This window comes from Xenorhabdus sp. PR6a (genome assembly GCF_028599065.1).
GTDB lineage: Bacteria > Pseudomonadota > Gammaproteobacteria > Enterobacterales > Enterobacteriaceae > Xenorhabdus > Xenorhabdus doucetiae.
Map to the genome: position 1 here is coordinate 57,672 of NZ_JAQRFJ010000002.1, position 57,671 is coordinate 115,342.

General features: G+C 45.3%; 53 protein-coding genes, 6 tRNA genes and 1 pseudogene (2 of these 60 cut by a window edge). 48 read left to right on the forward strand and 12 right to left on the reverse strand.

The window, feature by feature from the left end; all coding sequences use genetic code 11:
* The 3 genes in view from rtxA to rtxH are tightly spaced (at most 34 nt apart) and all read right to left on the reverse strand, a layout consistent with a single transcriptional unit that may run on beyond the window.
* Positions 1-530: the 5' portion of an MARTX multifunctional-autoprocessing repeats-in-toxin holotoxin RtxA gene (gene rtxA, locus PSI15_RS00875; protein ID WP_273581898.1), read on the reverse strand. Its footprint begins 12,913 nt before the window's first position; the window shows 530 of its 13,443 coding nt (coding positions 1-530); it begins with the start codon at positions 528-530; the stop codon falls past the left edge of the window.
* A gap of 27 nt (positions 531-557) precedes the next feature.
* Positions 558-1,019 carry an RTX toxin-activating lysine-acyltransferase RtxC gene (rtxC, locus tag PSI15_RS00880; RefSeq protein ID WP_273581899.1) on the reverse strand — a complete coding sequence of 154 codons (462 nt, stop codon included), beginning with the start codon at positions 1,017-1,019 and terminating at the stop codon, positions 558-560.
* A 34-nt stretch (positions 1,020-1,053) separates the two neighbouring features.
* Positions 1,054-1,434 carry a protein RtxH gene (gene rtxH, locus PSI15_RS00885; protein WP_273581900.1) on the reverse strand — a complete coding sequence of 127 codons (381 nt, stop codon included), beginning with the start codon at positions 1,432-1,434 and terminating at the stop codon, positions 1,054-1,056.
* 524 nt (positions 1,435-1,958) lie between these two features.
* On the opposite strand from rtxH, the gene PSI15_RS00890 reads away from it, so the two are divergent.
* The 9 genes from PSI15_RS00890 (at position 1,959) to fur (ending at position 11,064) form a co-directional block, all read left to right on the forward strand.
* Entirely contained in the window at positions 1,959-4,064 is a 2,106-nt protein-coding gene (locus PSI15_RS00890; protein WP_273581901.1) for a peptidase domain-containing ABC transporter, read from the forward strand.
* Positions 4,057-5,412 carry an HlyD family type I secretion periplasmic adaptor subunit gene (locus tag PSI15_RS00895; RefSeq protein WP_273581902.1) on the forward strand — a complete coding sequence of 452 codons (1,356 nt, stop codon included), beginning with the start codon at positions 4,057-4,059 and terminating at the stop codon, positions 5,410-5,412. The genes PSI15_RS00890 and PSI15_RS00895 overlap by 8 nt, the downstream gene beginning before the upstream one ends.
* A 2-nt stretch (positions 5,413-5,414) precedes the next feature.
* Complete coding sequence (locus tag PSI15_RS00900) at positions 5,415-7,589, forward strand: type I secretion system permease/ATPase (protein WP_443256051.1); 2,175 nt, start codon at positions 5,415-5,417, stop codon at positions 7,587-7,589.
* Positions 7,590-7,702: 113 nt separating this feature from the next.
* Positions 7,703-8,701, forward strand: coding sequence for a GlxA family transcriptional regulator (locus PSI15_RS00905; protein WP_273581903.1), 999 nt, complete (start codon positions 7,703-7,705; stop codon positions 8,699-8,701).
* A 59-nt stretch (positions 8,702-8,760) separates the two neighbouring features.
* The gene (locus PSI15_RS00910; protein WP_273581904.1) at positions 8,761-9,009 is read left to right on the forward strand and encodes a type II toxin-antitoxin system CcdA family antitoxin; all 249 of its coding nucleotides are present in this window, start codon (positions 8,761-8,763) and stop codon (positions 9,007-9,009) included.
* Positions 9,009-9,329 (forward strand): CcdB family protein, encoded by a 321-nt coding sequence (locus PSI15_RS00915; protein WP_273581905.1) that lies wholly within the window; start codon positions 9,009-9,011, stop codon positions 9,327-9,329. Before PSI15_RS00910 ends, PSI15_RS00915 begins: the two co-directional genes overlap by 1 nt.
* Before the next feature lie 96 nt (positions 9,330-9,425).
* Positions 9,426-9,716, forward strand: coding sequence for a LexA regulated protein (gene ybfE / locus PSI15_RS00920; protein ID WP_045969581.1), 291 nt, complete (start codon positions 9,426-9,428; stop codon positions 9,714-9,716).
* A gap of 175 nt (positions 9,717-9,891) precedes the next feature.
* Positions 9,892-10,425 (forward strand): flavodoxin FldA, encoded by a 534-nt coding sequence (gene fldA, locus PSI15_RS00925; protein WP_273551601.1) that lies wholly within the window; start codon positions 9,892-9,894, stop codon positions 10,423-10,425.
* Between the two features lie 186 nt (positions 10,426-10,611).
* Positions 10,612-11,064 carry a ferric iron uptake transcriptional regulator gene (fur, locus tag PSI15_RS00930; RefSeq protein WP_045969577.1) on the forward strand — a complete coding sequence of 151 codons (453 nt, stop codon included), beginning with the start codon at positions 10,612-10,614 and terminating at the stop codon, positions 11,062-11,064.
* Positions 11,065-11,197: 133 nt separating this feature from the next.
* Here the strand turns inward: fur and PSI15_RS00935 are convergent, their stop codons facing one another.
* From PSI15_RS00935 to nagE, 3 genes and pseudogenes are all read right to left on the reverse strand, one after another.
* Positions 11,198-13,903, reverse strand: coding sequence for a beta-N-acetylhexosaminidase (locus PSI15_RS00935; RefSeq protein ID WP_273581906.1), 2,706 nt, complete (start codon positions 13,901-13,903; stop codon positions 11,198-11,200).
* Positions 13,904-14,138: 235 nt separating this feature from the next.
* Complete coding sequence (gene glnS, locus PSI15_RS00940; protein WP_273581907.1) at positions 14,139-15,806, reverse strand: glutamine--tRNA ligase; 1,668 nt, start codon at positions 15,804-15,806, stop codon at positions 14,139-14,141.
* A 220-nt stretch (positions 15,807-16,026) separates the two neighbouring features.
* A pseudogene (gene nagE / locus PSI15_RS00945) lies at positions 16,027-17,520 on the reverse strand (N-acetylglucosamine-specific PTS transporter subunit IIBC); the annotation flags it as partial.
* A gap of 379 nt (positions 17,521-17,899) precedes the next feature.
* Between nagE and nagB the strand changes: the two are divergent.
* From nagB to PSI15_RS00990, 9 genes are all read left to right on the forward strand, one after another.
* Positions 17,900-18,706: a glucosamine-6-phosphate deaminase gene (gene nagB / locus PSI15_RS00950; RefSeq protein WP_273581908.1), complete on the forward strand. Its 807-nt coding sequence runs from the start codon at positions 17,900-17,902 to the stop codon at positions 18,704-18,706.
* Between the two features lie 24 nt (positions 18,707-18,730).
* Positions 18,731-19,888: an N-acetylglucosamine-6-phosphate deacetylase gene (gene nagA, locus PSI15_RS00955; protein ID WP_273581909.1), complete on the forward strand. Its 1,158-nt coding sequence runs from the start codon at positions 18,731-18,733 to the stop codon at positions 19,886-19,888.
* Positions 19,889-19,900: 12 nt separating this feature from the next.
* Positions 19,901-21,124 carry a DNA-binding transcriptional regulator NagC gene (gene nagC / locus PSI15_RS00960; protein WP_273581910.1) on the forward strand — a complete coding sequence of 408 codons (1,224 nt, stop codon included), beginning with the start codon at positions 19,901-19,903 and terminating at the stop codon, positions 21,122-21,124.
* Positions 21,125-21,279: 155 nt separating this feature from the next.
* Positions 21,280-21,356: transfer RNA gene (locus tag PSI15_RS00965), tRNA-Met, on the forward strand.
* A 5-nt stretch (positions 21,357-21,361) separates the two neighbouring features.
* A tRNA-Leu gene (locus PSI15_RS00970) sits at positions 21,362-21,446 on the forward strand.
* A 69-nt stretch (positions 21,447-21,515) separates the two neighbouring features.
* A tRNA-Gln gene (locus tag PSI15_RS00975) sits at positions 21,516-21,590 on the forward strand.
* Positions 21,591-21,673: 83 nt separating this feature from the next.
* Positions 21,674-21,748 (forward strand) — tRNA-Gln (locus PSI15_RS00980).
* A gap of 41 nt (positions 21,749-21,789) precedes the next feature.
* Positions 21,790-21,866: transfer RNA gene (locus tag PSI15_RS00985), tRNA-Met, on the forward strand.
* Positions 21,867-21,880: 14 nt separating this feature from the next.
* Positions 21,881-21,955: transfer RNA gene (locus PSI15_RS00990), tRNA-Gln, on the forward strand.
* Between the two features lie 169 nt (positions 21,956-22,124).
* Here the strand turns inward: PSI15_RS00990 and PSI15_RS00995 are convergent.
* The 3 genes from PSI15_RS00995 to ubiF form a co-directional block, all read right to left on the reverse strand.
* Complete coding sequence (locus PSI15_RS00995) at positions 22,125-22,493, reverse strand: hypothetical protein (protein ID WP_273581911.1); 369 nt, start codon at positions 22,491-22,493, stop codon at positions 22,125-22,127.
* Between the two features lie 15 nt (positions 22,494-22,508).
* Positions 22,509-22,799, reverse strand: a complete 291-nt coding sequence (locus tag PSI15_RS01000; protein WP_273581912.1) for a hypothetical protein — start codon at positions 22,797-22,799, stop codon at positions 22,509-22,511.
* A 272-nt stretch (positions 22,800-23,071) separates the two neighbouring features.
* Entirely contained in the window at positions 23,072-24,259 is a 1,188-nt protein-coding gene (ubiF, locus tag PSI15_RS01005) for a 3-demethoxyubiquinol 3-hydroxylase (protein ID WP_273581913.1), read from the reverse strand.
* Between the two features lie 228 nt (positions 24,260-24,487).
* Here ubiF and miaB point away from each other — a divergent pair, with 228 nt between their 5' ends.
* The 20 genes from miaB (at position 24,488) to ybeD (ending at position 45,269) form a co-directional block, all read left to right on the forward strand.
* Positions 24,488-25,918, forward strand: coding sequence for a tRNA (N6-isopentenyl adenosine(37)-C2)-methylthiotransferase MiaB (gene miaB / locus PSI15_RS01010; RefSeq protein WP_273581914.1), 1,431 nt, complete (start codon positions 24,488-24,490; stop codon positions 25,916-25,918).
* Between the two features lie 93 nt (positions 25,919-26,011).
* A complete protein-coding gene (locus tag PSI15_RS01015; RefSeq protein WP_443256056.1) occupies positions 26,012-26,989 on the forward strand; it encodes a PhoH family protein in 978 nt (325 codons plus the stop codon).
* Complete coding sequence (gene ybeY / locus PSI15_RS01020) at positions 26,986-27,453, forward strand: rRNA maturation RNase YbeY (protein ID WP_273581916.1); 468 nt, start codon at positions 26,986-26,988, stop codon at positions 27,451-27,453. The genes PSI15_RS01015 and ybeY overlap by 4 nt, the downstream gene beginning before the upstream one ends.
* A gap of 72 nt (positions 27,454-27,525) precedes the next feature.
* Positions 27,526-28,404, forward strand: a complete 879-nt coding sequence (gene corC / locus PSI15_RS01025; RefSeq protein WP_045969556.1) for a CNNM family magnesium/cobalt transport protein CorC — start codon at positions 27,526-27,528, stop codon at positions 28,402-28,404.
* Between the two features lie 10 nt (positions 28,405-28,414).
* Positions 28,415-29,944, forward strand: coding sequence for an apolipoprotein N-acyltransferase (gene lnt, locus PSI15_RS01030; protein WP_273581917.1), 1,530 nt, complete (start codon positions 28,415-28,417; stop codon positions 29,942-29,944).
* A gap of 484 nt (positions 29,945-30,428) precedes the next feature.
* Positions 30,429-31,316 (forward strand): amino acid ABC transporter substrate-binding protein, encoded by an 888-nt coding sequence (locus PSI15_RS01035; protein ID WP_443256052.1) that lies wholly within the window; start codon positions 30,429-30,431, stop codon positions 31,314-31,316.
* Positions 31,317-31,438: 122 nt separating this feature from the next.
* Entirely contained in the window at positions 31,439-32,179 is a 741-nt protein-coding gene (locus PSI15_RS01040; protein WP_045969544.1) for an amino acid ABC transporter permease, read from the forward strand.
* Positions 32,180-32,183: 4 nt separating this feature from the next.
* Positions 32,184-32,858, forward strand: a complete 675-nt coding sequence (gltK, locus tag PSI15_RS01045) for a glutamate/aspartate ABC transporter permease GltK (protein ID WP_273581918.1) — start codon at positions 32,184-32,186, stop codon at positions 32,856-32,858.
* Positions 32,858-33,583 carry an amino acid ABC transporter ATP-binding protein gene (locus tag PSI15_RS01050; RefSeq protein ID WP_273581919.1) on the forward strand — a complete coding sequence of 242 codons (726 nt, stop codon included), beginning with the start codon at positions 32,858-32,860 and terminating at the stop codon, positions 33,581-33,583. Before gltK ends, PSI15_RS01050 begins: the two co-directional genes overlap by 1 nt.
* A gap of 198 nt (positions 33,584-33,781) precedes the next feature.
* Positions 33,782-36,364, forward strand: a complete 2,583-nt coding sequence (leuS, locus tag PSI15_RS01055; RefSeq protein WP_273581920.1) for a leucine--tRNA ligase — start codon at positions 33,782-33,784, stop codon at positions 36,362-36,364.
* Between the two features lie 32 nt (positions 36,365-36,396).
* Positions 36,397-36,981 (forward strand): LPS assembly lipoprotein LptE, encoded by a 585-nt coding sequence (lptE, locus tag PSI15_RS01060; RefSeq protein WP_273581921.1) that lies wholly within the window; start codon positions 36,397-36,399, stop codon positions 36,979-36,981.
* Positions 36,978-38,009: a DNA polymerase III subunit delta gene (gene holA, locus PSI15_RS01065; protein ID WP_273581922.1), complete on the forward strand. Its 1,032-nt coding sequence runs from the start codon at positions 36,978-36,980 to the stop codon at positions 38,007-38,009. The genes lptE and holA overlap by 4 nt, the downstream gene beginning before the upstream one ends.
* Positions 38,002-38,709, forward strand: coding sequence for a nicotinate-nucleotide adenylyltransferase (gene nadD, locus PSI15_RS01070; RefSeq protein ID WP_273581923.1), 708 nt, complete (start codon positions 38,002-38,004; stop codon positions 38,707-38,709). Before holA ends, nadD begins: the two co-directional genes overlap by 8 nt.
* Before the next feature lie 95 nt (positions 38,710-38,804).
* Entirely contained in the window at positions 38,805-39,131 is a 327-nt protein-coding gene (gene rsfS, locus PSI15_RS01075) for a ribosome silencing factor (protein ID WP_084720958.1), read from the forward strand.
* Between the two features lie 2 nt (positions 39,132-39,133).
* Positions 39,134-39,604, forward strand: coding sequence for a 23S rRNA (pseudouridine(1915)-N(3))-methyltransferase RlmH (gene rlmH / locus PSI15_RS01080; protein WP_045969528.1), 471 nt, complete (start codon positions 39,134-39,136; stop codon positions 39,602-39,604).
* A gap of 36 nt (positions 39,605-39,640) precedes the next feature.
* A complete protein-coding gene (gene mrdA, locus PSI15_RS01085; RefSeq protein ID WP_273581924.1) occupies positions 39,641-41,500 on the forward strand; it encodes a peptidoglycan DD-transpeptidase MrdA in 1,860 nt (619 codons plus the stop codon).
* An 8-nt stretch (positions 41,501-41,508) separates the two neighbouring features.
* Positions 41,509-42,621, forward strand: coding sequence for a peptidoglycan glycosyltransferase MrdB (mrdB, locus tag PSI15_RS01090; protein WP_273581925.1), 1,113 nt, complete (start codon positions 41,509-41,511; stop codon positions 42,619-42,621).
* A 12-nt stretch (positions 42,622-42,633) separates the two neighbouring features.
* Positions 42,634-43,593, forward strand: coding sequence for an endolytic peptidoglycan transglycosylase RlpA (gene rlpA, locus PSI15_RS01095; RefSeq protein WP_273581926.1), 960 nt, complete (start codon positions 42,634-42,636; stop codon positions 43,591-43,593).
* A 102-nt stretch (positions 43,594-43,695) separates the two neighbouring features.
* On the forward strand, positions 43,696-44,904 hold the full coding sequence (gene dacA, locus PSI15_RS01100) for a D-alanyl-D-alanine carboxypeptidase DacA (protein WP_273581927.1): 1,209 nt from the start codon (positions 43,696-43,698) through the stop codon (positions 44,902-44,904).
* A gap of 101 nt (positions 44,905-45,005) precedes the next feature.
* The gene (gene ybeD, locus PSI15_RS01105; protein ID WP_012989589.1) at positions 45,006-45,269 is read left to right on the forward strand and encodes a DUF493 family protein YbeD; all 264 of its coding nucleotides are present in this window, start codon (positions 45,006-45,008) and stop codon (positions 45,267-45,269) included.
* Between the two features lie 142 nt (positions 45,270-45,411).
* Here ybeD and PSI15_RS01110 read toward each other — a convergent pair whose 3' ends face one another.
* Positions 45,412-46,872 carry a TrkH family potassium uptake protein gene (locus PSI15_RS01110; protein ID WP_273581928.1) on the reverse strand — a complete coding sequence of 487 codons (1,461 nt, stop codon included), beginning with the start codon at positions 46,870-46,872 and terminating at the stop codon, positions 45,412-45,414.
* A 170-nt stretch (positions 46,873-47,042) separates the two neighbouring features.
* Between PSI15_RS01110 and lipB the strand changes: the two genes are divergently transcribed.
* The 3 genes from lipB to crcB all read left to right on the forward strand — a co-directional run bounded on the left by lipB (position 47,043) and on the right by crcB (position 49,174).
* The gene (lipB, locus tag PSI15_RS01115; protein ID WP_443256057.1) at positions 47,043-47,717 is read left to right on the forward strand and encodes a lipoyl(octanoyl) transferase LipB; all 675 of its coding nucleotides are present in this window, start codon (positions 47,043-47,045) and stop codon (positions 47,715-47,717) included.
* 104 nt (positions 47,718-47,821) lie between these two features.
* A complete protein-coding gene (lipA, locus tag PSI15_RS01120; RefSeq protein WP_045973358.1) occupies positions 47,822-48,787 on the forward strand; it encodes a lipoyl synthase in 966 nt (321 codons plus the stop codon).
* A 15-nt stretch (positions 48,788-48,802) separates the two neighbouring features.
* Positions 48,803-49,174: a fluoride efflux transporter CrcB gene (gene crcB, locus PSI15_RS01125; protein WP_273581929.1), complete on the forward strand. Its 372-nt coding sequence runs from the start codon at positions 48,803-48,805 to the stop codon at positions 49,172-49,174.
* Positions 49,175-49,254: 80 nt separating this feature from the next.
* On the opposite strand, the gene cspE is transcribed toward crcB, so the two are convergent.
* Both cspE and PSI15_RS01135 read right to left on the reverse strand, forming a co-directional pair.
* Complete coding sequence (gene cspE, locus PSI15_RS01130) at positions 49,255-49,464, reverse strand: transcription antiterminator/RNA stability regulator CspE (protein WP_045969514.1); 210 nt, start codon at positions 49,462-49,464, stop codon at positions 49,255-49,257.
* A 188-nt stretch (positions 49,465-49,652) separates the two neighbouring features.
* Positions 49,653-50,138: a methylated-DNA--[protein]-cysteine S-methyltransferase gene (locus PSI15_RS01135; RefSeq protein WP_045969512.1), complete on the reverse strand. Its 486-nt coding sequence runs from the start codon at positions 50,136-50,138 to the stop codon at positions 49,653-49,655.
* 1,110 nt (positions 50,139-51,248) lie between these two features.
* Here PSI15_RS01135 and proV point away from each other — a divergent pair.
* From proV to emrA, 7 genes are all read left to right on the forward strand, one after another.
* Positions 51,249-52,451, forward strand: coding sequence for a glycine betaine/L-proline ABC transporter ATP-binding protein ProV (gene proV / locus PSI15_RS01140; RefSeq protein WP_273581930.1), 1,203 nt, complete (start codon positions 51,249-51,251; stop codon positions 52,449-52,451).
* Positions 52,441-53,517 carry a glycine betaine/L-proline ABC transporter permease ProW gene (gene proW / locus PSI15_RS01145; RefSeq protein WP_273581931.1) on the forward strand — a complete coding sequence of 359 codons (1,077 nt, stop codon included), beginning with the start codon at positions 52,441-52,443 and terminating at the stop codon, positions 53,515-53,517. The genes proV and proW overlap by 11 nt, the downstream gene beginning before the upstream one ends.
* Positions 53,518-53,550: 33 nt before the next feature.
* Positions 53,551-54,588 carry a glycine betaine/L-proline ABC transporter substrate-binding protein ProX gene (gene proX, locus PSI15_RS01150; RefSeq protein ID WP_443256053.1) on the forward strand — a complete coding sequence of 346 codons (1,038 nt, stop codon included), beginning with the start codon at positions 53,551-53,553 and terminating at the stop codon, positions 54,586-54,588.
* A 206-nt stretch (positions 54,589-54,794) separates the two neighbouring features.
* Positions 54,795-55,586, forward strand: coding sequence for an AzlC family ABC transporter permease (locus PSI15_RS01155; RefSeq protein WP_273581932.1), 792 nt, complete (start codon positions 54,795-54,797; stop codon positions 55,584-55,586).
* A gap of 7 nt (positions 55,587-55,593) precedes the next feature.
* Entirely contained in the window at positions 55,594-55,929 is a 336-nt protein-coding gene (ygaH, locus tag PSI15_RS01160; protein WP_273581933.1) for an L-valine transporter subunit YgaH, read from the forward strand.
* Between the two features lie 129 nt (positions 55,930-56,058).
* The gene (mprA, locus tag PSI15_RS01165; RefSeq protein ID WP_273581934.1) at positions 56,059-56,574 is read left to right on the forward strand and encodes a transcriptional repressor MprA; all 516 of its coding nucleotides are present in this window, start codon (positions 56,059-56,061) and stop codon (positions 56,572-56,574) included.
* Positions 56,575-56,816: 242 nt separating this feature from the next.
* A protein-coding gene (emrA, locus tag PSI15_RS01170) for a multidrug efflux MFS transporter periplasmic adaptor subunit EmrA (RefSeq protein WP_273581935.1) crosses the window boundary here: on the forward strand, positions 56,817-57,671 show its 5' portion. It continues 375 nt past the right edge of the window; 855 of the gene's 1,230 nt are visible here — the first part of the coding sequence; its start codon is at positions 56,817-56,819; the stop codon falls past the right edge of the window.

The following is a 57,671-nucleotide window of genomic DNA, read 5'->3' on the forward strand; positions in this document are numbered from 1 at the left end:
TGATATTTGTTAAACCAGGTACGGTCGATCTTATTGCCAGCCCCTGCGCCGGCAAAAGAGAGATTGCCCTGATGAGTTTCATGCCAGATTTCGTTGTAGGCGCCAGCTCCTTTGAAGCTCATATCGCCCTGCAACCCTTTACGAGTGATGCTATTGTATCCAGACGCTCCCGCATAATTAATACCGCCACGATCTCCGGTGTGATTGATGCTCAATCCCCCCGCCGCGCCGCTATAATTTATCGTGCCACTTTGTGTTTTATTAATTGAAGTATAACCCGACCCTCCTTTGACGGTCAGGGAACCACTGGTATCGTGGATATCCAGATATCCGGCGCCCCCGACAATCGTATCGTGTCCCCATGCCGTATTGACTCTTGCCGCCAGGGAGCCAATAACAATATGGTCATTCCCGCCATAAGCATTAATGACTCCGCCAAGACCGATGGCATTAATATTATTTCCACCGTCATCATCTTCATATACACCGGTAAAGGCATACGCTATGCTGCGGCCGACTGATTTTCCCATAAATAATCCTGATATTGGGCAGAAAAATTAAACAATAAACCACTGCACCCGACGGATACAGTGGTCATTTTGAACATCCAGAGTTCCCCTGACGGTGCAGGCTTTTTGCCCTTTCCATGCCGCAAAGACCCGCCGGCGAAGATCGCAGGCAATGGCACGCGCATGACCGAAAGGCGCAATCATCTCTGGAAAAAAGATATGCTGACCGGAACGCCAATCTTCTCGCGAAATTTCCCGTTCGCCGGCCAGGATTGCATCCCGACTGCTGTCAGACAAAAAAGCCCAATTACAAAAAGCAACTGGGCGTTGATGTTCATCTTCGTAGTAGCAAAACTGATTAAGCTGGAATGATGGCAAGATACGTTGTTGCCATTCAGCAACTAAATAACGTCGGTGCAAGGGGGAGTGCTGACAAAGCAGCATCACTCCGCCCATCATTGCCTGTATCTCATTCGCACTCAGTGTTGCCGGTTGATGTGTGATCATCATAGGTTAGCAACTACCTGATAACGTTTTGCGGATATTATTTTGCTGTTTCAGCGTTGCGCGGTGAACGTTTTTTCGGTTCAGCGGTTTCTGCCACAGCCGCTTGTGCTGCAACCGGTTTTTCGCCTTCATTGTGCGTTGCCGGATGCGTTTCAGGCACAGGTAAAAAACCCGCGTCAATCAGTTTGCTGATTTCGGCTTCCATTCTGGGATCTTCAAGCATACTTTTGACCATGGAAACCATATACATAAAACCAGAAGCTGGCATATGAATAACTTGTTTTAACTGTAATTCCTGATCATTCTCTGCCAGCATACCACTCGCCATACGATTAGGCTCTTGCCCGACAAAATACAGAGAAAATACGCCTTTGTTATAATTAACACTTGAGACGGTTTGAACAAATTTTTCAGACATAGCATTATCCATTAAATAAATATTAATTTAATGTTAAGATTGCATTAAATTAAAATGATTAAATTATAAATGACCCCATATATCCTATAGTTTCATTTATGATTAAACCTGATTACTACGGTTATCTGATGAAGCTAAAGTAATTGCATTTTCCTTTATCTTTCAGTAATTATTCTTTTTCAGATCCTATTCACCTTCAAAAATTATCCCAAATACAAGATGGCAAGCAGAGTGCAAACCGATTAAGTATGGAGCAAACAATGAGATGATTTCCCTACTACATTTATCGACTAATTTAGATAAAAATATATCCATTTACGGGCTAAAATCAACATATAAATAGTAAAATGTCCATTTAGTCTCTATATTTTGTCCCAATTACCCACACGCATCGGCGCTTTGATCACAGATAATATCTTTTAATAAATTTGTTAAAATTATTTAAAAAAATAAATGACTCACTATTTCCCCAGGTTCTCTCTTTAATCAAGAGCGTGATTTTTTATTTAAAAAGATTTGATTTAATGAATGAAATAGAAAAAACAATAATATCATTAATTAATTTAATAATAATGATATCTAATAAGAACCATACGACCACCTCAAATAAAAACTTAAATAATGATGATGATTATATTTCCACTCTAAACAGGCTACAAAAAGAATGCAATATTAAAATTAAAAATAAATACTCTATAAATAAGAAGTTAGGTGACATATCCCTGCCTGCCATTTTGTTCGGCAACGATGGACAACCTTTCATTCTGGCTAAACATGATGAGCAACGGGTATTAATCCAAAAACCCAACCAAGGAACGCCAGAAGTATTAGATAAAGAGGAATTTATCAATCTGTGGAGCGGTAAATGGATAGAAATAAAACAAAAAAGCAACCAATTTAATATTCGCTGGTTTATCCCTGAATTTGTCAGGCAAAAGAAGAACCTGACGGAGATACTCCTGTTCTCCTTCGTTCTGCAAATTCTGGCGCTTATCTCTCCGCTGGTCGTACAGGTTGTCATGGATAAGGTTCTCGTGCATCAGGCGTTTTCCACATTGGATGTCCTGATTTTCGGGCTGGTGGCTGCCGGATTGATTGAAATCATTCTGCGAGGCTTACGTGAATATCAGTATGCTCACACCGCCAACCGGATTGACATCAAACTGGGGTTAAAGCTGGTTAATCACCTGTTTGGCCTGCCATTGCTCTTTTTTAAATCCCGTCAAGTGGGAGCGATTGTGACACGGGTACGGGAACTGGAAACAATTCGGGAGTTTTTAACCGGTTCCATGTTTACCCTGTGTATCGACGTGCTGTTCATGTTTGTCTTTATTTATGTCATGAGCTTACTGTCCGGTCTGCTGACGCTGATCTTCCTGCTGACCTTGCCCTGCTATGCCCTGCTTGCCTGGTGGGTGACGCCGAAAATTGAAAAAGCAGTGGAAAAACAGTTCACACATGCAGCCATGAATACCTCTTTCCTGACCGAAACCGTGGCCGGTGCCGAGACACTGAAAAGCCTTGCGGCTGAACCCCGCTTTATCCGCCGTTGGGATAGCCAGACTGAACAGATGGTCAGCACCAGTTATGATGTGCAGCAATGGGATAACCGTTCCGGTCATCTGGTGACGGTGTTACAAAAAGTCACCAGTGCGGTCATTATTTGGTTAGGGGCTTCACAAGTGCTTTCCCTGCATATGACCATTGGTCAGTTAATTGCTTTCAATATGATGGTCAGTCACACTCAGCAACCCCTGTCTAAGTTGGTGCAACTCTGGGGGCAATTTATCCGCTCACGCATTGCCATTGATAAGCTGGGCGATATGTTGAATCTGCCGACAGAACAACAATCAGGTAACCAACAAGTGGCGTTGCAAGGGGCAATCTCATTTGCTGATATCGTCTTTCGTTATCAGCCTGATCTTCCACCTACCATCAATCATTTCACGCTGGATATTCGGGCGGGAGAAACCGTGGGCGTTGTCGGCACCTCGGGGTCTGGAAAAAGCACCCTTGCACGTTTGCTGTTACGGCTTTACACCCCAGAAAGTGGGGCTATTACGCTCGATGGCATTCCTTTGCAAAATCTCAATATTGCATCCATCAGGCAGCAGATCGGTATCGTTTTGCAAGAAAACTTTCTGTTTCATAAAACCGTGTATGAGAATTTGTCTCAATCATGCCCTGATGCCCCATTATCCGCAGTCATAGTGGCGGCAAAACTGGCAGGGGCACACGATTTTATTCTCAGGTTGCCGCTGGGGTATGACACGGTGATCGCGGAAGGGGGGCAATCGCTCTCAGGCGGTCAACGACAGCGTCTGGCCATTGCCAGAACCCTGCTGTCAGATCCTAAGATCTTGATCTTGGATGAAGCCACCAGCGCACTGGATGATGAATCACAAGCCATCATTCAAGCCAATATGGCGGCTATTGCCCAAGGCCGAACGGTTATCACCATTGCCCACCGGCTTTCCACGGTGCGCAAATGTGACCGGATCATTGTATTAAACCAAGGCCAAATCATCGAACAAGGTCGCCATGAACAGCTTCTGCAACAAGGCCAACACTACCGAAAACTTTGGCAGTTACAACAAGAACTCAAACAGGAGGAGCCTGCCCATGTTTAAGGCTATCTTGCGCAGAGGGATCACGCGGTTACGAATGACTCGCCCCCATTATGATTTTTTACCGACACATCTGGCCTTGTCGCAACAGCCACCGTCCCCGTTCGCCCGTTATACGGCAATCACGCTGAGTATCAGCGTTCTGGTTGCCCTGCTATGGGCGTGTCTGGGGAAACTGGATGTACAGGCAACCGCCACCGGACGCTTGATAGCTTCTGGCCGTTCCCAAATCATTCAGGCTTACGAACAGAGCCGCCTGATGGCGATTCATGTCACCAACGGTCAGCACGTCGAGAAAGATACCCCCTTGCTTACGCTTAATACGCTCGGCGTCAATCAGGATATTGCGCGTTTGTTCGAACAACGCGACTATACGATAGAAGAGGAAATCCGTTATCACGCTCTGCTTGAGAAGCATGATCCCAAGTCCCTGCCACTTTTCCAGCAGCAACCCGCAAACCGGCAAGAAAAAATTCTGACGCATTACTATCACGAAAAGCAGGAATTTGACTCAATCATTCACAATATCCATGCGGAAATGGCGGTGAATCTGGCTTCACAAACATCACGCAATAGCGATATACGCTCATTGACCCATCTGCGTGACAATATCAACCAGCGTTTGCTGGCGCGAAAGACCTTGAGCCAAAAGCAGGTTATCAGCAAGGTAGAATATCTGGAACAAGAAAAAGAATTTCTGGAAACGGAAAGGCTGATCGCTCAACAAAAATCAGAACTGGGTATTTTGGTGACGCAATACAAAAGTCTGGAAGAACGTTTCAAGGGCGTCAAAATACAAAAAGAGCGGGAATGGTTTGAGAAAAGAAAACAAGCAGAAATGCAATTGGCTGTCATAAAACAAGAAATCTCCAAAATGCAAGAGCGGGAAGCGCTTGAGGTGGTACGCTCACCGGTGAGCGGCACGGTTCAGCAGTTGAGTGTCCACACCCTTGGCGCCGTTTTGCAACCGGCACAGAATTTAATGGTGATTGTGCCTGATGAGCATGTCCAACTCGCTGAAATCCAAATCCTCAACAAAGATGTCGGTTTTGTCTATCCCGGTCAGCTCGTCACAGTTAAAGTCGATGCTTTCCCTTATACCCGTTATGGCACTCTTGAAGGGGAATTGCTCAGCGTCTCCAGAGATTCCACCCATGATGAACGGCTGGGTCTGGTGTTCCCCGCACAAATCAGCCTCAAACAGAACAATATCATGGTGGATGGCAAACCGGTTGAAATCACGGCGGGGATGTCCATTGTGGCGGAAATCAAAACCGATCAGCGAAGGGTGATTGATTATCTGCTCAGCCCAATTCAGGAATATCAATCTGAAGCGTTGAGGGAAAAATAATCATGGCTGAGATGTTCTCTTTCACCCACAGCGAAAATTTCACGCCTGATACTTCTGGTACTAACAACCGTGCATTAGATTGCATTGCCTATTTGGGCACACAGTTCCACAAAGTCGCGTCTGTCGAACAACTGCATCATGTTCTGGGCGTGGATTCCCTTGCGCTGATCGATACACAGCTACGTGAAGCGGCGGATGCCATTGGGTTGCACAGTAAATTTGAACAGCTGACAGCCGATACCGCCGCCACTTTACCGTTACCGGCATTGATTGAATTGGAGCAGCGCTGGTGGATACTGTCAGAAATCCGTCCTGACCGATTGACGGTGTTCGATCCCAGCAGCGGAAAATATGAAGCACATGCCTTGGCTCATTCAAGGCACGCTGAAAAAATGCATCACAACGGATACCAATATAAGATACTGCTGGTGGCGGATAAATCCCTGACTAAACAGCAGGTTAAATTTGGCCTAAGCTGGTTTTACCCCTCCATTTTCAGGCAAAAAAATCAGTTACGGGATATTTTTCTGTTTGCCATCGTGTTGCAACTTTTTGCCCTGGCTTCCCCGCTATTGTTTGAAAATATCATCGATAAGGTGTTGGTTGGACGCAGTATTTCCAGCCTGCATGTGCTGGGCATGGCGATGCTGGCGCTGGCATTGGCTGAACCGCTGTATGGCTTTTTGCGCAATACGGTGTTTGGGCATATGGCCAGCCAAATTAATGCTGAACTCTCCGGCAGGCTGTATCGCCATCTGGTAGGATTACCCCTGCCCTATTTTAAGCAACGGCAAACCGGGCAAATTATCGCCAGAGTTCGGGAAATGGCGCAGATCCGCCAATTTCTGACCGGATCAACCCTGATGCTGTTGCTTGACCTGATTTTCATCGTGCTGTTTCTGGGCGTGATGTTTCATTACTCCTCCCTATTAACCTGGATCGTCATCAGTTCACTGGCTCTCTACTTTTTGTTATGGATAGCTGTCGGGCCAATTATTCGGCGCAAGGTAGAAAAAGAGTACGAAGCGGATGCCAATGCCACCAGCTTTCTGACAGAAGCGGTCACAGGGATTGAAACCATCAAAACCACCGCTACCGAAAAACGCTTCTTGCACCAATGGCAAAAGGTATTGAGCCAGCAGTTAATCCGACGTTTTACCTCCCAAAAAAGCGGGCTGGCAGCAGGACAAGGAATTGAACTTATCCAAAAAGTGGTTGCTGCCCTGCTGCTGTGGTGGGGAGTCCGAGGGGTACTTGATGGCGAGTTATCTCCTGGTGAATTAATTGCTTTTAATATGCTGGCAGGGCATGTTACCCAACCCATTTTAAGGCTGGCACAAGTCTGGCAAGACTTTCAGCATACTCTGATCGCCTTGCGGCGGGTGGGGGATATTCTTGATGAGCCAATGGAAAACAGTAAACAGGGGTTAGCATCAGCTCCCGAACTGGCAGGCCAGATTGAGTTCAGAAATATACGCTTCCGCTATCATGCAGATACTCCAGAAGTGCTGGCAAATCTGTCACTGGAAATTAAAGCTGGGGAGTTTATTGGTATTACAGGGCCGTCGGGTTCCGGTAAGAGTACCTTAACCCGATTGTTGCAGCGCCTCTATGTACCGCAACACGGTCAGGTTTTGGTGGATGGCATGGATTTAGCGATTGCCGACCCCGTCTCACTGCGCCGTAATATGAGCGTGGTCTTGCAGGAGAGCATTCTGTTTTCCGGCAGCATCGCAGACAATATCCGCCTGTGCAAACCCAATGCCAGCGATGAAGAGGTCTATCGGGCTGCGACCTTAGCGGGCGCGGCTGATTTCATTAATGCCTTTCCCCATCAATTTGCGCATCCGGTTGGCGAAAAAGGAGGCAATCTTTCCGGTGGGCAGCGCCAACGTATCGCATTGGCAAGGGCATTACTGAGTGATCCCAAGATCTTGATCCTTGATGAAGCAACTTCCGCGCTGGATTATGAATCTGAAGCTGCCATCATGAGCAATATGGATGAAATCTGCCGGAACCGAACAGTGATAAGCATTGCTCACCGGCTCAATACCCTCCGCCATACGGATAAAATTTTTGTTTTAGATCAGGGGAAAATTGCTGAATCAGGTTCACATGATGCGCTGGTGCAACAAGAGGGTTTATATGCACAACTTTGGTATCAACAAACCCAGTGATTGCGACGAAAAAGAAATTCATGGAAGACACGAGACTTGTTTCGCCTTAGAATCAATTTCATTGTGACATTAACATAACGTGACAAAATGTTCTTAAGGAAGAGAATATCACTATGAAACAACTCTCTATTACAGCACTGGTTTTTTCTCACACCTCTGTCACATCGGTTGCTATGCCGATTGAAATTCTCACCCTTGCCGCCAACACCATTGGCGGCACAATGCCTCACGTCAACATTATCTCTGCGAGCCATCAGGGAATAACCCGTCAAAAAATCAATCATACCGATGATCTGCTTATGGACTCCGTTCCCTCCGCCCACGCCTCACTCCTCGCTGATCTCGGCGATGAACAGCAGCCCGATCTTATTCTGATAGGTTCACTGGGTTTCCCTGAGTGGGAACCGCGGCATTGCTCACAGGAAGTCATTGAGTGGCTTAAGGCAATGGATGAACTGCGTATTCCCATTGTTTCAATATGCTCAGGCACATTTATGCTTGCCAAAGCAGGATTATTAGATACCGGAGCCACAATCCACCCTCATTTTTCCCCTGAATTCAAAAAATTATTTCCCCATATTCCCCTTTACACCGACAAAAAAATCATCAGTGATAACCACCGTTTCTGTATCTCCAGTGCCTATGGATGTGGAAGCTATATGTTGAATATCGTTGAGTTGATATACGGACAATATGCCAGAGAGCAATGTGCAAAATTCTTGTTAGACGAAAATGACCACCCCGGCTCCTATGATCCCGCCAGTTTTGCCCCTTATCGCCAACATACCGATCCACTGATCCACAAACTGCAAGATTGGATGCATGCTTTCCCTTCTGAAATTTTATCTGTCGCCAATTTAGCAGATAAAATTCACCTGTGTGAACGCCAAATGAAACGGCGTTTTAAGCTCGCCACCGGAAAAACACCGATCCAATATATCCAACAGATCCGCCTGTCACAGGCAAAGTATTGGCTGGAAAAATCCCTGAAAACCATTGAAGAAATCAGTCATGAAGTGGGTTATGAGGATACCCGTTATTTCAGGGAGTTATTCAAACGTTGCAACGGGTTGACGCCAAAAGAGTACCGGCAGAAATATCATTACTGTTGATTTTTTGCTCTACCGGGATCATAATTATGCGCAGAGTATTGCGCATAAGAGACATTATCATGAGAACTTCGACCACCTCCCGCCATAGCATTAAAAAAAGCACGAATGTCTACCTGACTGCTGCCTTGGTTGAAACAGCCCGCAGCATGAATATCAACCTGTCAGCAACACTGGATAAATTGTTGGCACAGGAAATAGAGGCCAGAAAAAACGAACAAATACAGGAAAAACAGGATATGCAAGCTATGAACGCATTTATAGAACGAGCAGGAATGCTCACGGATGATGATTTTTTTGGGAGCCTGTAATGTCACAATTTGACGTATACCGAAACCCATCGGTTAAATCAAACCCACTTTGGCCTTATTATCTGATCATTCAGCATGATTATTTCGAAGATTTATCAACCCGATTAGTTGTACCGCTAGTGTCTAAGAATGATCTGAACCTCAACCAAAAACGTATAACCCCTCTCGTCAGTGTTAACGGCGCAGATTATTATGTCTTTACCCCTGCGATGACATTTCTTGATGCCAAAAAAATCAACAAAATGGACTTTGTTTGTAATGTCACAGCATCCAGAAGTGAAATAATTTCCGCTTTTGATGCCCTATTGACAAATACGTGACCAACAATCTCTCCCATCAAGCAGTAGCGACACGCGCCCAGCTAAGGTATTATTGCCCGCTATATTGTTGGTACACGCCCATTATCAATTGAATTTATGGCAAAAGAACAAACTGATCGCACCACACTGGATTTGTTCGCAGATGAACGCAGGCCAGGGCGACCTAAAACAAACCCGCTGTCCAGGGATGAGCAGCTTAGGATCAATAAACGCAACCAGTTGCGGCGAGATAAAGTCAAGGGACTGCGTCGAGTGGAACTCAAACTCAATGAAGATGCCGTCGATGCATTGAATCATCTGGCAAAACAGCGCAACATCAGCCGCAGTGAATTGATTGAACAAATGTTGCTAGCCCAACTGGCAGAAACAAATCACCTTGCCGGTTAACGGCTTTTATTAAACAGCAATAAAGCGCTATCACCACACAAATCTGACAGATTTGTCATGGATGTTTGGTCAGAATAACGCTTTTCATGTTACCCAAACTGACATTTTTCTAGCTGATTTCAGCGTGATGTGTATAACTTTAATGCACAGATAAAACAAGAGGTTAACCCATTTTATGGCAATAATAGGTCTATTCTTCGGCAGCGATACCGGCAACACAGAGAACATCGCCAAAATGATCCAAGAAAAATTGGGCGGTGCTGAGGTTGCTGAAGTCCACGATATTGCCAAAAGCAGCAAAGAAGATATTGAAGCCTTCGATATCCTGCTGCTTGGCATCCCAACTTGGTATTACGGCGAAGCCCAATGTGATTGGGATGATTTCTTCCCAACACTGGAAGAGATCAATTTCGAAGGGAAACTGGTTGCTTTGTTCGGCTGTGGTGATCAGGAAGATTATGCAGAGTACTTCTGTGATGCCATGGGCACCATCCGCGATATTATTGAACCCCGTGGCGCAATTATCGTAGGCCACTGGCCAACCGAAGGGTATCACTTTGAAGCCTCTAAGGGCATGGCCGACGATAACCATTTTATTGGTTTGGCCATTGATGAAGATCGCCAACCCGAACTGACGGATGAGCGCGTTGAAGCCTGGGTACAACAGATCAAGGCTGAAATGAGCCTGTCAGAGATCCTGGGTGCATAATCCGGGAATAAGCACCCTTTCAGGCAGGATAATTCCTGCATAATGTGTCATGATATCGGACCAGGCATGGTTTTCATTTTAAATATCCATGCCTATAATCAGCAATGTGAAACAGAATCATGATTCCCTCACGATACCCCCAAGTATCATAAGTTCACTTAACCCAAGTTACAGGACTGAATCCGCATGACCGACAACAATAAAGCATTGAAAAATGCTGGACTTAAAGTAACACTTCCGCGCTTGAAAATTCTGGAAGTGCTACAGGACCCAGAATGCCATCATGTCAGTGCGGAGGATCTCTACAAAAAACTGATTGATATCGGTGAAGAGATTGGCCTCGCCACTGTCTATCGCGTGTTGAACCAGTTCGATGATGCCGGCATTGTTACACGCCACAATTTTGAAGGTGGTAAATCGGTTTTTGAACTCACTCAGCAACATCACCATGACCACCTGATTTGTCTCGACTGCGGTAAAGTCATTGAATTTAATGATGAGTTTATTGAAGAGCGCCAGAAAAACATCGCTGACCGTTATGGCATTAAGCTCTCAAACCACAGCCTCTATTTATATGGTCACTGTGCTACTGGTGATTGCCGCAAAGATAACGCGCTTCATGATGAAAAGGCAGGATAAGTAAACGCCAATGAAGTGATTAAAAAATTGGCTTCGGTTGGTTGTTCGTCTGAATAAGCTACTGCCGATTAGCACTCTCGCTAATCGGCAGTAGCTTATTCAATTTATTGCACTTATTTCTCAAAACGAATCATTAAAATTTCACTTCATCTATACGGCTAAAACGTTTTCCATCCGTACTGACAGAACGAATTTTTACATTGCCGCTGACATGCGGCCGCTGCCTGTCATTGTAATTCTGCCATGTTTTCCCCTTATCCAGTGAGTATTGGATAACCACCCCCGGTAATGCGATATTGGCTTCCAGTGTACCAGCAACAATTTTGCCGCCCGGCACAGGCAAACGATAGGCTATTTTAGCTTTATCCAGTTTAGCCAGCTCACGCTGCCCCATCAGGTTAGCAAAGCGTTCCCAGTCTTGTTGCAATAGCACAGTATCAACATAGTGTGTTATTCCACCCTTATATTCCCTGCCCTGCTGATAATTCTGCTCCCATTCTGCCTGATGCCATGCCCGTTCCGCCAGCGGCAGTAAGCGAGGATAGATCATATATTCCATTTGTTCATCGGTACGCACGGTTTCACTCCATGACTGTCCCGACAGGCCATAAGCGCCCGGCCAGCGTTTATTGCTATGGGAATTAAAGTGGTTACCATCGCGATCTACTGAGGTTTCCGCATTTTGTGGCAGGTTGTTCGGCGCAAAGCTGAAAATTTTCGCCTCATCATTAAAGCGCGTTGCCCAATAATAGCCCCGCTCTTGCGGATGGACTTCATAGGGCATATCTAAATAGACATAATCCGGGCTGGAAATAACCACCCGATAGCCCTTATTCGCCCAGTCATTCACTGAATCCGTACCTCCCCAATACAAGGTATCCCAGAAATTCACTGCAACCTGTTTAGTGGCGAACTCTTTGGCTGATTTAGCGTGTTTCAGGCCATCCTGCCATGCTTGCATTGTGCTGATACCGTGGGCATTGACGATTTTGCTGACTTCAATCGCAAAATAACTGGCGAGTTCATCAACATCTTTAACAACACCTTGCGCAACCAGCTTCTGACAAGCCTGAGATTTCGCCCACGGCTTATCTTCGATTTTCTGGTTGATAATTCCCTTGCCCGGCACAATCGGCCCATCTTTATCCTGATATCCTGCCCCCAAGCGAATATTTTTCGCCTCGTCACCACCAAAATGCCATGTATTCAATGGCAGCCCCGCTTCTTTGTGCATGGTAACAATTTCACTGATGACTTTATCGATAAACCGCTTTGAAGAATTCAGGCACGGATTAAGATAACTGTGGCGATCATAGAACTGGACGGAGGTGGTATTCGAGGTGTCTGCCGGATCAAGCAGGCGATATTCATTGGCTTCCTGCTCCTTGCCCTGCGCCATGAGTTTCTTATAACGCGCTTCCATCGATACCACCGCAGCACGCGCATGGGCGGGGAGATCAATTTCTGGAATGACGTCTATCTGGCGGGCTTTGGCATAGTTCAGAATATCAATGTAATCCTGACGGCTAAAATAACCACTGCCCATATTGTGATTATCCGGCCCCGATCCCAATTGCGGCAACAAGCACTGAGTTTCACTCAAATCATGGCAGCGCTGACTGCCGATTTCAGTCAATTCCGGTAACCCAGGGATTTCCAAACGCCAGCCTTCATCGTCACTTAAATGAAAATGGAATTTGTTCAGCTTATAGTGAGACATTTGGTCAAGCAGACGCAAAACTGCCGCTTTGCTATGGAAATTCCGCCCAACATCAAGAAATACACCACGATATTCAAACCGCGGGGCGTCTTTTGCCGTCAGCGTGGTAATGTTTGGAATGCCGTTGGCAGGAAGCAGGGAAAACAGGGATTGCAGGCCATAGAATACGCCGGACTGATCAAACCCGACGATTTTTGTTCCTTTGGTGGTAATCTCCAGCAAATATGCCCCCTTTACCCGCCAAGGCCCGGTAAATTGGTTGGCATTGATTTGCGTCGCTATGTGATAACCCTGATCGGTTAATTTAATGTCACGGGCTTGGAAACGCTCCCTGATCACGTTAATCGATTCGCTGCTCAACCCACCCAACTCTAATTTCACGCCACGGGATAAATCCACATCCTGAGAATGAATGGCAAGTGCTTTCGGTGTCGGAATAATCTGCCCTCTCAGTTTATCCTCGCTGATTGTTGCCACCTGCTGATTTTTGGCAAAGCGGTTTTCGGCTGTCATCAGGAGATTGTTATCCGTTGTGGTACGTTTCCACTGTTCGCCTTTCAGATCAGATAAAAATTCGCTGATATTCTCCGTATTGGTATTTGCCAATACCTTTGGTTTAGCATTACCGGAAGTGGCATACCAACGCGGCATAAAATCGGTACTGAAAATCTGCCAGTATTCGCCAATAATTGGTAATATGACCTTTTCATTGGCCTTGATGCCGGTAAATTTCTGCGTCGGTTCCAGTTTATGTAAGTCACCTGTGATAGGGGTAATTTTGTACTGATCATTATCCAGTTTCAGGATCTGGCGAATACTGTGAAAATAGAGCGCCCAATCTGAAGTATTGATGGCCTGATCACCGTTGCGCAAAATAATATTGACGCGATTACAGACCGCCGAATCCGCACCAAGCATGGCGCAATCTGTACCATGTGAACCCGCCTGATTATCAATGACGCTGAAATTAACCTTTAACTGACTGAGTAAATCTACGATCTGCTGTGATGACATGGGTTGTTGTGATGATATTGGTGATGCCATTTCTGCATGGGTACTGCCTATCAATCCAACTGCCGTAATAAGTGCTGCCAAGGTACGTAATTTTATGGTTTTCATAAATTACCTCGTCCGAACTGACTATTTTTTCGATGGACAAATTTTTTGGGCAAATAATGCACAAGCCTGATCAGGCAATAACCCTACACAATATAGGACTATAAGGCAATTTTTAATCTTAGCTGAAAGAGTTAATTTTCATTACGCGGTTATTAACGATAAAAAAAGCGTGAAGTCATCACGCTTTTTGCTGTATGGGCTAGAGAATCTGAATCAGATTATCTTTGTGAGATTGTTACTCTTGTGAGATTTTTGCCCAAGTATCACGCAGGCCAACGGTGCGGTTAAAGACCAGATGTTCCGTATTTGAGAGGCGGCTGTCAGCACAGAAATAACCTTCACGTTCAAACTGATAGGTTGTTTCTGGCAGTGCTTTTGCCAAGCCCGGCTCGACAAATCCTTTACGGATCACCAGCGACTCTGGATTGATGGTAGACAAGAAGTCGTCTTCTGCCCCCGGATTGGCCACACTGAACAGGCGGTCATACAGATAGAATTGCGCGGGTACGCCATGTGCCGCACTGACCCAGTGAATAACGCCCTTGACCTTGCGACCATCAGCGGGATCTTTGTTCAGGGTTTGCTCGTCATATTGACAATAAATCGTCGTGATATTGCCTGCCGCATCTTTCTCGACACGCTCTGCTTTAATCACATAAGCGTTACGCAGGCGCACTTCTTTACCCAGAACCAGACGCTTATATTGACGGTTGGCTTCTTCACGGAAATCCGCACGATCAATGTACAGTTCACGGCTGAACGGCACTTCGCGGCTGCCCATTTCGGGTTTGTTTGGATGGTTAGGCATCGTCAGAATCACTTCACCTTCCGGCATGTTTTCAATCACCAGTTTCACCGGATCAAGAACTGCCATCGCGCGCGGTGCATTTTCGTTCAGGTCATCACGGATGCAGGATTCCAATGCCGCCATTTCAACGTTGTTATCCTGTTTAGTCACCCCAATGCGGCGACAGAACTCACGGATAGCCGCCGAAGTATAACCACGGCGGCGTAAACCAGAAACGGTTGGCATACGGGGATCATCCCAACCATCAACGATGTTTTCTGTCACCAGTTGGTTAAGTTTACGCTTGGACATCACCGTATATTCCAGGTTCAGACGAGAAAACTCGTACTGGCGTGGATGGCAATCAATCGTAATGTTATCCAACACCCAATCGTACAAACGGCGGTTATCCTGAAATTCCAGCGTACAGATGGAATGGGTGATCCCTTCCAGCGCATCGGAAATGCAGTGCGTGAAATCGTACATCGGATAGATGCACCATTTATTTCCTGACTGGTGATGTTCTGCGAACTTGATGCGGTAAATGACCGGATCGCGCATCACAATAAACGGGGATGCCATATCAATTTTGGCACGCAGACACGCCTTACCTTCCGCAAATTCACCGGCACGCATTTTTTCAAACAGCGCCAAATTTTCTTCTGCGCTGCGCTCACGATACGGGCTGTTTTTGCCTGGCTCTTTTAACGTGCCACGATATTCCCGGATCGCTTCAGGACTCAATTCATCGACATACGCCAATCCCTTATTGATTAATTCAATGGCGTATTGATACAGGGTATCGAAATAGTCAGAGGAATAACGAATATCCCCACTCCACTGGAATCCCAACCACTGAACGTCATGCTTAATCGACTCAACGTACTCGATGTCTTCTTTGACTGGGTTGGTATCATCAAAACGTAGGTTGCATTGTCCCTGATAGTCTTGAGCGATGCCGAAGTTCAGGCAGATCGACTTGGCATGGCCGATATGCAGATAGCCGTTAGGCTCAGGCGGGAAACGGGTATGTACGGATGTATGTTTACCCGTTGCCAGATCTTCGTCAATAATCTGACGAATAAAGTTTGTCGGGCGGGCATCTGCCTCACTCATTGTTTTTTTCCTCAATGCAAAAAGCGCTTTAACATAACCCTCTATAATCTAATAAGCTGAACCGAGAAACAATACCTTTGATATTTAATCTACTTTCAAATGTATCACCATTGTTCGCCTTGTGAGCTGTAACTTGAAGTCTATAGGGATAGAACCCGGTGACCGCAAGAGCGATCACCGGAATATCATGTTCTGGAGCCCTCTGTTGTTACTGCGACAAGCCGTTTTCCAATATCTCTTTCATCGCATTAGCAATCAATTCTGCACGGGTTCCGACAATTATCTGAACACTCTGTTTATTCAGGCGGATAACACCTGAAGCACCCAGTTTTTTTGTTAATTGATCATTAACCAGACTTGAATCTTTCACAGATAAACGCAAGCGAGTGATACAAGCATCAATTTCCGTCAAATTATCTGAACCGCCTATTGCAGCAATGTAGTGAAAAGCTTCTTCCTGAATAGTATTCGCTGAATTTTTCTCTTTTTTCGCTACATCAACATCATAACCATCCGTTTCATCTGTCGCTGCCAGTTCACGCCCCGGTGTCATCAGGTTGAATTTTTTGATGGTGAAACGGAAGACAACATAGTAAAGGCAAAAGAAGACCAAGCCTTGTGGGATCAGCATATACCAATGGACAGCCAGAGGATTACGCGAGGAGAGCAGCATATCAACAAACCCCGCACTAAAGCCGAAACCGGCAATCCAGTGCATCGCTGCCGCAATGTAAACTGAAATCCCTGTCATTATGGCATGCAGAACATAAAGCACCGGTGCAACAAACATGAAAGAGAATTCCAGCGGTTCAGTGACACCGGTAAAAAAGGCCGCAAATGCTCCAGCCATCATGATACCGGCAACTTTGGCTCTATTTTCAGGCCGTGCGCAGTGGTAAATCGCCAACGCTGCACCCGGTAAGCCAAACATCATGATCGGGAAGAAGCCCGCTTGATAGCGACCAGTAATCCCCATAACCGCAGTGCCTGCTTCAATGGATTTCTGCCCACCAAGAAAGTTAGGAATATCATTAATACCAGCAACATCAAACCAAAATACTGAGTTCAGTGCATGATGCAGGCCAACTGGGATCAATAGACGATTAAAGAAAGCGTAAAAACCCGCTCCTGTTGACCCAAGATCCATAATGCTTTCACCAAATGCCACTAACCAACCATAAACGACAGGCCAGATAAACATCAGGATAAAAGAAATGATAATCATCAAGAAAGAGTTCAGGATGGGCACTAAACGACGGCCGCTAAAGAAAGACAGCGCTTGCGGCAATTCTACATTACTGTAACGGTTATACAGCTCAGCAGAGAATACCCCCACCAAGATCCCAACGAATTGGTTATTGATCTTGCCAAATGCTTTTGGGACTTCTTCAATCGGAATACTTTTAATCATTGCCACCGCAGCCGGAGAACATAATTTCATGACAACAATAAATCCGATGAGCCCCGCCAGTGCTGCGGCACCATCTTTATCTTTCGACATACCATAGGCAATACCGACTGCAAACAGCATCCCCATGTTTTCCAAAATGGCATTACCTGACGTGATCAGAAATGCCGCTAACGCGTTTTCGGCTCCCCAACCCGTTGGATCAATCCAATAACCTACACCAACTAATATTGCCGCTGCGGGCAACGTTGCCACAGGCACCATTAATGCCCGGCCAATCCGTTGTAAGTAGCTCAGAATATTCACTTATGCCCCCTTGAAGCTCCGTGATGGAGTCTTTTAGTTAATTAATGACGGATACCATCATTTATGGTTTTTTTGTTAAAACGTTTTCAGTCTAAAAAGATTATTTTGTATCGCAAATTAAATCCTTCTGATATGTGATTAAAATCACCAGAACAGATAATTTTTTAATCAAAATCCGGCTGGAACACAAAACTTATTTTGTGATATAAAATATCAATATCACATTGAATGGGATAAGGCTCTGTTCAAAAAAGATATTATGCGCGCTTTTGTTCTACAGTTATCACGCACTACACTGGTAACATTGAGAACTCTGATATCACATGTGCTGTGTATAACTCCCATAACTAAATTATTGCATCATTTTTAAGAGGTAATCATGAGGCTGATCCCCCTAACGACGGCAAGTGATGTTGGCCGATGGTCTGCTCACTATATTGTGAGTAAGATTAATGCGTTCAAACCAACGGCTGAACGCCCTTTCCTGCTTGGGCTTCCTACCGGCAGCACACCACTGACAACCTATAAGGAACTGATTTCCCTCTATCAAGCGGGAAAAGTGAGCTTCAAGCATGTTGTGACATTTAATATGGATGAATACGTGGGTTTGCCGGAAGATCATCCTCAAAGCTACCACTCATTTATGTACCAAAATTTCTTTAATCATATTGATATCCCAAAAGAAAATATCAATTTGTTAAACGGCAATGCGGAAGATATTGAGGTTGAATGCCAACGTTACGAAAATAAGATCAAATCGTATGGCAAGATACATTTATTTATGGGAGGTGTCGGTAATGATGGGCATATTGCCTTTAATGAACCAGCATCTTCCCTTTCTTCACGCACGCGAATCAAGACACTGACCATTGAAACACGGACAGCCAATTCCCGTTTTTTCAACAATGATGTGGAACAGGTCCCCAAATATGCCTTAACCGTGGGTGTGGGCACGTTAATGGATGCCGAAGAAATCATGATCCTGGCAACCGGGATGAATAAGGCGCAAGCCCTGCAAGCGGCGGTAGAAGGGAATATCAACCACATGTGGACAGTCTCCTGTCTCCAGATGCATCCAAAATCACTGATTGTCTGTGATGAACCCGCCACAATGGAACTCAAGGTCAAGACGGTGAAGTATTTCCACCAGTTAGAAGCTGACATCGTTAATGAATTCTCCAGCTAAACTGATTTAGGAGTTAAGATATCCATGTACGCATTAACTAATGGAATTATTTATACCGGATATGACCGGCTCGATAATCATGCAATCATCATCGCAGAGGGTTTAATTAAGCAAGTCTGTCCGGTAAACGAGTTGCCAGAAGAGATTGAGAAACACGATTTACAGGGCGCAAATCTCGCTCCCGGATTTATTGATCTACAAGTGAATGGCTGTGGTGGCGTCCAGTTTAATGAACGATTGGAAGATCTGTCAGAAGAGACGCTGCATACCATGCAGAAAACTAATCAGCGCTACGGTTGTACCAGTTTCCTGCCCACCCTTATCACCAGCCCCGATGAATTCATGATAAAAGCCATTGAAGTGATGCGCGCCTATCTGAAAAACAATCCCAATCAAGCATTAGGACTGCATTTGGAAGGACCTTATATCAATCCAATAAAAAAGGGCACTCACAATATCGCTTATATCCGCAAGCCCACGCCTGAAATGGTTAATTACCTGTGCCTGAATGCTGATGTTATCACCAAGATCACCCTCGCGCCTGAAATGGTAGAAAGCCAATATATTCAGCAACTGGCCGAAGCGGGTATTACGGTTTCGGCGGGTCATTCCAATGCAACTTATGAAGAAGCTCGTCACGGTTTCCAACATGGCATCACTTTCTCTACCCATTTATATAATGCCATGCCTCCAATTGCTGGCCGACAACCCGGGTTAGTCAGCGCCATTTATGATTCCTCAGAAGTCTATGCTGGTATTATCTGTGATGGAATGCATGTTTCATGGCCAAATATCCGCAATTCCAAGCGATTAAAAAATGAAAAACTGATCTTGGTCACCGACGCCATTGTTCCTGCCGGACTTTCCCATGATGCTATGGAACAATTTACCTTTGCTAATAAAACAATATATTATCGAAACGGTTTATGTGTTGATGTAAATGGAACACTGAGCGGTTCATCAAGCACCATGATGGATTGTGTCAAAAATAGTGTGGAACATGTTGGTATTGCTTTAGATGAAACGTTGCGTATGGTAACGCTTTACCCAGCCAGGGCAATCGGTGTTGATAAACGCCTCGGCACGATTGAATCCGGCAAGGTAGCGAATCTGACCGCATTTACTCACAATTTCAAAATCTGCAAGACCATTGTTAACGGAAATGAAATCAAACTACCGTGAGTATAAAGACTGATGAGTAATGAGAACGCGCAGAAGCAAATTGGGAATATTGATCTAGTCAAACAACTAAATAGCGCTGCGGTCTATCGGCTGATTGATCAGCATGGGCCAATATCACGCATCCAGATCGCAGAAGAGAGCCAGCTTGCTCCTGCCAGCGTAACCAAAATTACTCGTCAGTTGTTGGAACGGGGCCTGATAAAAGAGGTCGAACATCAGGCGTCCACTGGTGGAAGGCGCGCCATCTCCATTATTAGCGAAACACGGCATTTCCATACGATTGGCGTCCGGCTTGGGCGCCATGATGCAACTGTGGCGCTGTTCGATATGAGCGGCAAGACGTTGGTGGAAGCTCTCTATCCTGTACGGGAAAACACGCAGCAGGAAGTCGAAAAGCGAATTATTCACGCCATTGAAAGTTTCATTGACAAAAACCAGCGCCGTATCCGTGAACTGATCGCCATTTCCGTCATTCTTCCTGGCCTGGTTGACCATGACCACGGTATCATCCGCTACATGCCCCATATTAAGGTCGATAACTGGCCTTTGGTTGAGCGTCTCAAAACGTATTTCAATACCGTCTGCTTTATTGGGCATGATATTCGCAGCCTGGCATTGGCAGAAAGTTATTTCGGGGCAACGCGTGATTGTGAGGATTCCATTCTCGTGCGCATTCATCGCGGTACCGGGGCAGGTGTTATCGTTAGCAACAATATTCTGCTCAACAAACGCGGCAATCTGGGTGAAATCGGCCATATCCAGATCGATCCTCTGGGTGAACGCTGCCATTGCGGTAATTTTGGTTGTCTGGAGACCATCGCTTCCAATTCAGCAATAGAGTCCAAAGTACAACATCAATTACGTCAAGGTTTCCCAAGCCAGCTTGCCTTGAATAATTGTAATATCCATGCAATTTGCCTTGCCGCCAATGCGGGAGATCCGCTTGCAACCGAAGTCATCAGGCAAGTAGGGCACTACCTTGGCAAGGCCATTTCAATAGCGATTAACCTGTTTAATCCTCAAAAGGTAGTGATTGCAGGGGAAATCACTGAAGCAGAGCAGATATTGCTGCCGACGATTAAAAGCAGCATCAATACCCAAGTATTAAAAGCATTCCGCGAAGATCTCTCCGTGGTGGTTTCTGAGCTAAATCACTGTTCAGCGATTGGTGCATTCGCACTCACGAAACGGGCAATGCTGAATGGTGTCCTGTTGCAACATCTTCTTGGAGGATAATTTCAATCGTTTTCGTTGGCTTTGTCGACAAAACGCTTATAAGACAAACAAACAAACGATTTTGTGCATATTTCTTTAAAAAAGCAGTTGACGCATCTGCCTGATATACGCATAATGCGCCCCGCACCGCCGATGAAGGCAAAGCGAAAAAAGATGGCTACGTAGCTCAGCTGGTTAGAGCACAGCACTCATAATGCTGGGGTCACAGGTTCGATTCCCGTCGTAGCCACCATCTTTGCGGGAGTGGCGAAATTGGTAGACGCACCAGATTTAGGTTCTGGCGCCGCAAGGTGTGCGAGTTCAAGTCTCGCCTCCCGCACCATTTTCTTTATCGGGTTATACTTAGAATATGTCTTAGTAGCGATTTTAAGTTTTAGTGTGTTATTTCAGGTGGGGTATCGCCAAGCGGTAAGGCACCAGGTTTTGATCCTGGCATGCCCTGGTTCGAATCCAGGTACCCCAGCCATTTCACTGAAATAGCAAGTTAAAATGATATAACGTTAACTGAGCAATCTGAGGATAACAGAGGTTGCAGTGATAACACTCAGGTGGGGTATCGCCAAGCGGTAAGGCACCAGGTTTTGATCCTGGCATACCCTGGTTCGAATCCAGGTACCCCAGCCATATCACTGAACGTTGTCACAAATATTACGATTATCGTAAATGGCTACGTAGCTCAGCTGGTTAGAGCACAGCACTCATAATGCTGGGGTCACAGGTTCGATTCCCGTCGTAGCCACCATTTAAAAATTCAGTTGGGGTATCGCCAAGCGGTAAGGCACCGGATTCTGATTCCGGCATTCCCAGGTTCGAATCCTGGTACCCCAGCCAGTATTTTCAATGAGTTACATGATGTGACAAGGCCACCAAAAGGTGGTTTTTTTGTTTTCCATTTCGTCGTGCTTAGCCTCTTGATTTCCACAAGAACAAAACCACCTAATCGGATTTGTCTCTGTTATCCTGCAACTTGAGATCTATTGGGTATATGCGTTATTTAGGATCAAGCAGCTTGATCTTTTTTCTTGCCTTTCTTCGTCGACTTATTCTTTTCACTTTTGCAGACTACCTTGCTATGAAATTCTTTTAAAATCCGTTTCTTTTCACAGTCAGCAAAACGATTTAGCACCTGTCGGATGAGTGGCTGATAACCAAGACCATTTAGCTCCGCAATCAGCTTTAAATCTTCAATTAAAGATTTATTCAGTCTTATCGATATAGGTTGTAACTCAAGTTCTTCATTAATGAGTTCCTCTGCGATATCTTCAGATACTTTGACGTGAGCTTCGCTGCAACCAAGCTCGCGACTATCCCAAGCTTCATCAGTTGAAGCTATAAGGTCACTTTTTTGCTTATCACTTTGCTTGCTCATTTTTTTAATTCCCATTCATAAACCATATTTATTGTAAATGCGAAGTTCTTCACTATCAGGAACATACGCTGTTCTGATTGCAATACCTTTATCAGGATGAAAAATAAATACTACTTTTAGCGTCATTCCATAATCTGTCTCTGATATGAACCATTTCGTTGGAGGATTAGATCTGTTATCTTCCCTTGTGTCCTCAAGGAATCTCCCAACTCTATTAGAGAAACATTGCAATATATCTTCTTCATTTACCGGCGGTGTCTTGTCCGATAATTTTTGCCTAATCTTAGACGAAATAAGAAGCTTCATGTCCAATAGCAGCCTTCTTTTAGTATGTGAATAGTCAATTAAATTTTGTATATACAAAACATGACTTTACACAGCAGAAAACAATACTAGAACACATAACAATCCTTAGTATAACATCTAGATACACTAAAGAAAGCATACGTAATTCACAATATTTTGTATATACAAGCAAATGGATTAAATACAAGAGATGTGTAATATCGGCCATCCTTGGCGCCAGACTGGAACAAACAATAGTCAATTCTTGCTGTTTGATAAGAAGACAATCTCTATCACAACCCCAACGCATATTTCAGCGCAAGATTTTTCATGACGCCGGAACGCTGCGCGGCCATCAATGCCAGATTTCGTACCGTTTTCAATCCCGGTAAATCATGACTGAATGTGGTATGGAAAAAATCCATGCCTGCCTGCATCACCAAATTATCCGGCATCCTGCGACGCTGGTAACGCATCAAGACGGGCAAATCGTCCCACTCTTCCAATAATTCTTTAGCATTGGTCAGCACCTTGAGTAAAACATCCACATCCCGATAGCCTAAATTCACGCCCTGCCCTGCCAATGGATTGATGGTATGAGCCGCATCCCCCAACAAAACCAATCCTTCTTGTACGTAATGGCTGGCATGATGACGCGTCAGTGGAAATGAACCTGCGGCAATCGGGGTGACTTTACCCAAGCGTGTGGGAAATGCCTGAAAAATTTCCCGCTCAAGTTGTGCCATCGTCATCGACTGCAATTGGCGAATACGCGCCGGAGAATCGTACCAAACCAATGAAGCCCATTGATCAAATAACGGCAGGAAAGCCCTGGGGCCAGAAGGGAAAAATTGTTGCCATGTTGTATCTTGTTGAGGCTGGTCAGTCTTGACGGTGATCAGCATACACGACTGCCGATATTGCCACCCTTTACTGCCAATACCGGCCAATTGACGAACTTGAGAACGGGCACCATCGGCACCAATTATCAGCCGGGTATCCATTTCCGTGCCATCCGCCAATGCCACCCGCCAGGTTTTGTTCTCATGCTGGCGCTGCATAGATTTCAGCGCTGCGGGACAAAACAAGGTCAGATTGGGATAACGCTCAAACGCCTGCCACAATGCCAGTTGTAAGATGCGATTTTCAACCATGTATCCTAACTCTGGTAGCCCCAAACTTTCAGCGTCGAAAATGACGTTCGAATCATTTTGCTCCCAGGTTTCCAGCTTGCGATAAGGGGCGCTGCGCATTTGCAAGACATTTTCCCATGCTCCCAATTGTTTCAATAAATCCACCGAAGCACAGCTTATCGCAGAGATGCGAACATCGGGTTCACTCTCCGCATCGTAAGGTGCGGGAGAAGCGTGCTCCAATAATGCAACGCGCCAGCCTTCCTGCGCTAATCCCAATGCTGTCGCCGCGCCAATCATACCTGCGCCAACAACAACGATATCGAATTTTTGTTGAGGATTATTCATATTCATCACATCATTAACTTATTGATTAAAATAGTGTACCGGAATTTTCCCTTTCCGGCTGTGAATATCCGCTGTTACAGTCTGGTCACTGGTGCCTCAAATGACTACAATAGCCAACAATATTATGCTAAATACACGACGTGCAATAACGTACAATGCAATATTGTGCGATATATTGCGCTTTTCAGTGTTGACGCATTATTCCACTGGAAACACCGGATACACAAAATGTCGACGATAAAAAAACTGTATATCAAAACCTGGGGCTGTCAGATGAATGAATACGATTCATCCAAGATGGCCGACTTACTGGAAACCACGCACGGTTATCAGTTAACCGATATCGCCGAAGAAGCAGATATCTTACTCCTGAATACCTGTTCAATCCGTGAAAAGGCGCAGGAAAAAGTCTTTCACCAACTTGGCCGCTGGAAAGGCCTGAAAGATAAAAACCCTGAAATCATTATTGGCGTGGGTGGCTGTGTTGCTTCTCAGGAAGGCGATTTCATTCGCCAGCGCGCACCCAGCGTCGATATTATTTTTGGGCCGCAAACCCTGCACCGCCTGCCCGAAATGATTAATCATGTCAAAGGCACTCGCAGCCCAGTCGTTGACATCAGTTTCCCTGAAATTGAAAAATTTGACCGGCTGCCAGAACCGCGTGCCGAAGGCCCAAGCGCATTCGTTTCCATCATGGAAGGCTGCAATAAGTACTGTACCTTCTGCGTGGTACCTTACACCCGTGGGGAAGAAGTCAGCCGCCCTTGTGACGATGTGTTATTTGAGATTGCACAACTTGCTGCACAAGGTGTACGTGAAGTTAATCTGCTCGGTCAAAATGTGAATGCCTATCGTGGTGCAGCGTTTGATGGCGGGATCTGCTCCTTTGCCGAGTTGTTGCGTCTGGTGGCGGCCATTGACGGTATCGACCGGATTCGCTTCACCACCAGCCACCCTATTGAGTTTACTGACGATATTATCGCCGTCTACGAAGATACACCTGAGCTGGTCAGCTACCTGCACCTGCCCGTCCAGAGTGGTTCTGACCGCATACTGACCTTGATGAAACGTGCCCATACTGCGCTGGAATATAAAGGCATCATTCGCCGGCTGCGCAAGGCTCGTCCTAACATCCTGATCAGTTCTGACTTCATCATTGGTTTTCCGGGCGAAACTCAGGATGATTTTGAAAAAACCATGAAACTGATTGCCGATGTTAACTTCGACATGAGTTTTAGCTTCGTCTATTCAGCGCGCCCAGGCACCCCCGCTGCCGATTTGCCCGATGACGTCAGTGAAGAAGAAAAAAAACAGCGTTTATACCTGCTCCAGCAACGCATTAACCAACAAGCCATGAGTTTCAGCCGCGCCATGCTTGGCAGCACGCAGCGTATTCTGGTTGAAGGACCATCACGCAAAAATATCATGGAACTCTCTGGCCGTACCGAAAATAACCGCGTGGTTAACTTTGAGGGAGCACCTGACATGATCGGCAAATTTGTTGATGTCGAAATTGTTGACGTATACGCCAATTCCCTGCGTGGTAAAGTCATCCGTACTGAAGATGAGATGGATCTACGCATCCATGAGTCACCTGAATCCGTCATTGCTCGTACTCGTAAGGAAGATGAGCTCGGCGTTGGCGTTTATCAGCCTTAACAGGCCCTAACATAGAGATAATCAGTGACACAAATAAACCCACAAGTAGCAACCCAAGAAATCTTTCTGGAACCCGCAGACAACCAACGTCTGATGAGTCTGTGTGGACCACTTGATGATAATCTGAAACAACTTGAGCATCGTTTGGGCATTGAGATCAACCACCGTGACAACCGTTTCAAACTGTCAGGTCAACCACTGTGTGTGAGTGCGGCAGCAGGAATACTGCGTCACCTTTATGTCGAAACTGCGCCTGTGCGCGGCGTAATACCCGATCTTGAGCCTAAGCAAGTGCATCTCGCCATTGCCGAAAGCCGGGTACTGGAACAAGCCGCAGAAAGCGTTCCTGAATACGGCAAAGCCGTTAATATCAAAACTAAACGGGGTGTGGTAAAGCCCCGTACACCTAATCAGGCGCGATATATTGCCAACATCCTTGATCACGATATCACGTTTGGGGTTGGGCCGGCGGGCACCGGGAAAACTTATCTGGCTGTCGCCGCAGCGGTTGATGCACTGGAGCGTCAGGAAGTCCGCCGTATCCTGCTGACCCGCCCTGCGGTTGAAGCCGGCGAAAAACTGGGCTTTCTGCCCGGCGACCTGAGCCAGAAAGTCGACCCTTATCTGCGTCCGCTTTATGATGCCCTGTTTGAGATGATGGGATTTGAAAAAGTTGAGAAGCTTATCGAAAGAAACGTTATTGAAGTCGCACCACTGGCTTATATGCGTGGACGAACGCTTAATGATGCCTTTATTATTCTCGACGAAAGTCAGAATACCACTATCGAACAGATGAAAATGTTCCTGACCCGCATTGGTTTTAATTCCAAAGCAGTCATCACCGGTGATGTGACCCAGATTGACCTGCCAAGGGGGCAAAAATCAGGTCTGAGTCATGCAATAGAAGTTTTATCTGATGTTGATGAACTGAGTTTTAACTTCTTACACAGTGAAGACGTTGTTCGCCATCCGGTGGTGGCAAAAGTGGTGGTTGCCTATGAAGCATGGGAAGCCGCAGAGCAGGAACGCAAAAAAGCGTTCAATGAGAAACGCAGACAGGAAGCACAATGAGTTCAGTGGTACTAGATTTACAAATTGCCTGTGAAAATCCCGCAGGGCTTCCAGAAGAAGCACTTTTCCAACACTGGCTGGAGGGTGTTCTGCCACAATTTCAGGCAGAAAGTGAGGTGACCATTCGTGTGGTCGATGAGGCAGAAAGCCATGATTTAAACCTCACTTATCGTGGGAAAGATAAACCCACTAATGTGTTATCTTTCCCCTTTGAAGCGCCACCTGAAATTGAATTACCCTTACTCGGTGATTTAATTATCTGTCGGCAAGTTGTTGAAAAAGAGGCAAAAGAGCAAAAAAAAACCGTCGAGGAACACTGGGCACATATGGTGGTTCACGGCAGCCTTCATCTTCTGGGATATGATCATATCGAAGACGATGAAGCAGAAGAGATGGAATCTTTGGAAACAGAGATTCTTAAAAAAATGGGTTATCCTGATCCCTACCTGATGGAAAAAGAATAACCCTTGCTAACATTTTTATGTTAAACATACTAGTCTACGATTTTATTAATGGGGAATTTTCATTAAAACGCCATGAGCGACGACCATCCTTCAAGTAACGATAGCCCTGGCCCTAAGAAAGGCTTCTTTGCGCTTCTTAATCAGCTTTTTCACGGTGAACCGAAAAACCGTGATGATTTGGTTGAACTGATCCGTGACTCTGAGCAGAACGACCTCATCGATCCCGATACCAGAGAGATGCTCGAAGGTGTCATGGATATTGCTGATCAACGCGTGCGTGACATTATGATCCCGCGCTCACAGATCGTTACCTTAAAACGCAACCAATCTCTGGACGAATGTCTGGATGTTATTATTGACTCGGCCCACTCACGCTTTCCCGTGATCAGCGAAGACAAAGATCATATCGAAGGCATATTAATGGCGAAAGATCTGCTACCCTTCATGCGTACCAATGCAGAACCTTTCAGCATTGATAAAGTACTTCGTCAGGCTGTGGTTGTACCGGAAAGTAAACGTGTAGACCGTCTGCTGAAAGAATTCCGTTCCCAACGTTATCATATGGCGATTGTGATCGATGAATTTGGCGGTGTTTCAGGGCTGGTCACCATTGAGGATATTCTTGAACTGATTGTGGGTGAAATAGAGGACGAATACGATGATGACGAAGATAACGATATTCGTGCTTTAAGCCGCCACTCCTATTCCGTGCGAGCATTGACTCAAATTGAGGATTTCAATGACATTTTTGGTACCCATTTCAGCGATGAAGAGGTTGATACCATTGGTGGGCTGGTCATGCAGGCATTTGGACATCTGCCTTCTCGTGGGGAATCTATCACGATTGATGGCTATCTTTTCAAAGTGACAATGTCTGATAGTCGTAAGATCATTCAGGTTCATGTAAAAATACCGGATGATGCTGACGTTCCTAGCCTTGACAAACAATAATAGGATCTAGATGAACAAAGCCTCATTAATGAGCTGCCAGCGGTTACGTGCCATGCTGGCACTTTTCTTCGGAGCCAGTGGAACGCTGGCTTTTTCACCTTTTGATTTCTGGCCTGCGGCTCTTATTGCTCTCTTCGGCCTGCAAATCCTTTCTTTGAACAGAACCCCCCGCCAAGCCTGCTTTATTGGTTTATGCTGGGGTCTTGGCTTATTTGGCAGTGGCGCAAATTGGGTTTATATCAGTATCGCTGACTTTGGTGGCATGCCGACCGCTGTCAATATCTTTTTGGTGATCCTGCTATCTGCCTATCTTGCTCTTTATCCCGCGTTATTTGTCGGCTTATTGAACCGTTTTTTTCCGGCTCCCAACAGCATCAGGCTGGTTATAGCCAGTCCGGCACTGTGGCAGTTGACAGAATTCTTGCGTGGCTGGATATTAACTGGATTTCCGTGGTTACAATTTGGTTATAGCCAGATTGATGGCCCCATGAAAGCCATTGCGCCTATTTTGGGTGTAGAAGGCATTACTTTCTTACTTACGCTAATCAGTGGGCTGCTGGTTCTTGCGGTTATACAGAAAAAAATTTCGGCGGCTATCTTCGCCATTATTTTGCTGCTGTTACCGTGGCCAATGAGGCACTACCCGTGGTATACCCTGCAACCAGAAAAAGCGACTGAAATTGCTTTGGTGCAAGGTAATATTCCCCAAACCATAAAATGGGCTCCTTCTGTTCTTGGAAAAACGCTGGATATCTATCTGGATAACAGCCGTCCTTTCATTGGGAAAGCGCCAATCATCATCTGGCCGGAGTCGGCTATCCCTGATTATGAATATAACCAAAATGATTTCCTGACCAAACTGGATACCGTGCTGAGGCAACACAATACTAGCCTGATCACTGGCATTGTCGATGCCCGACCAACGTTGGAAGGTTATAAATTCTATAACAGTATTATCGTATTGGGAGATAAGGCGCCTTACCAATATCCAGCGCTAACCCGTTACGACAAACATCACCTTGTCCCGTTTGGTGAATTTGTGCCATTAGCATCACTATTGCGCCCATTAGCACCTTTGTTCAATTTGCCAATGTCTTCTTTTAGCCGGGGGAATTACATCCAGCCTCAACTGTCAGTGGCAGGGCACAACATTACTGCGGCTATCTGCTATGAAATTATTTTGGGTGAACAGGTGCGTGATAACTTCAAACCTGATACCGAGTTCCTGCTAACCGTTTCTAATGATGCCTGGTTTGGGCACTCTATTGGCCCGTGGCAACATTTCCAAATGGCCCGGATGCGCTCCCTTGAACTGGGTCGCCCTCTATTGAGAGGGACAAATAATGGTATTACCGCAGTCATCAATCCTGATGGCTCGGTTCAAGCGGAACTGCCACAATTTACCCGACAGGTCCTGGCGACCAAAGTCACCCCTGCGACAGGATTAACCCCCTATTTTCGTTTTGGGAATTGGCCAGTATGGGGAGCAAGTGCGCTATTTTTCATCTTTGCTTTGATGAAAAATCGCCGCAAAAATTAATTTCCTCGAGGGGAGGTAATAAGCTGTTTTCAGCTTGCGAACGGCAAGGTGAAGTTTGCAGGGTATACACTTTCTATTGTTATTAATGAAACGTTAACAAAAATCAGGGCATGTTAATTATGCTCTGGTTTTTGTTAACCACCGCTTTCATCACTAAGATGCCAATAATTTATCAAATATCTCACCATAAATAACCCACCAAGCAGAATATTATTTCGAATAACGCAAAATGTGAATAACATTCAATATTATTTGCTTTTTAACCACACATAAATGAAATTGTTTATTTATAGTGCGATGTGAGTCGCGAAATGGAAACATTACTGTTTCAAAAAAGCAACATTATGGATTATTTTTTTACGATACCCAAACAAAACAACTCAGAAAATCGTTTCTATAGACAGCGTTACTCATCCATGTAGAAACACAATTATCGGTAAAAAATCCAATTTCACGAAAAAATAACCAGATAAAGGAGCTGTATATGCGTAAGTTGATGTTAACCATGATGTTACTTAGTGCGGTTGGCGCTGCCCATGCACAGGAATTGACTGGGACACTGAAAAAAATCAAAGATAATGGCATTATCGTTGTCGGGCACAGAGAGTCTTCTGTTCCATTCTCTTACTACGATAATCAGCAAAATGTCGTTGGTTATTCTCAAGATTATTCCAACCTGATCGTTGATGCCGTCAAGAAAAAACTGGACATGCCTAATTTGCAAGTCAAGCTGATCCCGATTACCTCCCAAAACCGTATTCCCCTGCTGCAAAATGGCACTTTCGATTTTGAATGTGGTTCTACCACCAACAACCTTGAACGACAGAAACAAGCCGCGTTCTCCAATACTATCTTTGCCGTCGGCACCCGCCTGCTGACCAAAAAAGACTCAGGCATCAAGGGATTTGATGATCTGGCAGGAAAAAATGTCGTTGTGACTTCAGGTACAACCTCTGAAATCTTGTTGAATAAGCTCAATGATGAGAAACAAATGAAAATGCGTATTATCAGTACCAAAGATCATGGTGATTCATTCCGCACTCTGGAATCAGGTCGTGCTGTCGCCTTTATGATGGACGATGCCTTACTTGCCGGTGAACGCGCGAAAGCGAAAAAACCTGATCAATGGACTCTTGTTGGCAAACCACAATCGGAAGAAGCATACGGCTGTATGCTGCGCAAAAATGATCCTCAATTCAAGGCGTTGATTGATGACGTCATTGTTAAAGTGCAAACCTCCGGTGAAGCAGAAAAAATGTTTAATCGCTGGTTCAAAGAACCCATTCCACCTAAAAATCTGAACTTAAACTTCTCCATGTCAGATGAAATGAGAGCACTGTTTAAAGCTCCAAACGATAAGGCATTGAATTAATTTAAGAACTAAAAATTCTGATTTTATTGGCAAGGCGGGTATGAGGTAGTCGTTCCCTACCTCATTTTTTTCATATTTAAATTCGATGAATGACAGCTAACCCCATATCAGGGAGTTCGATTATGTCCGTTAATTGGAATTGGGATATCTTTTTACAAGCTGCCCCTTTTGGTAATACCACCTATCTGGGGTGGCTTATTTCTGGTTTTCAAGTCACGGTTGCACTTTCCATCTGCGCTTGGATCATTGCACTCGTTGTCGGTTCATTGTTCGGGATTCTCCGTACCGTCCCGAATAAATTCTTGTCCGGGCTTGGGACCTGTTATGTTGAGTTATTTCGCAACGTGCCTCTCATTGTCCAATTTTTTACCTGGTATCTGGTGGTTCCCGAATTCCTGCCCAAAAACCTAAGCGATTGGTTCAAAATGGATCTGGACCCCAATATCCAATTTTTTATTTCCTCCGTCATTTGCTTAGGATTATTCACCGCTGCCCGTGTATGCGAGCAAGTCCGTGCGGCAATTCAGTCACTGCCAAGAGGGCAAAAATCCGCCGGGCTGGCAATGGGCTTAACCCTGCCACAAACTTACCGTTACGTTCTGCTGCCCAATGCTTACCGCGTGATCATTCCCCCGATGACCTCAGAAATGCTCAATTTGGTCAAGAACTCTGCCATTGCCTCCACCATCGGGCTGGTTGATATGGCGGCTCAGGCTAATAAATTGCTGGATTATTCCGCACATGCCTATGAATCATTCACCGCAATCACGTTGGCTTATGTCGGCATCAATCTCGTGATTATGCTTGCCATGAGCATACTGGAGAAAAAAGTTCGTTTACCGGGCAATATGGGAGGGCGATAAAGAAATGTATCAGTTTGACTGGAGTTCGATTATACCGAGTCTACCTTTTCTTCTGAACGGGTTGATGATAACAGCAAAAATTACCGTGATAGCCATTATCATCGGCATTATCTGGGGAACCCTGCTGGCGGTGATGCGCCTCTCATCCATCAAGGCAGTGAGCTGGTTTGCCGCCCTGTATGTTAACTTGTTCCGCTCAGTGCCTCTGGTGATGGTATTACTGTGGTTTTACCTGATTGTGCCTAACTTATTACAAAATATTCTAGGCATATCACCAAAAACTGATATCCGTTTAATTTCTGCAATGGTAGCGTTCTCGCTCTTTGAAGCCGCTTACTATGCCGAAATCATTCGGGCAGGTATCCAGAGCATTTCTCGCGGGCAATCCTCTGCTGCGCTGGCGCTGGGCATGACCCCTATGCAAAGCATGCGCTTGGTGATACTGCCACAGGCATTTCGGGCCATGATCCCATTGCTGCTGACACAAGGCATTGTATTATTTCAAGATACTTCTCTGGTATATGTACTGAGTCTGGCGGATTTTTTCCGTACCGCAACGAATATTGGTGAGCGTGACGGCACTCAGGTTGAAATGATTCTGTTTGCCGGCTTTGTTTATTTTGTGATTAGTTTTTCCGCTTCTATGCTGGTTAACTATTTGAAGAAAAGGACTGTTTGATGATTTCCCTGAAAAATGTATCCAAGTGGTATGGCCAATTTCAGGTTCTGACTGACTGCTCGACGGAAGTCAAAAAAGGCGAGGTCGTTGTGGTCTGCGGGCCTTCGGGTTCCGGTAAATCCACACTGATAAAAACGGTCAATGGCCTTGAACCTGTCCAGCAAGGTGAAATTCGCGTAAACGACACCAAAGTCAATGACAAGAATACCAATCTGGCACAATTGCGTTCCAAGGTCGGGATGGTGTTTCAGCACTTTGAGCTTTTCCCTCACCTGTCCATCATTGAGAATCTGACACTGGCTCAGGTCAAGGTGTTGAAGCGTGATAAGAAAGCAGCGACTGAAAAGGGATTAAAACTGCTGGAGCGAGTTGGGTTAGCCAGCCATGCGGATAAATTCCCGGCCCAACTCTCTGGTGGCCAGCAACAACGTGTTGCCATTGCCCGTGCACTCTGCATGGACCCGATTGCGATGCTGTTTGATGAACCGACTTCTGCGCTTGATCCTGAAATGATTAATGAAGTGCTGGATGTGATGGTGGAACTGGCGAACGAAGGCATGACCATGATGGTGGTCACCCACGAGATGGGGTTTGCCAAGAAAGTAGCACACCGTGTTATTTTCATGGATGAAGGCAAAATTGTCGAAGACAGTCAGAAAGACGATTTCTTTGCCAACCCAAAATCAGAGCGCGCCCGCGATTTTCTGGCGAAAATTCTGCACTGATGGTTCTTCGTCGGCGGATGGAAAAACGACCGCCGACCTTAAATTTCCCCTAAAAATAAGTCATTTTCCGCATTCCGCCTTTAACAAGAGTTGTTGCCCCTATCCCTTATCAGCTATGCTATGGAACCTTAGATTTCATAAACCAACCAAACGCGCTAATGGCGTGGCTTTATTACTCACCATAGGATTATCGGTGCCATGCAAGAACAATATCGTCCAGAAGACATAGAACAACAAGTCCAGCTTCATTGGCAAGAGAAGCAAACGTTCAAAGTGACAGAAGACAACAGCAAAGAAAAATACTACTGCTTGTCTATGCTACCTTATCCTTCTGGCCGACTACATATGGGCCATGTCCGTAATTACACCATTGGTGATGTGATTTCCCGTTACCAGCGCATGCTGGGCAAAAACGTACTGCAACCTATCGGTTGGGATGCGTTTGGTCTGCCGGCAGAAGGCGCGGCAGTCAAAAATAATACCGCTCCTGCCCCGTGGACTTATTCCAACATTGAGTACATGAAAAACCAGTTAAAAATGCTGGGCTTTGGCTATGACTGGGATCGTGAAGTGACGACCTGTACGCCGGAATACTATCGCTGGGAACAGTGGTTCTTCACCCAATTGTACGAAAAGGGTCTGGTATACAAAAAAACCTCCGCCGTTAACTGGTGCCCACATGACCTGACGGTTCTCGCCAATGAGCAGGTTATTGATGGCTGCTGCTGGCGTTGTGATTCTCAGGTTGAACGTAAAGAGATCCCACAATGGTTCATCAAGATCACCGATTACGCAGAAGAGTTGCTTAATGATCTGGATAAACTGGAAGATTGGCCTGAACAGGTCAAGACCATGCAGCGCAACTGGATTGGCCGTTCTGAAGGGGTCGAAATCACCTTCAATGTGGCTGACAGCCAGGAAACACTGACCGTTTATACCACTCGCCCGGATACTTTCATGGGAGCAACCTATGTCGCCGTCGCGGCGGGTCACCCGCTGGCAAAACAGGCGGCGGAAAATAATCCTGAGCTGGCCGAATTCATCAACGAATGCCGTAATACCAAAGTTGCCGAAGCGGATATGGCAACCATGGAGAAGAAAGGTGTACCAACAGGCCTGTTTGTCATTCACCCATTGACCAACGAAAAGATCGCTATCTGGGCTGCCAATTTTGTCCTGATGGAATACGGCACAGGCGCTGTTATGGCGGTTCCAGCGCACGATCAACGCGATTGGGAATTTGCCACCAAGTACAACCTGCCAATGAAAGCCGTTATCCTTGACAACGAAGGCAATGTACCCAACCTTCAGGACGCGGCGGCTACGGATAAAAATGCCCTGGTCAATTCCGGTGAATTCAGCGGCCTGAACCATGAAGCAGGCTTCAATGCTATCGCTGACAAACTGGTTGCCATGGGTGTCGGCCAACGTAAAGTGAATTACCGCCTGCGTGACTGGGGTGTTTCCCGCCAACGTTATTGGGGCGCCCCAATTCCAATGGCAACACAGGAAGATGGCACGGTGGTTCCTGTTCCAGCCGATCAATTACCGGTCATTTTGCCGGAAGATGTTGTGATGGATGGGATCACCAGCCCAATCAAGGCTGATCCTGAATGGGCAAAAACCACCATTAACGGCCAACCGGCGCTGCTTGAAACCGATACCTTTGATACCTTCATGGAATCCTCATGGTATTACGCGCGCTATACCTGCCCAGATTATGATAAAGGTATGCTGGACCCGGCGGCGGCTAACTATTGGTTGCCCGTGGATCAATACATTGGTGGTATTGAACACGCCATCATGCACCTGATGTATTTCCGTTTCTTCCATAAATTGATGCGCGATACTGGTCTGGTCAACTCGGATGAACCCGCTAAGCGCCTGCTGTGCCAAGGCATGGTTCTGGCTGAAGCCTTCTACTACACAGGTAACAGCGGCGAGAAAGTCTGGGTATCTCCGGCTGATGCCATTGTTGAGCGTGATGAGAAAGGCCGCTTTGTGAAAGCAACGGATAAAGATGGCCATGAACTGGTTTATACCGGCATGAGCAAGATGTCGAAATCCAAGAACAACGGCATCGATCCCCAAACGATGGTCGATAAATACGGCGCGGATACCGTCCGTCTGTTCATGATGTTTGCCGCACCACCAGAGCTAACACTGGAATGGCAAGAATCTGGCGTGGAAGGGGCTAACCGCTTCCTGAAACGTGTTTGGCGTCTGGTTTACGAACACAGCAACAAAGGGGCAACTCAGCCACTGGATGTTAATAACCTGACGACAGAACAGAAAGATCTGCGCCGTGACTTGCACAAAACCATCGCGAAAGTCACTGATGATATTGGTCGCCGTCAAGCGTTCAATACCGCCGTTGCCGCCATCATGGAGCTGATGAATAAACTGACGCGTGCACCACAGGAAACAGAGCAAGATCGCGCCCTGATGCAAGAAGCACTCATTGCGGTTGTCCGTATGCTTTCACCTATCACGCCACACGCTTGCTTTGTGATGTGGAGAGCGCTTGGCAATGAGGGCGACATTGACACGGCGGCATGGCCACAAGCTGATGAGCAGGCCATGGTAGACGATACTAAACTGGTCATTATTCAGATTAATGGTAAGGTGCGTGGTCGCATTACTGTACCCGCAGATGCAGCAAAAGAGCACGTCCAAGAGATGGCGACACAAGAACACAGTGTGAAGAAATATCTTGAAGACGTCAGTATCCGCAAAGTCATCTATGTTCCAGGTAAATTACTGAATCTGGTTGTAGGTTGATAATTGTAGGCTGATAACAGGAGATTCTATTTGTGGTAAAACGTGTGGTAAGAAGTGGTGTAGGTAATCATCTACGACATCATATTTTCACGTTGTTGCTCGGGTTGGCGGTGCTGGTCACCGCTGGCTGCGGTTTTCATCTTCGGGGCACAACACAAGTACCAAAAGAGCTTCAAACATTGCAATTAAGTTCTGGTGACCCTTACGGGCCTCTGGCACGTGCAGTACGTCAGCAACTTCGTCTTAATGATGTCAAAATTATTGAAAATGGCGATGCTTCAGTACCTATCCTGAAACTGGTTGGTTCTAATGAAAATAAAGAGACAGTTTCTGTCTTTCAGGATGGCAAATCGGCAGAACGTCTGTTGGTACTGAGTGTTGATGCTCAGGTTCTGATGCCGGATGGCAGCATCTATCCATTGCGGGCAAAGGTTGATCGTTCTTTCTTCGATAACCCGTTGGAAGCGCTGGCAAAAGATGCAGAAAATGAACTGGTTCAACAGGAAATGCGCGAACAGGCTGCCCGTCAGCTAATGCGCCAATTATTGACCGTTCATAGTGCAGAGCTCCTGAAAGCCGAAGAAAAACAGAAAGCGGCGGCTACACAGAAACCATGATCCGACTTTATCCTGAACAACTTTTCTCGCAGCTCAATGAAGGGCTGCGAGGCAGCTACCTGTTGTGGGGCAACGAACCCTTACTCTTGCAGGAAAGTCAGGACAACATCCGCAAAGTGGCTGAACAGCATGGATTTATGGAGCATTTCACCTTCGCATTGGATAACCATACCGATTGGGATGAAATTTTCAGTCTCTGTCAGTCACTTAGCCTATTTGCCAACCGTCAGTCCCTTAACCTGCTGCTGCCGGAAAATGGTCCTAATGCCGCAATGGCAGAACGGCTGACCAAACTGTCGGGGCTGCTGCATGCTGATATTTTGCTGATATTACGTGGACACAAGCTCACCAAGGCGCAGGAAAACAGCCCGTGGTTCAAGGCGATTGGGCAAAATGGCGTCTACGTCAGTTGCCTGACACCTGAGCAGAATCGCCTGCCACAATGGGTGGCACAACGCGCCAAAAACAAGGGACTATTACTGGAAAATGAAGCCAATCAACTCCTGTGCTATTGCTATGAAGGAAACTTATTGGCACTGGCTCAGGCTCTGGAACGTCTTTCCCTGCTCTATCCTGATAATCGATTGACACTTCCTCGTGTAGAAGAAGCCATCAGTGATGCGGCTCACTTTTCCCCCTATCATTGGGTTGATGCTTTGCTGGCCGGAAAAATAAAACGGGCATGGCATATATTGAAACAACTTCGCCAGGAAGATACTGAGGCGGTTATTTTGCTGCGTACTGTACAGCGGGAGCTCATGCTACTTCTGGTACTTAAGCGTCAATATACCACTACTCCGTTGAAGGCTTTGTTTGATCAACACAAGGTTTGGCAAAATCGCCGGGCATTGCTGTCAACCGCATTACAGCGTCTGTCACAACGAGAACTGCAATCTGCCATCCATTTGTTGACCCAGATGGAACTGCGTGTCAAACAGGATTATAGCCAATCCATTTGGGCTGACCTGGAAACGCTTTCTATGTTGTTATGCGGAAAACCATTACCAGAGAACTTCCTGAATGCCTGACTCTATTGATTCCATCAAGACCGACGCTCAAAATATTAACTCAGCAAATACGGCCTCTCCGGTAATTCAGGCGCTATTCGGGGGTACATTCGATCCCATTCATTATGGTCATTTGCGGCCTGTGGAAGCCTTGGCTCAATTAGTGGGACTCAAACAGGTTATCTTATTACCTAATCACGTTCCCCCACACCGCCCTCAACCAGAAGCAACGGCCCAACAACGGCTGGAAATGGTTCGTCTGGCCGTGCGGGATAACCCGCTGTTTACTGTGGATACCCGTGAGCTGGAACGACAATCGCCCTCTTACACCATAGAAACGCTGAAATCCTTTCGTCAGGAAATCGGTGAACAACACCCACTGGCATTCATTATTGGGCAAGACTCATTACAAACTCTCCATACCTGGTATAAGTGGGAAGAACTGCTCGATATTTGTCATCTGTTGGTCTGCTCCCGCCCCGGTTATCAAAGCCAACTTTCGGCTCCGGGCATGCAATCATGGCTTGAAAAGCACCAAATAAGTTCTCCACTCCCATTAAGCCAAAAACCACACGGTTATATTTACCCGGCCGCCACGCCGTTATTAAACATTTCAGCAACGGATATTCGCCAACGTCACCAGCAAGGGATAAGCTGTGATGATTTGCTTCCTCCATCGATACAAAATTATATCGATTCACAGGGGCTATATAAGAAATAACAAGACTATGCGGTGACTTGCAGCTAACTCGCTTACTTTTATAGAGATTGGCATGCTATTATTCTGCGTTACTTAACCAATTTGATGAAATAAAGGTGATCCTTTTGCAAGGCACAGAACTACAACAATTTGTTATTGATAAGCTTGAAGATTCCAAAGCACAAGATATTGTTTCTATAGATGTTCGCGGAAAATCCAGCATTACTGACTGTATGATCATCTGCACCGGAACATCAAACCGCCACCTGATGTCTGTGGCTGATAATCTGGTGGATGACTGCCGCGAAGCTGGCATCATGCCGTTAGGTGTTGAAGGACAAGGCATTTCAGACTGGATAGTCGTCGATCTTGGCGAAATCATGGTCCATGTTATGCAGGAAGACAGCCGCCGTATGTACGAATTGGAAAAACTCTGGAGCTGAGTTTGAAGTTACAACTGGTCGCTGTAGGAACAAAAATGCCGGACTGGGTACAGACCGGCTTCATGGATTATTTGCATCGTTTTCCCAAGGATATGCCTTTTGAGCTGATTGAAATCCCCGCGGGAAAACGGGGTAAAAATGCGGATATCAAGCGCATTCTGGAAAAAGAAGGCGAACAGATGCTGGCCGCTGTTGGTAAAGGCAACCGTATTGTGACACTGGATATTCCAGGCGCTCGCTGGGATACCCCACAATTAGCACAGCAGCTTGAACGCTGGAAGCTGGATGGCAGAAATGTCAGTCTGTTGATTGGTGGCCCTGAAGGTTTGGCGCCAGCCTGCAAAGCCGCCGCGGAACAAAGCTGGTCACTTTCTCCCTTAACCCTGCCACATCCTCTTGTACGGGTTCTGGTTGCGGAAAGCCTTTATCGAGCGTGGAGCATCACGACTAACCACCCTTATCATCGGGAATAAATTGGGTAATCTAACACCGTGAATTCTGGCAATGGGATGAAGAATCAACGAACCCCTTTTCGCGATCACTCGGCTGAATCGGCCTTATTCATACGCCGCGCACTCGTGGCGTTTGTCGGCGTTATCATTTTAACGGGCATCCTGATTGCCAATCTCTATCATCTCCAGATTACCCGCCATGAAGATTACCAAACCCGCTCGAATGGCAATCGCATTAAACTCGTTCCCATCGCGCCAAGCAGGGGCATCATTTATGACCGTAATGGCACACCGCTGGCAACTAACCGAACCATTTATCAGCTAGAAATCGTGCCACAAAAAGTCGCTGATCTTGATAAGACACTCAATGAGCTGCGCTCTGTCGTTGGGCTTACCGATGAAGATATCGAGACCTTCCAAAAAGAGCGTCAACGTGCACGTCGTTTTACTGCCATTCCCCTAAAAACATCATTGAACTCAGTTCAGGTTGCCCGGTTCTCCGTCAATCAATATCGTTTTACCGGGCTGGAAATCAAGGGCTACCAACGTCGCTATTATCCTTATGGCTCCGCCCTCACCCATGTGATCGGCTATGTCGCCAAAATCAACGATAAGGATGTCGAACGGCTGGAAAAAGAAGGTATTCTGCCAGACTACTCCGCTACCCATGATATCGGGAAACTGGGCATTGAACGTTATTATGAATCCATCCTGCATGGCAAACCCGGTTATGAAGAAGTCGAAGTCAACAATCGGGGGAAAGTGATCCGCCAACTGCATGAACAGCCGCCACAGGCTGGCAAAGATATTTACCTGTCAATCGATTTAGAACTGCAAACCTATATTGAAGAGATACTGACAACCAGCCGTGCCGGTGTCGTGGTTACCGATCCCCGTACCGGGGAAGTGTTGGCGATGGTGTCCAACCCCAGCTACGATCCGAATCTGTTTGTCGATGGCATTTCGAGCAAGGACTATAAATCCCTGCTCAATGACCCCAATCGCCCCTTAATTAACCGGGCCACACAAGGGGCTTACCCACCCGCATCAACGGTAAAACCGTTTATTGCCGTTGCCGCCCTCAGCAGTGATGTGATTACCAAGAACACCACGACCAATAATCCCGGTTGGTGGCAACTGCCAGGCTCAGACAAACGTTACCGTGACTGGAAACGCTGGGGGCATGGCAAGCTGAATGTCCATAAAGCCATTGTCGAATCAGCGGATACTTTTTTCTATCAACTCGCCTATGATATGGGTATCGATAGACTGTCTGAATGGATGACAAAATTTGGCTATGGCGAATTTACGGGCATTGATTTGAAAGAAGAAAATCCCGGCAATATGCCTAACCGTGAATGGAAACTCAAACGCTATAAAAAGCCGTGGTATCAAGGCGATACGATTTCCGTGGGTATCGGCCAAGGATACTGGACGGCAACGCCTATGCAGATGGTTAAGGCCCTGATGATCTTGATTAATGATGGTGAAGTGAAAACACCGCATTTCCTGATGAATACTCGTGTCAATGGCGAAATGCAACCTTACCAGCCCCCACTCCAAGAACCTATTGGGGATATTCATTCTGGCTATTGGGAAATCGCCAAAGATGGCATGTATGGTGTTGCCAATGCCCCAAATGGCACAGCCCGCCGATCCTTTGCCGGTACGCCCTATAAAGCGGCCGTTAAATCAGGGACGGCTCAGGTTTTCAGTTATGAAACCTACAATGCCAGCAAACTGGCTGAACATCTGCGTGATCACAAGTTGATGATTGCCTTTGCACCCTATGACAATCCAACGGTTGCCGTTTCCATCATCCTTGAAAATGGGGGATCTGGACCGCCTGTCGGCACGATCGTTCGTCAAATTCTGGATCATATTTTACTTAGGTCTACCAAAAAAGATGCTAATTGAGTAATACCATGACAGACTCATCAAACAAGGTTCCTTTTTGGACCCGGCTACATATCGATATTCCATTACTGTTATGCGTAGTGGCATTGCTGGCCTACAGTCTTTTCATTATGTGGAGTGCCAGTGGGCAAGACGTTGATATGATGGAGCGTAAAATAGGGCAGGTCATCATGGGGCTTATCGTGATGATCGTCTTCGCTCAGATCCCGCCACGCATATACGAAAATTGGGCACCTTATCTCTATATTGCCTGTGTCATTCTGCTGATCTTTGTTGATGTTTTTGGCCAGATTAGTAAGGGAGCGCAGCGTTGGCTGGATCTGGGCATTGTGCGTTTCCAACCATCAGAAATTGCCAAAATCGCCGTCCCCTTGATGGTCGCTCGCTTTATGAATCGGGATCTCTGCCCGCCTTCACTGAAAAACACCGGCATTGCACTGGTCTTGACCTTTGTCCCTACCCTATTGGTCGCAGCGCAACCCGATTTAGGCACCTCGATTCTGATTGCCGCTTCCGGGGTCTTTATCCTGTTTTTAGCGGGAATGAATTGGAAGCTCATCGGCGTTGCCGTGTTACTGCTGGCCTGTTTTATTCCCATATTGTGGTTTTTCCTGATGCACGATTACCAGCGTGCCCGCGTGATGATGTTATTGGACCCAGAAAGTGATCCCTTGGGCAAAGGCTATCATATCATTCAGTCCAAAATTGCCATTGGCTCAGGGGGAATATTTGGCAAAGGTTGGCTACAAGGCACCCAATCACAGTTGGAATTCCTGCCGGAACGACATACCGACTTTATTTTCGCGGTTCTGTCTGAAGAATTGGGGTTGATTGGCGTGCTTATTTTGCTCGGCCTCTACTTGCTGGTGATTGTGCGTGGTTTGTTTATTGCCACCAAAGCACAGAATACCTTTGGCCGGGTGATGGTCGGCGGGTTGATACTGATTTTCTTTGTCTATGTTTTTGTCAATATCGGCATGGTAAGCGGTATCCTGCCGGTCGTCGGTGTTCCCCTGCCGTTGATCAGTTATGGGGGATCAGCATTAATTGTCCTGATGGCGGGGTTCGGCATTATCATGTCGATACATACGCATCGTAAGTTATTGTCCAAAAGTTTATGAGGAAGAAGTTTCATGCGTCAACAGTGCCTTATACTTAGCGTCGTAGCAGTATTGATGTCAGGCTGTACTATAACCGATAACGATCGAACCTCTTCCCTTCCCCCCATTCCAACGCGGGATGTTTTGGGCGCTGAACCTCAATATGAGCCTTATCACCCCAGCGCGAATCAAGACTATCAGCGGGATGGGCAAACCTATCACATCGTGCAAGACCTTGCTCACTTTAGCCAAACCGGTTATGCCAGTAAGTTCGGTGAAGAATCCACTGGAAAACTCACTGCCATTGGTGAACGCGCCAGCCCCTACGCTTTAACGGCAGCACACCCGACACTGCCTATTCCAAGTTATGTTCGTGTCACTAACTTAAGCAACGGACGCATGATGATTGTTAGGGTCAATGATCGAGGCCCTTACAATAAGCCGGGAAAAATCATTGAATTATCTTATGCCGCAGCAGAGCGTCTCAATTTGATGCCGCAAAGCAAAGTGAAATTGGAGGGTATTCTCGTTTCACCTGATGGTTCGCTTTCCGGTCTGGGAACAAAAGGATCGACGATTGTTAAGCAGAGCTTTGCATTACCTGAAAGGCCTAATCTTACTTCCCAAATATCAACTCCTCCTGAGATGACAGACAATTCTGCCGGCGAAAATACCGTAAAGCAGCCACCAGCCGAACAAAACTTGACTGAAAGTACAACAGGCCAGCCTGTTACGCTCCCTGCAACGACATCACCTGCCCCTGAATCAACAAACGGTTACATGGTGCAAGTCGGCGCCGTCAGCGTTGAACAAAAAGCCAAAGAATGGCAACAGTCATTGAGCCAGCGCTTTAATGTACAAGGGCGCATTACCCAATTTGGTAACGTCTATCGTGTTCAATTGGGGCCGTTCAATAACCGTCAGCAAGCGCAGGAACTACAGAAAAAATTAACCGATCAGATGCAGCAATCCTCTTTTATTGTTGCTCCCTGATTGATGAAACTTAATCGCGATAATAAAATGTCAGCTTTTTTTTCATTTGTTATTATATCGCCTACTATCAATCCTTCTCTCACGGATGTTATCTAATCAATCATGAAATACCTAGTTACTTCCCGTTTTATCAAAAGTGTCACTTTTGGCATTGCCCTGGCTGCCAGCATTTCTGCATCTGCCAACGCGGATGATAATTTCAAGACCATGATCCCCGGTGTACCAGAACTGGATTCAGAAGCCTATATTCTGATTGATTACAACTCAGGAAAGGTATTAGCTGAAAAGAATGCGGATATCCGCCGCGATCCCGCCAGTTTGACCAAAATGATGACCAGCTATGTTATTGGTCAGGCCATCAAATCAGGAAAAATCGGCCAGAATGATATCGTTACAGTAGGTAAAGATGCTTGGGCAACGGGTAATCCGATCTTTAAAGGCTCATCCTTAATGTTTTTAAAACCGGGTGACCAAGTTTCTGTCGCGATGCTCTCCCGCGGTATCAACTTGCAATCTGGCAACGACGCCTGTGTCGCTATGGCAGATTATGTGGCAGGCAGCCAAGATGCCTTCGTCAACCTGATGAATCAATATGTGCAAAGTCTGGGGCTGAAAAATACCCATTTTCAAACTGTTCATGGTCTGGATGCCAACGGTCAATATAGCTCTGCCCATGATATGGCACTGATTGGGCAGGCCCTCATCCGCGATGTACCGGATGAATATTCTATTTACAAAGAAAAAGAGTTTACTTACAACAATATCCGTCAGCCTAATCGTAATGGCTTACTCTGGGATCAGAGCCTGAATGTTGACGGTATTAAAACAGGCCACACCAGCGGCGCAGGATATAACCTGGTTGCTTCTGCTACCGAAGGCAATATGCGCCTGATTTCTGCGGTGATGGGCAGTCCAACCTTCAAGGGACGTGAAACCGACAGCAAAAAATTACTGACATGGGGCTTCCGTTTCTTTGAAACAGTTTCACCACTGCAAGTCGGTAAAGAATTCGCCTCAGAACCCATTTGGTTTGGTGATACAGATAAGGTTCAACTGGGTGTTGACAAAGATGTTTACCTAACGATCCCTCGTGGCCGCTTAAAAGACCTGAAAGCCAGCTATGTATTGGATAATACCGAACTACATGCACCACTGGCTAAAAATCAAGTTGTTGGCACGATCAACTTCCAGCTTGATGGCAAAACCATCGAACAACGTCCATTGGTCGTGATGCAGGAAGTCCAAGAAGGTGGTTTTTTCAGCCGCATCATCGACTATATCCGACTGATGTTCCATCACTGGTTCGGTTAATCGCTTGAAAGCCTTATATTAATCAAATATCGTTATAAAATTATCACGCCACGGCCAATCCATTGTCATGATGCCGTGGCAAATCTATTTCAGGAGCGCCCATGAAAACGAAATTAAATGAATTACTTGAATTCCCCTGCTCATTCACCTACAAAGTCATGGGGCTGGCTCAACCTGAGCTGGTGGATCAAGTGATTGAAGTCGTTCAGCGCCATGCACCGGGCGACTATTCTCCAGTGGTGAAACCAAGCAGCAAAGGTAACTACCATTCCGTATCCATTACCATTAATGCAACGCATATTGAGCAAGTTGAAACGTTGTATGAAGAGTTGGGTAATCTGGAACTGGTGCGTGTTGTACTGTAATTGCGTTTCCTGTCGGAACACGCTTTACTCTCTTAACATCATATGCTGATGTACAAATCAGCAAAGTTTGATGTCTCTAATGCCAATGGCAGGAAAATAGCCGAATATAGCCGAATATAGGGAAACCGTATTCGGCTATTGTTTAAAAACGCCAAAACGCTTTTGAGCATAAAATCAATATGGGATAAATTTCAAGCCTTCCCAATAACATAGCTGCGCACATCATCCATTTTGCTATCGGGTCAAGAGCACCGAAACCTTGTGCCGTCACACCCCACCCTATTCCCATGTTATTGATACAAGCCGCAGCGGTGGCAAATGACGTCATAAAATCATAACCGAGCAGGTTCAAAGCCCAGATAAAGAAACAGCTAAAAAAGACATAGAGGAAGAAGAAGCCCCAAACAGAGCGCAGCACCCTTTCCTGAACCACCGATTTGCCCACTTTAATCGTTGAGATGGCATTTGGGTGAATGAGCTGGTTAATTTCACTGACACTCTGTTTTGTCAGGATCATAAAGCGCAGGGCTTTAATACCTCCACACGTTGACCCCACGCAGCCACCAAAAAAGCTCACGGCCAACAGCAGCAATACCGTATGGGGAGGCCATTGGGCGTAATCAGAGATCGACAAACCATTATCCGTCATCATGGAACTGGTCATGAAAAAGCCGTGAACAAAGGCTTCTTTCACGCCATACATGCCTGAACGGTATAATTCTATCCAGATAATGGCGACTATCGCCGCCAGTACCAGTAAGAAAAATTGCAGTTCAGCATTCTTTAGCAATGGTTTTAAACTTCTGCGTGTCAAAGCAACAAAATAAAGCGCAAAGTTGACGGCTGACAGTACCGAAAAAATGCCCCCTACCATTTCAATGGCCGCACTGTCGTAATAACCGAGGCTTTCATTGCGGGTAGAAAATCCCCCCAGGGAAACCGTTGAGATCCCATGACAGACGGCATCAAACCACGACATGCCTGCCGCCCAGAAACTGGCTGAACATAGCCCTCCCAGCAACAGATATACTACCCACAAGCTTTTGGCACTGTCTGCAAGCCGTGGGGTTAATCGTTCTTCTTTGAAGGGGCCTGGCATTTCTGATTGATAAAGTTTGGCACCACCAATCCCCAGCAAAGGTAAGATGGCAACGGCAAGCACAATGACACCCAATCCGCCAATAAAATTGAGTTGAGCACGATAATAGAGTACAGAATTGGGCAAGGCAGAGACATCATTCAATACTGTGGCGCCTGTGGTCGTAATACCCGAAATTCCTTCAAACATCGCATCCACCAGATTGATGTTTAAATTTTTATCAAGCACAAAAGGCAAGGCACTGAGCAAAGAGAACAACAACCAGAAGAGTACAATGATAAGAAATCCATCTTGCGTACTGGGTTGCGCCTTGGTTTTACGAGTAAAGAACCAGCCGACTCCCCCTGCAACCAAGCCAATGACAAGGGTCTCAAAAAAGGCAAAAACACTTTTTTCTTTATAAAATAAAGCCACAAAAATAGGCAGCAACATTGAGAGGCTGTAAAGGAGCACCAAAAAACTACAAAGGTGCCCAACAATAAGAAGTTGGTTTTTTTTGACCATCTGTTAGCTCAAACAGAGATTAAAGGGAAAATCATCAAGATATATCACCATAATAATATAAAATTAAAACATATTCTTCTAATTAACAATATTATTGCATTAAGGCATTCTCAAACTGGTGGGAATCCTCTTACGGCGTTATACTGACGGGCACTTTTTGTTAACGAATGATGAAATTCCCATTGCAACATAACACCGTTATCTTACGCCAGTTAGGTATTCAGCCCTACGAACCGGTTTCAGATGCTATGCACCAGTTCACCGAGCAGCGTACTGCGGAAACACCTGATGAAATCTGGCTTGTCCAACATGAAAAAGTCTTTACGCAAGGTCAGGCCGGCAAAGCCGAGCATATCCTTGCAGCCGGTGATATCCCTGTCATCCAGTCAGACAGGGGAGGACAGGTGACTTATCACGGCCCCGGACAGCAGGTCATGTATGTTTTGATTGACTTGAAGCGGTCAAAAATCGGGGTTCGCCAATTGGTCACTTCTATTGAAAATACGGTGATCGAAACATTGGCACATTTTGGTGTGGAAGCCTATGCCCGCTCAGATGCCCCCGGCGTTTATGTTGCAGGTAACAAAATCTGTTCCCTTGGGCTACGTATCCGCAAAGGATGCTCTTTTCACGGTCTGGCACTGAACATTGCCATGGACTTACACCCCTTTTTACGCATAAATCCTTGTGGTTATGCCGGAATGCAAATGATCCAACTCAGTGACTTTGTTGCCGGAGTAACCATCGAAGATGTACAACCTGTTCTGGTGGAAAAATTCTGTCAGATCTTGGGATTCCAACTAATCGATACCAACTCGTCGATAAAAGATGATATAATTTTTTAACAATTTTCAAAAAAATTTGAATGGATTTATCTGCCTTGACATTTTTTCATCATTATCAGGCAGTAAATCAAAATCTGAAGAATATAACTGGAACCAGCACGATTATGAGTAAACCAATTCAGATGGAACGCGGTGTCAAATACCGCGACGCAGACAAGATGGCTTTGATCCCTGTGAAGACAATCGCCACAGAACGTGAAGCACTCTTGCGTAAACCTGAGTGGATGAAAATCAAACTTCCTGCGGATTCCAGCCGCATTCAAGGTATCAAAGCAGCAATGCGCAAAAATGGGCTGCATTCCGTCTGTGAAGAAGCCTCCTGCCCTAACCTTGCAGAGTGTTTTAACCACGGAACCGCCACCTTTATGATCCTTGGCGCCATCTGTACCCGTCGCTGCCCATTCTGTGACGTCGCCCACGGCCGCCCGAATGCACCTGATGCCAATGAACCGACTAAGCTCGCACAGACCATCCAGGATATGGGGCTGCGTTATGTCGTTATTACCTCGGTTGACCGTGACGATTTACGTGACGGCGGGGCGCAACATTTTGCTGACTGTATCACGGCTATTCGTGAAAAAAATCCATCAATTAAGATCGAAACTTTAGTACCTGATTTTCGCGGCCGCATGGATCGTGCGCTGGAAATTCTGACCGCAACACCTCCCGATGTCTTCAACCACAATCTGGAAAATGTGCCACGGGTTTATCGTCAAGTTCGTCCGGGGGCTAACTATGATTGGTCGTTGAAACTACTGGAGAAATTTAAAGAAGCGCATCCAGATATCCCAACGAAATCAGGTTTGATGGTGGGGTTGGGTGAAACCAACGAAGAAATTTTAGCGGTTATGCGCGATTTGCGCAGCCACGGGGTCACGATGCTGACCCTGGGGCAATATTTACAGCCAAGCCGCCATCACCTGCCAGTACAGCGTTATGTCAGCCCTGCTGAATTTGATGAAATGAAAGAAGCCGCATTAGAAATGGGCTTTACCCATGCGGCTTGTGGCCCGTTTGTGCGCTCTTCTTACCATGCTGACTTGCAGGCTAAGGGCGTAGAAGTCAAATAAGCTGTTGCCACCATCATGATGAATCTTATTGCCATATTTATCGGTGGTGGCTTGGGTAGTGTACTACGCTGGCTCATCAGTCTCCGCCTGAACAATCCATCTTCCCCAATCGCCGTTGGTACGCTGACGGCGAATTGCATTGGCGCATTTATTATTGGGTTGGGTTTGGCCTATTTTAATAAAGCCACACATCTCAATCCGGTTTGGCGGCTAATGCTAATGACAGGTTTCTGCGGCGGGCTAACAACCTTTTCCACTTTTTCGGCTGAAGTCATTTATTTATTACAAACGGGAAAAACAGATTGGGCACTGTTCACTATTCTGGCAAATGTGATCGGTTCATTGCTGATGACTGCACTGGCTTTCGCGGTAATAAGCAAACTTTAATGATTTGATAAGACGCTAGAAGTTAATAAGAATAAAAAAACCCGTTATCAAAACGGGTTTTCAAAATGCGGGATTTGAAATTAGATTGCGACAACGTTCGCAGCAGATGGACCTTTCGCACCCTCAGTGATTTCAAACTCTACTTTTTGGCCTTCAGCCAGAGTCTTGAATCCGTTAGACTGAATGGCGGAAAAGTGTACGAAAACATCTTTGCTACCATCTTCTGGAGTGATAAAACCGAATCCTTTGGATTCATTAAACCACTTAACGTTACCTTTAATTTTAGACATCAAAACTTACCTTTATAAAAAAGACACGAACTCAGTGTCGCGTACAGTACAACAAATAATATCGTCCACTGTCTGCAACATAGATCACGAAATATATAACCGAATGTAAAAAAACACACTTTTTGTTTAATTACACTGATTGATTTTATACGCCAATGGTGATTTCACAAATAAATTAGCGTTTTATTTTAATTCTGTTTACTTTTCTCCTTTCTGTTTTTTTCATGATCGAGTAGCCACCCTTTGATATCCAGCCCACCGGTATAGCCAACCAATTTACCGTCATGCCCAATCACTCGATGACAAGGCACAATTAATGAAATAGGATTGCGTGAATTCGCCATACCGACTGCACGACAATAATTTACCGATCCCAACGTGAGTGCCAATTGTTTATAACTCCACATTTCGCCATAAGGAATGTGACAAAGCTGCTGCCAAACGCGCTTTTGGAATTCAGTTCCCTGCATACTTAAAGGAACGGTAAATGTGAGCCGCTTCCCTTTGAAATATTCCTGTAATTCTTTCGCGCACTGCTTGGTAATCGTGCTTTTTGATTCTGATGCTTTCTTTTCGTTGACGAAATAGATACTGGTTACTCCTTCATCGTCCGCAGTGATATGTACATAAGGCTTGGGAAATCCTTCTGGAGTATTCAGGTAATGATGATACATAAACTACCTCCATTTAATTTATTATTAAAAATTTCTGTACTAGCCTAAAGCTCTCATTCATCAATTTGCAATGATGAATTCGGTTACACATCTGACAATTTGATAAAGAAACCATCGCGCCCTCTGACAATTAAAATTATGGCTCTGCCAATAAGTTATGACACTTTATTTTTAATGTCACCTGTTTAAAAAAGACTTAAACACCATATATAGACAAAATAATTAAACTTACCACCATATATAGTGTAAATTTCACAAATAAATTACCTCAATACAATACACATATGTTAGATTTTATTATTACTAATTAATATTATACCCAGAAATTTTACCAAAAGCGTTATCATTTATGGCAAACAAAAACAACGATCAGGGGATAATTCCCCTAAAAGAGATACACTACACTGCCGGCGATGAACACAATGGTACGAACAAGCCCGTTATACCCAATCATTAAAAGCGTTAACGCACAAACTGTGTGAAACCCATCCGATATAATGGATTTCAATTCACAATGTGTGACTCTACATAACCATTTAACTATGTAATTATAGATAATTTCTAAAGCTTTCACCTATTTTTCAGTTCTCTATCCATAAAGTATACCGTTTGACGCAGCAAGAAATAATTTTTAGCTTGCAGACAGTTCATCCGTTATTTCACTAGCCCTTAGATATTAAACTCTGTTCTATTAACGTATTGCTTAATATCAGATATACTGATAACCTGATAATTAAAACAATTCATGATCATCTATTTTAATTTTCTGAAAAACTTCAAAATAAGCTAAAAATATAAATTAAACGCTACTGAACAATATTATAAATCCACTTCACACTACAAAAAAACCCTTGATAACAAAAAGATAGAAAAAATAATCCTAAAAAACCTCATATTCAAAGTTTAATTTGATAAATTAATATCAAAAAAATCACTTTCTAATTCCAATATTACGTCACGAGAAAACATCACTTTTTTATTAATGACTTTTAAATAAGGGGTTGTCAACATATTTCAATATGCTAGGGTATATATTGGTAAAATAGCGCTGGAGTAATTGACCGAAATATATCAACAACCTATCATCAACAACAGGAAAATATTTATTTCATGACAATTAAACTTGAAGTTAAAAATCTCTATAAAATATTTGGTGATAACCCTGAGCCGGCATTTCAGCTATTAGCGTCTAGCCTCAGCAAAGAGCAAATATTTGAAAAAACAGGTCTCACCGTCGGTGTTCAAGATGTCAATCTGGCCATTGAAGAAGGCGAAATATTTGTGATCATGGGATTATCGGGTTCAGGTAAATCCACACTAGTACGTCTTCTCAATCGTCTGATTGAACCCACCAAAGGCCATGTACTTATCGACGGAGAAGATATTTCTACCATCACAGAAACTCAGTTACGGCATGTTCGCCGTAGTAAGATCAGCATGGTTTTCCAGTCTTTTGCGCTGATGCCGCATTTGAATATTCTGGAGAATACCGCATTTGGCATGGAGCTTGCGGGCATTCCCAAAGAAGAGCGCCATCAAACAGCACTTGAAACGCTGAAACAAGTCAACTTGGAAAGCTACGCCCTATCCTATCCCGATGAACTTTCCGGTGGTATGCAGCAACGTATTGGGTTAGCCAGAGCCTTAGCCAACAATCCCGATATTCTGTTAATGGATGAAGCCTTCTCAGCCCTTGATCCGCTTATCCGTACCGAAATGCAGGATGAATTATTGCGCCTGCAAGGGGAACATCAACGCACGGTGGTTTTTATTTCCCACGATTTGGATGAAGCCATGCGTATCGGCGATCGCATTGCCATCATGCAGGGCGGTGTTGTCGTTCAGATCGGCACACCCGATGAAATCATGAATAAGCCCGCTAATGATTATGTCAAAACTTTTTTCCGTGGTGTGGATATCAGCCATGTTTTCTCAGCGAAAGATATTGCCCGCCGTCAGCCGGAGACTCTGCTTCATGTCGCAACAGGTTTTGATCCTCGTTCTGCGTTAAAAGTGCTGGATAATGAAGACAGAAACTATGGCTATTTGATCGAAAAAGGCCAGAAGTTTGTTGGCGTGGTCTCTGTCAACTCCCTGCAACAAGCATTGGCAGAAGAAAAATCCATTAAACATGCCATATTGGAAAAACCAACCGCCGTTGCGGCTGATATTCCGCTGAATGAATTGATATCCACCGTCGCACAATCTCCCTGCGCCGTTCCTGTCGTCAGTGATAATAGTCGTTATTTAGGTGTCATTTCCAAAGGAATATTACTACAGGCCTTAGATAAGGAGGCACCCAATGAGCAATAACTCACCACAGACAGTCACTGATCCCACAGCTGGCAGTGATCCCTGGATGGACAGTACCACGATTTCTCCCCCATCAAACTCTGATTGGCTAAATCCATCTGCAACCGATATCCCGCCCGAACATTTTAGTCTCATGTCACCTTTTCAGCATAAGCTCATTCCGTTTGATTCATGGGTGACCCATATTGTTGATTGGGTTGTCGTACATTTCCGGCCTGTTTTTCAAGTCATCCGCGTTCCGGTAGATTTTGTCCTCAGTGGTTTTGAACAATTCCTGACAACCTTGCCGCCGCCCATCACCATTTTGTTTTTTGCATTACTGGCCTGGCAACTTGCCAGTGCAAGAATCGGCGTGATTTCCTTAATTTCACTGATCATGATCGGCGTAATTGGCGCATGGTCAGAAGCCATGATCACAATGGCTCTGGTGCTGACTGCCCTGCTGTTCTGCATTATCCTTGGGCTGCCCCTGGGGATCGGTTTAGCGCGCAATGAACGGCTAGCCAACATTGTTCGCCCCTTACTGGATGCCATGCAAACTACGCCTGCTTTTGTTTATCTGGTTCCCATCGTCATGCTGTTTGGCATAGGTAATGTCCCCGGCGTCATGGTCACAATAATTTTCGCTTTACCACCCATTATTCGCCTGACAATTTTGGGCATAAAACAAGTTCCATCAGATTTAATTGAAGCCGCCAGATCATTTGGTGCAAGCCCACGGCAGATGTTGTTCAAAGTTCAACTTCCGCTGGCGATGCCCACAATTATGGCGGGTGTGAATCAAACATTGATGTTAGCCCTTTCTATGGTCGTCATTGCTTCCATGATTGCGGTTGGCGGCTTGGGGCAGATGGTATTGCGCGGTATTGGCCGTCTTGATATAGGATTGGCCGCCGTTGGTGGTACAGGGATCGTCATTCTTGCCATTATCCTTGATCGCCTGACCCAATCTTTGGGGAAAAACCATCGTACCCGAGGAGGACACTGGTATCACTCCGGACCAATCGGGTTACTTAGCCTGCTTTTTTTTAAAATCATGCCAGTCAAAATACTCCCTAAAAAATGAGATCCGACCTGACAACAAAAGGAGGAAACCATCATGCGCATAATCACCTTATGCCAAAAGACGATGATTAAGAGGATAATTTTTGGCGCACTCTTAATCGCGTTCATCAATCTTTCCTTATCACCTGCGGTATCTGCAACTGAACTTCCGGGCAAAGGTATCAGTGTGCAACCGCTACAAAGTACCATCAGCGAAGAAACATTTCAGACTTTGATTGTCTGCAAGGCTTTAGAAAAACTCGGTTATGATGTCAAACCGATCAAGGAGGTTGATTATAACGTCGCGTATACTTCCATTGCTTCTGGTGATGCCACATTTATGGCTGTCAATTGGGTACCACTCCATGATGCCCCATACAACGCTGCGGGAGGGGATAACGTCTTCTATCGCAAGGGAAATTATGTTGTCAATGCAGCACAAGGTTATCTGATTGATAAGAAAACAGCCGAAAAATACCACATCACCAATATTGCCCAATTAACAGATCCTAAACTGGCCAAACTGTTCGATAGTAATGGCGATGGAAAAGCAGATTTAACCGGCTGTAATCCAGGGTGGGGATGTGAAAAAGCGATCAACCGTCAATTGGATGCGTATGGATTGAAAAACACCGTGAAACATAATCAGGGCAATTACGCTGCCATGATGGCTGATACGATTGCCCGTTATCGGGAAGGTAAGCCGATCCTCTATTATACTTGGACACCTTACTGGGTGAGTGATGTACTGAAACCCGGAAAAGATGTTATCTGGCTCCAAGTACCTTTCTCTGCCCTCGGTGAGGGAAAAACCATCGATACGCAGTTGCCCAACGGCCGTAACTATGGCTTTCCGCCCAGTACCATGCATATCGTGGCAAACAAACTATGGGCAGAAAAGAACCCGGCTGCGGCGAAACTTTTTGCGGTGATGACCTTACCGATTGCGGATATCAATACGCAAAATCGGAATATGCATAGCGCTAAAACGTCAGAAGCTGATATTGAACGCCAGGCTGAGGGCTGGATCGAATCGCATCAGAAAACGGTGGATAGTTGGCTAAAAGCAGCCAGAAAAGCCGCCGCGGATTAAAGTATAAATTCACTTTTCTTTCACGCTGTACAGATAGCCGTGTAAACGTTAACAAAAATTCACGGCTATTTCCCCCTACTCTTTTTTCACAGCTAATCTCTTTGTTCTCAATGATGTTATTTAAATAATTTATCTATTTCATATTTTCACTTTCACCATATTTTGTTAAGGTTGTTTTATCTGTTAACAAAAAAACAAAATATTCCATGCCAATGCCTGATAAATCTGCACCTGATATACCAGTATCTGAAGTATCAGAATCCGGAACCCCCCTACCAAACACCGTTTCTTCATTTAGAGAAGGTATTTTTGATAGTCTCCCTATCGCGATTGGCTATATTCCCATTGCTTTTGCATTTGGCTTAAGCGCCACTAAACTGGGGTTTACGCCCATAGAAGCCATATTCTTTTCATGTGTCATTTATGCCGGAGCCAGCCAGTTTGTTATCACGGCCTTACTGAGTGCAGGCATGTCATTGTGGATTTCTGCCCTGACGGTAATGGCAATGGATATTCGCCATATTTTGTATGGCCCTGCCTTGCGCTATCGCATCAAACAGAAACTGTCGAACAAGAAAACCGTGATTTGGGCTTTTGGTTTGACTGATGAGGTTTTTGCCGCAGCAACCACCAAACTGATTAAAGACCAACGAAGTTGGAGTGAAAACTGGATGGTCGCCATCGCAATATGCTCCTGGCTTTCATGGGTGTTGGGAACTGTAGCAGGCGCCATATTGGGTAATGGCTATCTGAGCTCTTACCCAGCCGTTGAGGCCGCTATGACATTTATGCTTCCGGCGCTATTTTTAAGTTTTTTATTAGCCTCTTTCAAAAAACAAAATACTTACTGTGTCGTCGCTTCCTTATTGGGCGCTCTCATGGGTATCACCTTTTTTTCAATACCCATCGCCATTCTTGCGGGGATCGTGGGGGGATGTCTAGCCGCTCTTCTGCAAACGAAAAACGCACAATTAAATATCAATACTTCACATGATTAGTCCATTTATGATTGATAATAAGATACTTTTTATCGGCTTGGTTGTCGGTGCCGCCAACTTTTTATTCCGCTATCTTCCCTTGCGTTTGGGAAACAACCACTCACCGACAGGAAATAAGGGGAAAATAGGGATCATCCTCGACAGCATTGGTATTGCATCAATTTGCTCGCTTCTCATCGTTTCAAGCATTCCTGACGTCATGAAAGAGCACAACAAACTTTTTCCGACACTCATTGGCTGCCTAACTATCTGCCTGTTTTTCTACAAAACACGAAGCATCATCATTTCAACACTGTCTGGTGCCGTCATTTTTGGGGTAATATTCAAGGTATTTATGAATTAGGTATCAATATTAAAAGAAATGTGATGATAATAAATAACTATAATTGCTAAATTTAACTTTTAATATAGTATTCGTATGGTTTTTAACATAAGTTACTTTACCGGTTGAAACTAATAAGGTATCTAAACAATGGAAAGTTCATTCACTCCCACAGAAGAGTTACTTAATTGCCGCGTAGCACAGCAAAAAAGTTTACCCTACCAAGAGATCTTACTGACTCGCTTATCCATGCATGTCCAGAGTAAACTGCTGGAGAATCGCAACAACATGCTGAAAGCACAAGGAATCAATGAAACCTTGTTTATGGCTCTGATGATTCTGGATACCAAAGAAAGTCGTAGCATTCAGCCATCAGAACTGAGTGCTGCATTAGGCTCTTCCCGTACCAATGCAACCCGGATTGCAGATGAATTAGAAAAGCAAGGTTGGATAGAGAGAAAAGAGAGCCATAACGATCGTCGTTGTCTCCATCTTCATCTCACAGATAAAGGTTCAAATTTCTTGAATAGTTTACTACCACCTCAGCACGATTGCCTGATTAAACTTTGGTCTATTCTTGATCTTGAAGAGAAAAAACAGTTAGAAAAGTTGATGAGAAAAATCCTGGGGCAATTAGATAATATTGGGGATTGTTTAAGCAAGTAATCGCTCTTTCTTTGAACAATTTTGCATCAAGAAAATGTGTTATCGCAATATAATCTAAAAAAACTTTCCTGCTAGCCTGTATCATCAGATACTTCATGTGGCTGGCTATTATCTTCAGATAATAATTAAATCCATATCGTTCGCCCCTTCCAGTAGTGTAAGCGCACACTACTGGAAGCATGTTATGTCCTGTTGAAACCACACAATGAAGAATAAGTTAAGAACAAATACGGAGAATCTCCATGAGTATGAGTGAGAAAGCATCACTTCCATCCAGCGAAAAAACGCTATCCTCAAGCGAAAAGCCATCACCTTCAGGGGTAGAAAAAGAGGCTAAAAAACAAAAACGCCGCCGTATCATTGCATCATTAACGTTATTCTTCCTTCTGCTTGGGGCAGGTTATACCGTTTACTGGTTTCTCACTTTACGTTACCATCAGGAAACTGATAATGCCTATGTCACCGGTAATCAGATACAAGTCATGTCACAAATGGCAGGCAGCGTCGTGACTGTCAATTTTGACAATACTGATTTTGTGAAAAGTGGTCAGTCCCTCGTCCAGCTCGATCCTCGTGACGCCGGCCTCGCTTTGAAAAGAACTGAAAATGAATTAGCCAATACTGTCCGAATCACTCATCAACACATGATAGACAGTAAAAGATATCAAGCCATCATTGAATTGAAAAAAATTGCCCTGAGAAAGGCTCAACATGATCTTAAGCGAAGGGAAATATTGGGAACTCAGGACTTGATTGGTAAAGAAGAACTGCAACATATGCGCGAAGCTGTTTCTGCTGCCCAAGCTGAACTGGATGTCGCGACCGCCCAATACCAAAGCAACCAAGCCATTATTCTGGATACACCATTAGAAAAACAGCCAGCTATCGAAAAAGCCGCTTCTGGTGTTCGTGATGCCTGGCTTGCCTTGCAGAGAACCCATATTGTCAGCCCAGTTGATGGTTATGTCGCTCGCCGCAGCGTTCAGGTAGGTTCCCGTATCAATTCAGGTACCCCATTAATGGCGATTGTGCCTGCCAACAAGATGTGGATTGAAGCTAATTTCAAAGAAACCCAGCTGGCAAACATGCAGATTGGG

Coding starts and splice junctions, on each gene's coding strand:
- rtxC (WP_273581899.1), bottom strand. CDS start 1,019: ATGATGATCACACATCAACCGGCAACACTGAGTGCGAATGAGATACAG.
- rtxH (WP_273581900.1), bottom strand. CDS start 1,434: ATGTCTGAAAAATTTGTTCAAACCGTCTCAAGTGTTAATTATAACAAA.
- PSI15_RS00890 (WP_273581901.1), top strand. CDS start 1,959: ATGAATGAAATAGAAAAAACAATAATATCATTAATTAATTTAATAATA.
- PSI15_RS00895 (WP_273581902.1), top strand. CDS start 4,057: ATGTTTAAGGCTATCTTGCGCAGAGGGATCACGCGGTTACGAATGACT.
- PSI15_RS00900 (WP_443256051.1), top strand. CDS start 5,415: ATGGCTGAGATGTTCTCTTTCACCCACAGCGAAAATTTCACGCCTGAT.
- PSI15_RS00905 (WP_273581903.1), top strand. CDS start 7,703: ATGAAACAACTCTCTATTACAGCACTGGTTTTTTCTCACACCTCTGTC.
- PSI15_RS00910 (WP_273581904.1), top strand. CDS start 8,761: ATGAGAACTTCGACCACCTCCCGCCATAGCATTAAAAAAAGCACGAAT.
- PSI15_RS00915 (WP_273581905.1), top strand. CDS start 9,009: ATGTCACAATTTGACGTATACCGAAACCCATCGGTTAAATCAAACCCA.
- ybfE (WP_045969581.1), top strand. CDS start 9,426: ATGGCAAAAGAACAAACTGATCGCACCACACTGGATTTGTTCGCAGAT.
- fldA (WP_273551601.1), top strand. CDS start 9,892: ATGGCAATAATAGGTCTATTCTTCGGCAGCGATACCGGCAACACAGAG.
- fur (WP_045969577.1), top strand. CDS start 10,612: ATGACCGACAACAATAAAGCATTGAAAAATGCTGGACTTAAAGTAACA.
- PSI15_RS00935 (WP_273581906.1), bottom strand. CDS start 13,903: ATGAAAACCATAAAATTACGTACCTTGGCAGCACTTATTACGGCAGTT.
- glnS (WP_273581907.1), bottom strand. CDS start 15,806: ATGAGTGAGGCAGATGCCCGCCCGACAAACTTTATTCGTCAGATTATT.
- nagB (WP_273581908.1), top strand. CDS start 17,900: ATGAGGCTGATCCCCCTAACGACGGCAAGTGATGTTGGCCGATGGTCT.
- nagA (WP_273581909.1), top strand. CDS start 18,731: ATGTACGCATTAACTAATGGAATTATTTATACCGGATATGACCGGCTC.
- nagC (WP_273581910.1), top strand. CDS start 19,901: ATGAGTAATGAGAACGCGCAGAAGCAAATTGGGAATATTGATCTAGTC.
- PSI15_RS00995 (WP_273581911.1), bottom strand. CDS start 22,493: ATGAGCAAGCAAAGTGATAAGCAAAAAAGTGACCTTATAGCTTCAACT.
- PSI15_RS01000 (WP_273581912.1), bottom strand. CDS start 22,799: ATGAAGCTTCTTATTTCGTCTAAGATTAGGCAAAAATTATCGGACAAG.
- ubiF (WP_273581913.1), bottom strand. CDS start 24,259: ATGAATAATCCTCAACAAAAATTCGATATCGTTGTTGTTGGCGCAGGT.
- miaB (WP_273581914.1), top strand. CDS start 24,488: ATGTCGACGATAAAAAAACTGTATATCAAAACCTGGGGCTGTCAGATG.
- PSI15_RS01015 (WP_443256056.1), top strand. CDS start 26,012: ATGAGTCTGTGTGGACCACTTGATGATAATCTGAAACAACTTGAGCAT.
- ybeY (WP_273581916.1), top strand. CDS start 26,986: ATGAGTTCAGTGGTACTAGATTTACAAATTGCCTGTGAAAATCCCGCA.
- corC (WP_045969556.1), top strand. CDS start 27,526: ATGAGCGACGACCATCCTTCAAGTAACGATAGCCCTGGCCCTAAGAAA.
- lnt (WP_273581917.1), top strand. CDS start 28,415: ATGAACAAAGCCTCATTAATGAGCTGCCAGCGGTTACGTGCCATGCTG.
- PSI15_RS01035 (WP_443256052.1), top strand. CDS start 30,429: ATGCGTAAGTTGATGTTAACCATGATGTTACTTAGTGCGGTTGGCGCT.
- PSI15_RS01040 (WP_045969544.1), top strand. CDS start 31,439: ATGTCCGTTAATTGGAATTGGGATATCTTTTTACAAGCTGCCCCTTTT.
- gltK (WP_273581918.1), top strand. CDS start 32,184: ATGTATCAGTTTGACTGGAGTTCGATTATACCGAGTCTACCTTTTCTT.
- PSI15_RS01050 (WP_273581919.1), top strand. CDS start 32,858: ATGATTTCCCTGAAAAATGTATCCAAGTGGTATGGCCAATTTCAGGTT.
- leuS (WP_273581920.1), top strand. CDS start 33,782: ATGCAAGAACAATATCGTCCAGAAGACATAGAACAACAAGTCCAGCTT.
- holA (WP_273581922.1), top strand. CDS start 36,978: ATGATCCGACTTTATCCTGAACAACTTTTCTCGCAGCTCAATGAAGGG.
- nadD (WP_273581923.1), top strand. CDS start 38,002: ATGCCTGACTCTATTGATTCCATCAAGACCGACGCTCAAAATATTAAC.
- mrdA (WP_273581924.1), top strand. CDS start 39,641: ATGAAGAATCAACGAACCCCTTTTCGCGATCACTCGGCTGAATCGGCC.
- mrdB (WP_273581925.1), top strand. CDS start 41,509: ATGACAGACTCATCAAACAAGGTTCCTTTTTGGACCCGGCTACATATC.
- rlpA (WP_273581926.1), top strand. CDS start 42,634: ATGCGTCAACAGTGCCTTATACTTAGCGTCGTAGCAGTATTGATGTCA.
- dacA (WP_273581927.1), top strand. CDS start 43,696: ATGAAATACCTAGTTACTTCCCGTTTTATCAAAAGTGTCACTTTTGGC.
- ybeD (WP_012989589.1), top strand. CDS start 45,006: ATGAAAACGAAATTAAATGAATTACTTGAATTCCCCTGCTCATTCACC.
- PSI15_RS01110 (WP_273581928.1), bottom strand. CDS start 46,872: ATGGTCAAAAAAAACCAACTTCTTATTGTTGGGCACCTTTGTAGTTTT.
- lipB (WP_443256057.1), top strand. CDS start 47,043: ATGAAATTCCCATTGCAACATAACACCGTTATCTTACGCCAGTTAGGT.
- lipA (WP_045973358.1), top strand. CDS start 47,822: ATGAGTAAACCAATTCAGATGGAACGCGGTGTCAAATACCGCGACGCA.
- crcB (WP_273581929.1), top strand. CDS start 48,803: ATGATGAATCTTATTGCCATATTTATCGGTGGTGGCTTGGGTAGTGTA.
- cspE (WP_045969514.1), bottom strand. CDS start 49,464: ATGTCTAAAATTAAAGGTAACGTTAAGTGGTTTAATGAATCCAAAGGA.
- PSI15_RS01135 (WP_045969512.1), bottom strand. CDS start 50,138: ATGTATCATCATTACCTGAATACTCCAGAAGGATTTCCCAAGCCTTAT.
- proV (WP_273581930.1), top strand. CDS start 51,249: ATGACAATTAAACTTGAAGTTAAAAATCTCTATAAAATATTTGGTGAT.
- proW (WP_273581931.1), top strand. CDS start 52,441: ATGAGCAATAACTCACCACAGACAGTCACTGATCCCACAGCTGGCAGT.
- proX (WP_443256053.1), top strand. CDS start 53,551: ATGCGCATAATCACCTTATGCCAAAAGACGATGATTAAGAGGATAATT.
- PSI15_RS01155 (WP_273581932.1), top strand. CDS start 54,795: ATGCCAATGCCTGATAAATCTGCACCTGATATACCAGTATCTGAAGTA.
- ygaH (WP_273581933.1), top strand. CDS start 55,594: ATGATTGATAATAAGATACTTTTTATCGGCTTGGTTGTCGGTGCCGCC.
- mprA (WP_273581934.1), top strand. CDS start 56,059: ATGGAAAGTTCATTCACTCCCACAGAAGAGTTACTTAATTGCCGCGTA.